Annotated in this window: 65 protein-coding genes, 1 other RNA gene, 1 pseudogene, 4 riboswitches and 1 other annotated feature (1 of these 72 only partly in view); of the genes and pseudogenes, 14 read left to right on the top strand and 53 right to left on the bottom strand. The window is 47.4% G+C overall.

The window, feature by feature from the left end:
* The 3 genes from katG to ABJ225_RS04435 all read left to right on the top strand — a co-directional run.
* A protein-coding gene (katG, locus tag ABJ225_RS04425; RefSeq protein WP_347318660.1) for a catalase/peroxidase HPI crosses the window boundary here: on the top strand, nt 1-232 show its 3' end. Its footprint begins 1,982 nt before the window's first position; only the last 232 of its 2,214 coding nucleotides appear in the window; its start codon lies beyond the left edge, outside the window; it ends in the stop codon at nt 230-232.
* Nucleotides 233-341: 109 nt separating this feature from the next.
* A complete protein-coding gene (locus ABJ225_RS04430) occupies nt 342-1,142 on the top strand; it encodes an alpha/beta hydrolase (protein WP_347318662.1) in 801 nt (266 codons plus the stop codon).
* A gap of 91 nt (nt 1,143-1,233) precedes the next feature.
* The gene (locus ABJ225_RS04435; RefSeq protein WP_347318664.1) at nt 1,234-1,962 is read left to right on the top strand and encodes a polysaccharide deacetylase family protein; all 729 of its coding nucleotides are present in this window, start codon (nt 1,234-1,236) and stop codon (nt 1,960-1,962) included.
* Nucleotides 1,963-2,140: 178 nt separating this feature from the next.
* Here the strand turns inward: ABJ225_RS04435 and ABJ225_RS04440 are convergent, their stop codons facing one another.
* From ABJ225_RS04440 to ABJ225_RS04460, 5 genes are all read right to left on the bottom strand, one after another.
* Entirely contained in the window at nt 2,141-2,770 is a 630-nt protein-coding gene (locus ABJ225_RS04440) for a type 1 glutamine amidotransferase family protein (RefSeq protein ID WP_347318666.1), read from the bottom strand.
* Nucleotides 2,771-2,845: 75 nt separating this feature from the next.
* Nucleotides 2,846-3,808 carry a helix-turn-helix transcriptional regulator gene (locus ABJ225_RS04445; RefSeq protein ID WP_347318668.1) on the bottom strand — a complete coding sequence of 321 codons (963 nt, stop codon included), beginning with the start codon at nt 3,806-3,808 and terminating at the stop codon, nt 2,846-2,848.
* A gap of 66 nt (nt 3,809-3,874) precedes the next feature.
* Nucleotides 3,875-4,795, bottom strand: a complete 921-nt coding sequence (locus ABJ225_RS04450) for a Gfo/Idh/MocA family protein (RefSeq protein WP_347318670.1) — start codon at nt 4,793-4,795, stop codon at nt 3,875-3,877.
* Nucleotides 4,783-5,049, bottom strand: coding sequence for a nucleoside/nucleotide kinase family protein (locus ABJ225_RS04455; protein ID WP_218247686.1), 267 nt, complete (start codon nt 5,047-5,049; stop codon nt 4,783-4,785). The genes ABJ225_RS04450 and ABJ225_RS04455 overlap by 13 nt, the downstream gene beginning before the upstream one ends.
* Before the next feature lie 135 nt (nt 5,050-5,184).
* A complete protein-coding gene (locus tag ABJ225_RS04460) occupies nt 5,185-5,364 on the bottom strand; it encodes a nucleoside/nucleotide kinase family protein (RefSeq protein WP_347318672.1) in 180 nt (59 codons plus the stop codon).
* A gap of 250 nt (nt 5,365-5,614) precedes the next feature.
* On the opposite strand from ABJ225_RS04460, the gene ABJ225_RS04465 reads away from it, so the two are divergent.
* Nucleotides 5,615-6,484: a Cof-type HAD-IIB family hydrolase gene (locus ABJ225_RS04465; protein ID WP_347318674.1), complete on the top strand. Its 870-nt coding sequence runs from the start codon at nt 5,615-5,617 to the stop codon at nt 6,482-6,484.
* A gap of 36 nt (nt 6,485-6,520) precedes the next feature.
* Here ABJ225_RS04465 and ABJ225_RS04470 read toward each other — a convergent pair whose 3' ends face one another.
* The 5 genes from ABJ225_RS04470 to ABJ225_RS04490 form a co-directional block, all read right to left on the bottom strand.
* The gene (locus ABJ225_RS04470) at nt 6,521-7,054 is read right to left on the bottom strand and encodes a hypothetical protein (RefSeq protein WP_347318676.1); all 534 of its coding nucleotides are present in this window, start codon (nt 7,052-7,054) and stop codon (nt 6,521-6,523) included.
* Nucleotides 7,055-7,173: 119 nt separating this feature from the next.
* Nucleotides 7,174-7,734 carry an AAA family ATPase gene (locus ABJ225_RS04475; RefSeq protein WP_347318678.1) on the bottom strand — a complete coding sequence of 187 codons (561 nt, stop codon included), beginning with the start codon at nt 7,732-7,734 and terminating at the stop codon, nt 7,174-7,176.
* Between the two features lie 65 nt (nt 7,735-7,799).
* The gene (locus ABJ225_RS04480; protein ID WP_218247681.1) at nt 7,800-8,342 is read right to left on the bottom strand and encodes an AAA family ATPase; all 543 of its coding nucleotides are present in this window, start codon (nt 8,340-8,342) and stop codon (nt 7,800-7,802) included.
* Complete coding sequence (locus ABJ225_RS04485) at nt 8,339-9,382, bottom strand: nitronate monooxygenase (RefSeq protein WP_347318680.1); 1,044 nt, start codon at nt 9,380-9,382, stop codon at nt 8,339-8,341. The genes ABJ225_RS04480 and ABJ225_RS04485 overlap by 4 nt, the downstream gene beginning before the upstream one ends.
* Nucleotides 9,383-9,490: 108 nt before the next feature.
* Nucleotides 9,491-10,663, bottom strand: a complete 1,173-nt coding sequence (locus tag ABJ225_RS04490) for an MFS transporter (RefSeq protein ID WP_218247679.1) — start codon at nt 10,661-10,663, stop codon at nt 9,491-9,493.
* A gap of 70 nt (nt 10,664-10,733) precedes the next feature.
* Nucleotides 10,734-10,833, bottom strand: a riboswitch (purine riboswitch).
* 124 nt (nt 10,834-10,957) lie between these two features.
* Between ABJ225_RS04490 and ABJ225_RS04495 the strand changes: the two genes are divergently transcribed.
* Nucleotides 10,958-11,443 carry a YusW family protein gene (locus ABJ225_RS04495; protein ID WP_218247678.1) on the top strand — a complete coding sequence of 162 codons (486 nt, stop codon included), beginning with the start codon at nt 10,958-10,960 and terminating at the stop codon, nt 11,441-11,443.
* Nucleotides 11,444-11,555: 112 nt separating this feature from the next.
* Entirely contained in the window at nt 11,556-12,098 is a 543-nt protein-coding gene (locus tag ABJ225_RS04500) for a CBO0543 family protein (RefSeq protein WP_218247677.1), read from the top strand.
* A gap of 47 nt (nt 12,099-12,145) precedes the next feature.
* Here ABJ225_RS04500 and ABJ225_RS04505 read toward each other — a convergent pair whose 3' ends face one another.
* The 29 genes and pseudogenes from ABJ225_RS04505 to ABJ225_RS04640 form a co-directional block, all read right to left on the bottom strand.
* Nucleotides 12,146-12,535 carry a VOC family protein gene (locus tag ABJ225_RS04505; RefSeq protein ID WP_218247707.1) on the bottom strand — a complete coding sequence of 130 codons (390 nt, stop codon included), beginning with the start codon at nt 12,533-12,535 and terminating at the stop codon, nt 12,146-12,148.
* A gap of 97 nt (nt 12,536-12,632) precedes the next feature.
* Nucleotides 12,633-14,189, bottom strand: a complete 1,557-nt coding sequence (locus tag ABJ225_RS04510; protein ID WP_347318683.1) for a long-chain-fatty-acid--CoA ligase — start codon at nt 14,187-14,189, stop codon at nt 12,633-12,635.
* A 178-nt stretch (nt 14,190-14,367) separates the two neighbouring features.
* The gene (locus tag ABJ225_RS04515) at nt 14,368-15,675 is read right to left on the bottom strand and encodes a nucleobase:cation symporter-2 family protein (RefSeq protein ID WP_048003710.1); all 1,308 of its coding nucleotides are present in this window, start codon (nt 15,673-15,675) and stop codon (nt 14,368-14,370) included.
* Nucleotides 15,672-16,259, bottom strand: a complete 588-nt coding sequence (locus tag ABJ225_RS04520) for a xanthine phosphoribosyltransferase (RefSeq protein ID WP_048003711.1) — start codon at nt 16,257-16,259, stop codon at nt 15,672-15,674. Before ABJ225_RS04520 ends, ABJ225_RS04515 begins: the two co-directional genes overlap by 4 nt.
* A gap of 97 nt (nt 16,260-16,356) precedes the next feature.
* Nucleotides 16,357-16,458, bottom strand: a riboswitch (purine riboswitch).
* Nucleotides 16,459-16,692: 234 nt separating this feature from the next.
* The gene (locus tag ABJ225_RS04525) at nt 16,693-16,986 is read right to left on the bottom strand and encodes a hypothetical protein (protein ID WP_347318685.1); all 294 of its coding nucleotides are present in this window, start codon (nt 16,984-16,986) and stop codon (nt 16,693-16,695) included.
* Nucleotides 16,987-17,000: 14 nt separating this feature from the next.
* A pseudogene (locus ABJ225_RS22355) lies at nt 17,001-17,237 on the bottom strand (alpha/beta fold hydrolase); the annotation flags it as partial.
* Nucleotides 17,238-17,574: 337 nt separating this feature from the next.
* Nucleotides 17,575-18,129, bottom strand: a complete 555-nt coding sequence (locus ABJ225_RS04530; RefSeq protein WP_347318687.1) for a precorrin-2 dehydrogenase/sirohydrochlorin ferrochelatase family protein — start codon at nt 18,127-18,129, stop codon at nt 17,575-17,577.
* Nucleotides 18,110-18,862, bottom strand: a complete 753-nt coding sequence (locus ABJ225_RS04535; protein ID WP_347318689.1) for a sirohydrochlorin chelatase — start codon at nt 18,860-18,862, stop codon at nt 18,110-18,112. Before ABJ225_RS04535 ends, ABJ225_RS04530 begins: the two co-directional genes overlap by 20 nt.
* A gap of 1 nt (nt 18,863) precedes the next feature.
* The gene (gene cobA / locus ABJ225_RS04540; RefSeq protein WP_218247669.1) at nt 18,864-19,631 is read right to left on the bottom strand and encodes a uroporphyrinogen-III C-methyltransferase; all 768 of its coding nucleotides are present in this window, start codon (nt 19,629-19,631) and stop codon (nt 18,864-18,866) included.
* A gap of 20 nt (nt 19,632-19,651) precedes the next feature.
* Entirely contained in the window at nt 19,652-19,873 is a 222-nt protein-coding gene (locus ABJ225_RS04545; protein WP_048003714.1) for a DUF3906 family protein, read from the bottom strand.
* Between the two features lie 14 nt (nt 19,874-19,887).
* Nucleotides 19,888-21,498, bottom strand: coding sequence for a nitrite/sulfite reductase (locus ABJ225_RS04550; RefSeq protein ID WP_347318691.1), 1,611 nt, complete (start codon nt 21,496-21,498; stop codon nt 19,888-19,890).
* Between the two features lie 12 nt (nt 21,499-21,510).
* Entirely contained in the window at nt 21,511-22,104 is a 594-nt protein-coding gene (gene cysC, locus ABJ225_RS04555; protein WP_347319311.1) for an adenylyl-sulfate kinase, read from the bottom strand.
* Between the two features lie 9 nt (nt 22,105-22,113).
* On the bottom strand, nt 22,114-23,253 hold the full coding sequence (gene sat / locus ABJ225_RS04560) for a sulfate adenylyltransferase (protein WP_347318693.1): 1,140 nt from the start codon (nt 23,251-23,253) through the stop codon (nt 22,114-22,116).
* A 22-nt stretch (nt 23,254-23,275) separates the two neighbouring features.
* On the bottom strand, nt 23,276-24,337 hold the full coding sequence (locus ABJ225_RS04565) for an inorganic phosphate transporter (RefSeq protein WP_156183285.1): 1,062 nt from the start codon (nt 24,335-24,337) through the stop codon (nt 23,276-23,278).
* Nucleotides 24,338-24,350: 13 nt separating this feature from the next.
* Nucleotides 24,351-25,049 carry a phosphoadenylyl-sulfate reductase gene (locus ABJ225_RS04570; RefSeq protein ID WP_347318695.1) on the bottom strand — a complete coding sequence of 233 codons (699 nt, stop codon included), beginning with the start codon at nt 25,047-25,049 and terminating at the stop codon, nt 24,351-24,353.
* A gap of 99 nt (nt 25,050-25,148) precedes the next feature.
* On the bottom strand, nt 25,149-25,262 hold the full coding sequence (locus ABJ225_RS04575; protein ID WP_370296022.1) for a DUF2292 domain-containing protein: 114 nt from the start codon (nt 25,260-25,262) through the stop codon (nt 25,149-25,151).
* Nucleotides 25,263-25,378: 116 nt separating this feature from the next.
* A riboswitch (SAM riboswitch) is annotated at nt 25,379-25,483 on the bottom strand.
* A 273-nt stretch (nt 25,484-25,756) separates the two neighbouring features.
* A complete protein-coding gene (locus tag ABJ225_RS04580; RefSeq protein WP_481900595.1) occupies nt 25,757-26,461 on the bottom strand; it encodes an SDR family oxidoreductase in 705 nt (234 codons plus the stop codon).
* 258 nt (nt 26,462-26,719) lie between these two features.
* A complete protein-coding gene (ilvA, locus tag ABJ225_RS04585; RefSeq protein ID WP_347318697.1) occupies nt 26,720-27,988 on the bottom strand; it encodes a threonine ammonia-lyase IlvA in 1,269 nt (422 codons plus the stop codon).
* Between the two features lie 50 nt (nt 27,989-28,038).
* Nucleotides 28,039-28,259 (bottom strand) — a binding site (T-box leader).
* Nucleotides 28,260-28,411: 152 nt separating this feature from the next.
* Complete coding sequence (thiD, locus tag ABJ225_RS04590) at nt 28,412-29,224, bottom strand: bifunctional hydroxymethylpyrimidine kinase/phosphomethylpyrimidine kinase (RefSeq protein ID WP_347318699.1); 813 nt, start codon at nt 29,222-29,224, stop codon at nt 28,412-28,414.
* Nucleotides 29,190-30,254, bottom strand: coding sequence for a ThiF family adenylyltransferase (locus tag ABJ225_RS04595; protein ID WP_347318701.1), 1,065 nt, complete (start codon nt 30,252-30,254; stop codon nt 29,190-29,192). The genes thiD and ABJ225_RS04595 overlap by 35 nt, the downstream gene beginning before the upstream one ends.
* Entirely contained in the window at nt 30,251-31,015 is a 765-nt protein-coding gene (locus ABJ225_RS04600; RefSeq protein WP_048012819.1) for a thiazole synthase, read from the bottom strand. Before ABJ225_RS04600 ends, ABJ225_RS04595 begins: the two co-directional genes overlap by 4 nt.
* 1 nt (nt 31,016) lies before the next feature.
* A complete protein-coding gene (gene thiS, locus ABJ225_RS04605; protein ID WP_347318703.1) occupies nt 31,017-31,175 on the bottom strand; it encodes a sulfur carrier protein ThiS in 159 nt (52 codons plus the stop codon).
* The gene (gene thiO, locus ABJ225_RS04610) at nt 31,159-32,298 is read right to left on the bottom strand and encodes a glycine oxidase ThiO (protein ID WP_347318705.1); all 1,140 of its coding nucleotides are present in this window, start codon (nt 32,296-32,298) and stop codon (nt 31,159-31,161) included. The genes thiS and thiO overlap by 17 nt, the downstream gene beginning before the upstream one ends.
* On the bottom strand, nt 32,295-32,912 hold the full coding sequence (locus ABJ225_RS04615) for a thiamine phosphate synthase (protein WP_347318707.1): 618 nt from the start codon (nt 32,910-32,912) through the stop codon (nt 32,295-32,297). Before ABJ225_RS04615 ends, thiO begins: the two co-directional genes overlap by 4 nt.
* Entirely contained in the window at nt 32,912-33,613 is a 702-nt protein-coding gene (tenA, locus tag ABJ225_RS04620) for a thiaminase II (RefSeq protein ID WP_347318709.1), read from the bottom strand. The genes ABJ225_RS04615 and tenA overlap by 1 nt, the downstream gene beginning before the upstream one ends.
* A 100-nt stretch (nt 33,614-33,713) precedes the next feature.
* Nucleotides 33,714-33,822: riboswitch (TPP riboswitch) on the bottom strand.
* A 738-nt stretch (nt 33,823-34,560) separates the two neighbouring features.
* Nucleotides 34,561-35,160 carry a response regulator gene (locus ABJ225_RS04625; RefSeq protein WP_347318711.1) on the bottom strand — a complete coding sequence of 200 codons (600 nt, stop codon included), beginning with the start codon at nt 35,158-35,160 and terminating at the stop codon, nt 34,561-34,563.
* A complete protein-coding gene (locus ABJ225_RS04630) occupies nt 35,157-36,293 on the bottom strand; it encodes a sensor histidine kinase (RefSeq protein ID WP_481900596.1) in 1,137 nt (378 codons plus the stop codon). Before ABJ225_RS04630 ends, ABJ225_RS04625 begins: the two co-directional genes overlap by 4 nt.
* Nucleotides 36,294-36,324: 31 nt before the next feature.
* Nucleotides 36,325-36,525 carry a hypothetical protein gene (locus ABJ225_RS04635; RefSeq protein WP_373921185.1) on the bottom strand — a complete coding sequence of 67 codons (201 nt, stop codon included), beginning with the start codon at nt 36,523-36,525 and terminating at the stop codon, nt 36,325-36,327.
* A 203-nt stretch (nt 36,526-36,728) separates the two neighbouring features.
* Nucleotides 36,729-37,007, bottom strand: a complete 279-nt coding sequence (locus tag ABJ225_RS04640; RefSeq protein WP_056536297.1) for a DUF6509 family protein — start codon at nt 37,005-37,007, stop codon at nt 36,729-36,731.
* A 122-nt stretch (nt 37,008-37,129) separates the two neighbouring features.
* On the opposite strand from ABJ225_RS04640, the gene ABJ225_RS04645 reads away from it, so the two are divergent.
* A complete protein-coding gene (locus tag ABJ225_RS04645; RefSeq protein ID WP_053426960.1) occupies nt 37,130-37,420 on the top strand; it encodes a hypothetical protein in 291 nt (96 codons plus the stop codon).
* Between the two features lie 86 nt (nt 37,421-37,506).
* Here ABJ225_RS04645 and ABJ225_RS04650 read toward each other — a convergent pair whose 3' ends face one another.
* The gene (locus ABJ225_RS04650; RefSeq protein ID WP_148984307.1) at nt 37,507-38,424 is read right to left on the bottom strand and encodes a phosphatidate cytidylyltransferase; all 918 of its coding nucleotides are present in this window, start codon (nt 38,422-38,424) and stop codon (nt 37,507-37,509) included.
* A 118-nt stretch (nt 38,425-38,542) separates the two neighbouring features.
* Between ABJ225_RS04650 and ABJ225_RS04655 the strand changes: the two genes are divergently transcribed.
* Nucleotides 38,543-39,103, top strand: a complete 561-nt coding sequence (locus tag ABJ225_RS04655) for a hypothetical protein (RefSeq protein WP_079516155.1) — start codon at nt 38,543-38,545, stop codon at nt 39,101-39,103.
* 27 nt (nt 39,104-39,130) lie between these two features.
* On the opposite strand, the gene ABJ225_RS04660 is transcribed toward ABJ225_RS04655, so the two are convergent.
* The 4 genes from ABJ225_RS04660 to speD form a co-directional block, all read right to left on the bottom strand.
* Nucleotides 39,131-39,700, bottom strand: coding sequence for a branched-chain amino acid aminotransferase (locus ABJ225_RS04660; protein WP_235563549.1), 570 nt, complete (start codon nt 39,698-39,700; stop codon nt 39,131-39,133).
* Between the two features lie 13 nt (nt 39,701-39,713).
* The gene (locus tag ABJ225_RS04665; RefSeq protein ID WP_079516156.1) at nt 39,714-40,481 is read right to left on the bottom strand and encodes an exodeoxyribonuclease III; all 768 of its coding nucleotides are present in this window, start codon (nt 40,479-40,481) and stop codon (nt 39,714-39,716) included.
* 211 nt (nt 40,482-40,692) lie between these two features.
* The gene (locus ABJ225_RS04670; protein ID WP_347318717.1) at nt 40,693-41,766 is read right to left on the bottom strand and encodes a PRK06851 family protein; all 1,074 of its coding nucleotides are present in this window, start codon (nt 41,764-41,766) and stop codon (nt 40,693-40,695) included.
* Between the two features lie 126 nt (nt 41,767-41,892).
* Nucleotides 41,893-42,708, bottom strand: a complete 816-nt coding sequence (gene speD, locus ABJ225_RS04675; protein WP_053426955.1) for an adenosylmethionine decarboxylase — start codon at nt 42,706-42,708, stop codon at nt 41,893-41,895.
* Between the two features lie 137 nt (nt 42,709-42,845).
* Here speD and ABJ225_RS04680 point away from each other — a divergent pair, with 137 nt between their 5' ends.
* Nucleotides 42,846-43,967, top strand: a complete 1,122-nt coding sequence (locus ABJ225_RS04680; protein ID WP_347318719.1) for a CAP domain-containing protein — start codon at nt 42,846-42,848, stop codon at nt 43,965-43,967.
* Nucleotides 43,968-44,402: 435 nt separating this feature from the next.
* Here the strand turns inward: ABJ225_RS04680 and ABJ225_RS04685 are convergent, their stop codons facing one another.
* From ABJ225_RS04685 to ABJ225_RS04700, 4 genes are all read right to left on the bottom strand, one after another.
* On the bottom strand, nt 44,403-45,119 hold the full coding sequence (locus ABJ225_RS04685; protein WP_347318721.1) for a DsbA family oxidoreductase: 717 nt from the start codon (nt 45,117-45,119) through the stop codon (nt 44,403-44,405).
* 66 nt (nt 45,120-45,185) lie between these two features.
* Nucleotides 45,186-47,744 carry a helicase-related protein gene (locus ABJ225_RS04690; protein ID WP_347318723.1) on the bottom strand — a complete coding sequence of 853 codons (2,559 nt, stop codon included), beginning with the start codon at nt 47,742-47,744 and terminating at the stop codon, nt 45,186-45,188.
* Nucleotides 47,745-47,828: 84 nt separating this feature from the next.
* Nucleotides 47,829-48,266: an SRPBCC family protein gene (locus ABJ225_RS04695; RefSeq protein ID WP_179125819.1), complete on the bottom strand. Its 438-nt coding sequence runs from the start codon at nt 48,264-48,266 to the stop codon at nt 47,829-47,831.
* Between the two features lie 25 nt (nt 48,267-48,291).
* Nucleotides 48,292-49,077: an HAD family hydrolase gene (locus ABJ225_RS04700; protein ID WP_347318725.1), complete on the bottom strand. Its 786-nt coding sequence runs from the start codon at nt 49,075-49,077 to the stop codon at nt 48,292-48,294.
* 147 nt (nt 49,078-49,224) lie between these two features.
* On the opposite strand from ABJ225_RS04700, the gene ABJ225_RS04705 reads away from it, so the two are divergent.
* Entirely contained in the window at nt 49,225-49,521 is a 297-nt protein-coding gene (locus ABJ225_RS04705; RefSeq protein ID WP_347318727.1) for a DUF948 domain-containing protein, read from the top strand.
* Between the two features lie 167 nt (nt 49,522-49,688).
* On the opposite strand, the gene ABJ225_RS04710 is transcribed toward ABJ225_RS04705, so the two are convergent.
* The 3 genes from ABJ225_RS04710 to ABJ225_RS04720 all read right to left on the bottom strand — a co-directional run bounded on the left by ABJ225_RS04710 (nt 49,689) and on the right by ABJ225_RS04720 (nt 51,601).
* Nucleotides 49,689-50,762: a metallophosphoesterase family protein gene (locus ABJ225_RS04710; RefSeq protein ID WP_347318729.1), complete on the bottom strand. Its 1,074-nt coding sequence runs from the start codon at nt 50,760-50,762 to the stop codon at nt 49,689-49,691.
* A 165-nt stretch (nt 50,763-50,927) separates the two neighbouring features.
* A non-coding RNA gene (gene ssrS, locus ABJ225_RS04715) (6S RNA) lies at nt 50,928-51,115 on the bottom strand.
* Between the two features lie 48 nt (nt 51,116-51,163).
* Nucleotides 51,164-51,601, bottom strand: coding sequence for a peptidylprolyl isomerase (locus ABJ225_RS04720; RefSeq protein WP_048003744.1), 438 nt, complete (start codon nt 51,599-51,601; stop codon nt 51,164-51,166).
* Between the two features lie 172 nt (nt 51,602-51,773).
* On the opposite strand from ABJ225_RS04720, the gene ABJ225_RS04725 reads away from it, so the two are divergent.
* The gene (locus ABJ225_RS04725) at nt 51,774-52,067 is read left to right on the top strand and encodes a phage holin family protein (protein ID WP_347318731.1); all 294 of its coding nucleotides are present in this window, start codon (nt 51,774-51,776) and stop codon (nt 52,065-52,067) included.
* Between the two features lie 20 nt (nt 52,068-52,087).
* Here the strand turns inward: ABJ225_RS04725 and ABJ225_RS04730 are convergent, their stop codons facing one another.
* Both ABJ225_RS04730 and ABJ225_RS04735 read right to left on the bottom strand, forming a co-directional pair.
* Nucleotides 52,088-52,612: a type 1 glutamine amidotransferase domain-containing protein gene (locus tag ABJ225_RS04730; RefSeq protein WP_048003745.1), complete on the bottom strand. Its 525-nt coding sequence runs from the start codon at nt 52,610-52,612 to the stop codon at nt 52,088-52,090.
* Between the two features lie 63 nt (nt 52,613-52,675).
* Complete coding sequence (locus tag ABJ225_RS04735; protein ID WP_347318733.1) at nt 52,676-53,545, bottom strand: NAD(P)-dependent oxidoreductase; 870 nt, start codon at nt 53,543-53,545, stop codon at nt 52,676-52,678.
* Between the two features lie 135 nt (nt 53,546-53,680).
* Here ABJ225_RS04735 and ABJ225_RS04740 point away from each other — a divergent pair, with 135 nt between their 5' ends.
* From ABJ225_RS04740 to ABJ225_RS04750, 3 genes are all read left to right on the top strand, one after another.
* A complete protein-coding gene (locus ABJ225_RS04740; protein ID WP_347318735.1) occupies nt 53,681-53,935 on the top strand; it encodes a hypothetical protein in 255 nt (84 codons plus the stop codon).
* 118 nt (nt 53,936-54,053) lie between these two features.
* Nucleotides 54,054-54,740, top strand: a complete 687-nt coding sequence (locus ABJ225_RS04745; RefSeq protein WP_347318737.1) for a response regulator transcription factor — start codon at nt 54,054-54,056, stop codon at nt 54,738-54,740.
* Entirely contained in the window at nt 54,737-56,140 is a 1,404-nt protein-coding gene (locus ABJ225_RS04750) for a sensor histidine kinase (RefSeq protein WP_347318739.1), read from the top strand. The genes ABJ225_RS04745 and ABJ225_RS04750 overlap by 4 nt, the downstream gene beginning before the upstream one ends.
* Nucleotides 56,141-56,594: the final 454 nt, after the last annotated feature.

Genomic DNA, 56,594 nt, shown 5'->3' on the forward strand with positions numbered 1-56,594 from the left:
TATGGGAGTGGAATGGAAACGTGTTGCTTTCAATGAATATGAAGGACGAGACCGTCATACAGGTGAGATCGTATGGACTGCTTCTCGATTCGATCTCGTATTTGGATCCAATTCGGAACTGCGTGCCATCGCCGAAGTGTATGCGCAAGACGATACGAAAGAAAAATTCGTTCGTGATTTTGTCTCGGCTTGGGTCAAAGTCATGAATGCAGACCGGTTTGATCTAAAATGATCTACATCCTGCCTCTCGGGGCGGGATTTTTCTTTGATCACATTCAAAAAGGAGCTGAACAACCATTAAAATAGAATATGAATGGATCGGCACTGGGAAAGATCACCTCGTGATCGAGACGGGAATCGGATGTCCTTACTATGAGTGGCGTTCCTTATGTGAACATCTTGCCAGCGACTACCGCATTCTGTTGTATCACCGCCAAGGATACGGCAAAAGCCCTGAATCAATACGACCCAGGGATACCACATCCATTGCCGTGGAGCTGCACGAGCTTCTTCTATCATTGGAGGTCAACGTCCCATTTACCCTTTTGGGCCATTCCTACGGTGGTTTATGTGCCCAGCATTTCACTCGCTTGTTCCCTCACCTGGTAAAACATCTCATATTGGTCGATTCCACATCCAAGAACTTCATGACACTTTATGAATTGGGAACACCCGTGTTGAATTCGTATATTGCCCTTGAACAAATGATTGAAGCAAACAAGGTCCACAGTAACAAAACTCAAGCTGAGCTCACAAATGAGATCCCATCTGATTCTGTTGAAGAGATGAAAGCTTTCTTGACCTCTCCCCTCCTGTATCAGACTGTCGCAGATGAATTTTCCCTTTGGGAACATAGCAGTGAGACCATGAGGAAGTCCGGACCTTTTCCTGATCTGCCCCTCACCATAATCGCCCGCGACCCCGAGGTATCGGCCCTGCCTTTTATCAAGCATGGCATCCCTGCGGAGGAAGCTTACCGGTATGAGCAACGATGGCATGAACTTCAGCAGGAATTAAGTCGATTATCGAAAAAGGGCGAGATGGTGATTGCCAAGGGCAGTGATCATGAAATCCACTTGGACAGACCCGATCAAGTGATTGAATGCCTTCTGAAAAGCAAAAAAAGTGGTGCATGGACATGAAGTCCTGCACCACTTTTCATTCTTATTCCTTACCGAATACCTTGACCACACTCAGCCATACTAAGAAAAACGATTGAAAGCAGATGATTTCATGAGAAAGTGGCTAGTGATGATGTCAATGATGATCTTGATCATGCTTCCGGCACCGGCAGATGCCCAGCAGGTTGAGCGAAGCATGGTCGAACCGAAGGGAGAAGTCATCTGGGAAGTCCCCATGCCTTTCAAAAAAGTGGCGATCACGTTCGATGATGGACCCCACCCTGTTTATACTCCGCAGATCCTCCAGATTTTGAAATACTATGATGCAAAAGCAACATTTTTCCTCACAGGCGAGCGGATCGAACGGTTTCCTGACCTCGTAAAAAGGGAAGTGAAAGAGGGACACGAAATCGGAAATCATTCTTTTACGCATCCGAACTTCAGCTCGCTTTCCCTGAGGGATATTGAAAAAGAAATATCCACTACGGAAGAACTTCTACTACAGTTCCAGCCGGGGACCAGGCCAAAATTGTTCAGGCCGCCTGGAGGCGAACTTTCCATGCCTGTGCTCGGTTTGATGAAAGAAATGGATTTATTGCCCATCCTCTGGTCATGGCATCAGGATCCGAAAGATTGGGCAGGAAGTTCAAGCGAAGCCATTTCAGCCCATGTTCTCGAGAATATCCACAACGGAGACATCATCCTCCTCCATGATTCCGGTGGGAATCGGAAGGAAACCGTTAAAGCGCTGGAAACGATTTTATCTGCTTTGACTGAAAAAGGGTATCAGTTTGTCACCGTACAGGAGCTGATGGAGACGGATCCGGTATTCGGTTTTTGAGATTGGCACCTCTCTCAAGGAGATGCCATAAAGCGTTCTGAAGGTACCCAACCCTCGTCCTTTACTGTACAGATCAATGCAGACTGTTCACACACAAAAAGCATTCAAAACCACGCTTAGACAATGTCAAAGCGTGGATTTTGAATGCTGATACAAATCCGCTGACTGGCTTTTCACCTCATGCTTTGATTGAATTCATTAGCCCGAAGAAGTGTTCAGGTTTCTGGGTCATATTTAGTTGATACCATGACTGTAATGTAGCCGGTGCAAATACATCTGCTTTTTCCAGAACCTCCCTCGCAAATTCCAGGGGAGCTACACCTGAAGCAGTAACCAGATTACCATCGGATACGACTGGCCCCATCTCATAATGCCCTTCTCCCTGATAATTCGGACAGACCATTTTCATATAGTCTGCGTCATTGCCTGTGTGCTTTCTGGAATCCAGGTATCCCATATTAGCAAGAGCTTCAGTGGCACCACAAATGGCCGCGACCATCGTCCCAAGCTCTAAAGCTTCACCGATTTTTTTCAATATTGGCTGATGAATGGATTCTCCCCAACTAGTCCCTCCAGGTAAAATGAACAGGTCCTCTCTTTCAACCATGCACGCATCCAAGGAAAGATCTGGTATGATGCTCAGACCTCCCATCGTCGTAATCCTTTCTTTCGTTGCTCCTACTGTCACTACTTGTAGCGGTTTACGACCTTTTTTGAAGTATCGCCCCGTGTTTAGTTCGGCAATCAAATAACCATATTCCCAGTCTGACATTGTGTTGAATACATAAAGATAAACGCTTGTTTGCATTTCATAACACTCCCATCACCATTGATATAGCCTATTATAAAGGGACATCCCTGACAGCTACTGTCAGGGATGTCATTATTCTTGATGAAATGTTATATATTCCGATAAAACCTCTACAATCCTTTTTTTCAGACTAACCGGCTCAATAATTTGAATCGATTTTCCATACGGTAATAGCAGATTAGGGATATGGGTATGTACGATGTCAGTTTCAAGAAGAAACACAGCTTTCTTTGGTTCCCTTTCCTGCACATAATGTCCTAAAAACCAATGCTGGCAAACATCATTCAGCGTATTTTTATTCCCAATGATCACCATACGAGTGATTCCTTCCTTTCCATTTATCGTCGGAAGGAGATTTTTCATGAAAAAGTCACGTGCTGAAAAGTCTTCTGGTCTGCTAAACGTCTTTTCGGTTAACCATATACGCTCAATCCGATCGACTCGAAAACTGCGGAGGTCACTTCTATGATGACAAAATCCAATCACATACCATTTATTGTTCCAATAGAGCATTTTGTATGGGTCGACCACTCTCTCATGTTTTTGTTGCTCCCTACTTTTATGGTAAACCATGTTTACTGAGTACCCTTCAGCTATGGCATGCTCCAACTCTTTCAAAAACGGTTCAAGTGAGGGCGGTCGTAATGGACGTAAGACTTCAAGGCTGGTCACATGGTGGTTTACCATTCTTTCCTGCTCTTGATTTGAGTGTTTACTTAGTTTTGAAATAGCTCTTTTTAGCGGTTCACCACCATAATATCCCGCTTCCTCTGCAAAAACGGCAGCGTGAAACAGTGACGTTTGTTCTCCAACATCAAAAAAGAGAGGAGCCTCCATAAAGTGGTTCAATAACGTATACCCGCCGTTAGGTCCTGATTCTGAAATGATCGGTACTCCACTTGTTGAAATGGTATCGATATAACGATACACCGTCCTAATATTCATCTCTAACTTTTCTGATATTTGTTTCGCCGTCACTTTCTCACCTGAACGGAGCATCCATAGAATCGCTAACATACTATCAATTTTGGACATGTCATCCACCTTTGTTAAGATACTCTTCTCATGTTTTGTAGACTTCTCACAGTTGGTTCGTATTGATCAATGATCCTTGAGTAGCCCTTCCAGCACATATTGGCTTTCAAGTGCCTGCTCTCCTCCAATACAAGGAGGCGTGTCTCCTATCACACTCTGAATGAAATGCATGACGGCATCTTCAAATCCCCGCTGCTTGAGGATGGTATCCCAGGAAGAAGGCTTGGTGACTATCCTTCTCCCTCCTTCTTCCACCTCGAGGACATTCATATCTGATACGGTCAAGATGCGTCCATCCGATATGAGCTCCAACGTCTCACGCTGTGTTCCCACCCTTCGATGCATACCTGTAGAGTATTGTGTACCAAGTGAAGATTGAAAGGTGTGCCTTGCATGAATCAGTTCATTGGATTCATTGATTGCCATTGCTCCACCACCGACTGTCATATTGCCATCGTCATTCAGCCAGCGGATCGTATCGACCAGATGAAGATAATCGTCGAGCATGGTGAATTCAAATGATGCTGGACCGATATCATCCAGGCGATGCTTATCGAACCTCACCCAGGCAGGTGTTCCAGCCATGGCCTTGGCCTGGACGTAAAGGGGAGCGAATCGTCTGTTGAATCCAACCATCAGCTTCCTTCCTGACTTCACGCTCTCTTCGACCAACTGCTCCGACTCTTCTACCGTAGCTGCCAATGGCTTGTCCACATATACATCGAGACCCTTTTGCATAAGTGCTGATACCACTTCGTAATGTGAATCAGTCGAACTATGTACAAATGCCGCATCGCATTCCTCCGCTAGATGGTCAAGATGATTGAATGCTTTAAATCGATACTCCTTGCTGATCCGGTTTCGCTTCCTTTGATCCGGTGTATAAATCCCTGCCAATTCCCACCCGGTTTCTCTTGATAGAAGGGGCAAATACGCCTTCTGGGCAATTCCTCCGAGACCGACCATTCCAATTCTTAGTTGTCGCATGGATACTCCCTCCGTTCATTGTGTATGTAGCAAAATGTTGCTTGTTCCTTCGGCCTGATCGTGGCCATGTAGTAGTCTTCTGCTGGCCAATAGCGGTTTTCATATGCCTTCAGAATTGCTGCTTCATCGCCCAAATACCCGTCGCGACTGGTCACCCTGCCCTTTCTGATGTGAAAAGGACAGTCCACAAAGATGACAGCATTAAAATACTCGATCCATTCTGGTCTTTGAAGGAAAGCACCTTCTACGAGCACTACTGCATCTTCCTCAACATCCAGCTGTTTTTGGATAATACTATCCGAATGTTTATCGTAAAACGGAACGTGGAAAAGAAGATGTTGTGATGTGAGTAAATCAAATAAGGTGTGCTTAAGGCCAGCGACATCCCATTAAAGCTCATAATACTCCTGCCACTGGGGCCTGCCGGTGCCGTACCGGTAGCATGATGGGACGATATGATCATCAAGGTGGATGAGGACCGTCTGTCGGGGTCCTGTCAGCAGATTCCCATGAATGCGTTGGGCCAGGCTAGTTTTTCCAGACCCGCCCAATCCATCGATGCCGATCATCGTGCGTCCATGGGAATGTCACTTCACTAACGATTGGATCATTTCATCGAGCATGGCGCTGTCCCCCTTTCAATCTCTTTCATTTTATACCAGATGACAATCAAACTGGAAAAAATCTTCTCATTCGATGCAAACATCCATGGATTCAGTTACAATGTTAAAAAGCATTCATTATCTTTGAATAGTATTTACGTTTCCTATATATTGATTAGAACCACAGTAAATTTGCAAAATTACAGGAGGAGTTAGTATGTCAAATAAACCGAAAACCATCTTTTTGGATATGGATGGGACCATATTGAGTTCCCAAAATAAAGTAAGTGTGCAGACGAAGGAAACCATCGATGCTTTAAGAGCTCAAGGAATCAAGGTGTTCATCGCTACTGGAAGAGCCTATGATGAGATTGAAGCCATGCTGCCGGAAGGATTCAAAGTGGATGGATTCATTACATCCAACGGAATGGCAGGCTATGTGGGCGATACACCGGTTTTTGAGCATTCCCTGTCACTAGGACTTGTGGAAGACGTCATTGCACAAGCGAGAAACCATGAGATCTATTACGAGGTGTTCCCTTACGGCGCCCCACGTATTACATTGAAGCAGGATCAGGAGTATGTACTCAAGGAAGTGGCGGAACCGAAACCCGGTGGAGTAGAAGAAAATGAATGGTTATCACGCAAGAAAGCCGTTAATGAAGAGATCTCCTTCAGGGAAGACCTGGAAGGAAAAGGATTCTCTAAATTTTATTTCTTTGCACGTACCCAGGAAAAGATTCAAAAATGGGGAGATGTCCTTCAAGAAATGAAAAAGGACACCGACTTCACCCTTTCGAAGTCATCCAATCACAACCTTGAACTGATGGTGGCGGATGTTAATAAGGCGTCAGGAATCAGAGAAATGCTCCAACATTTCGGACTGAAAAACGAAGGCACACTCGCCATTGGAGACAGCGACAATGATCTTCAAATGTTTGACTTTGTGACACACTCCGTGGCCATGCATAATGCCAAAGATCATATCAAGGATGTGGTGGATGAAGTCACCACTTTATCATGTGATGAAAATGGCGTCAGCGACTATCTTGCAAGATTCATAGAAAAGACCGTCTCACATTCATAATGCATGAAAAAGATCAGAGCCACGCTCTGATCTTTTTCATTCCCCTAAAATCTTCATCATTTCTTCCCTCGCAACTCCGAGGCTATTTCCTGCTTTGATCAAGGACTCCCTTGAAGCTTTTCTTTCCCTATCCGCCACATAACCAAAATACTCGACTTGTGTTTCAAGAAAGGGAACGTTGGGATTGGTTACCTGATGATGCACAGTGTCCATTTCGAATTTGATTGAATGATAGGAATCCTTTATGGAGCTCAGCGCTTGTTGCACTTGATCTTTCACATCAGATGGGAGATTTTCAGGTGAATCAAGTTCCCACATAGCTGAAATGCCTTCGCTTGCCGCAGCACCTGCACCGGATGCGGCATCGGCGGCATCATCAGTCCCCTGCACCGTCCGATACTCTTCAACCGCTTTGACAACCTCACGATCCAGAGATGCATAGGATCGTGCGAATTCCAGAAAGGCATCTTTCTTCTCTCCGTTTTGATGGATGGTCATCAGCGTTAACGGGAGGATGGTGAGAAGCAATAGGCTCCCTACAAAAAGAAGCCTGAATCGTTGGCCATTCATCTGATCACCCTTTCGCGATCATCCTCATCACCCACAATCCTTTTATTCTGAACGGGTCATGAATGATGGAGCGTACCTCACTTGTTAGAGAGATACTCACTTCGTATCATCATATGAAACTAAAGATCAAAACGATGCTTTATTATTTCAGCCGTCTCTGCTGCGCTCAACGCAGAGTTATCGATGCGTATATAATTGTCCCCGCTCAGTTCTCCTTCAATGGAGTTCAATCGGTAGGTAGTCATGGAATCCAACAGGTCAGTTTCTGACCAATCAATATCCCTGTTGGATGGTTTGTGGTTGAGTCTGTTTTCACTTTTGTTCCGATTTAATCTTTCCTGGACACCTGCTTCGAGCTCCACATAGAATACGGAGCCTCCCCGGGATGAGAACATTGTGGAGATGCTCTCTATGTAGTCCCAATCTTCCTTTATATCAAATGCCCACACGAATGTAAAAATCAATCCATCCAAATCACTTTTGGAGATGGCATCAAATAGCTCATGTCGGAACAATTTGACAAGCCGCTTTCCTTCCGTACTTCCATAATCAAAGAAATTCCCTACAAGGTCGATGGTCATATGATTATGGAATAACTTCAAACCGGTGATCTTTGCAAGTTCTTGCCCGACTGTCATCTTACCGACAGCCTGGGGTCCAATGATCATTACAAGTTTCATCCTTTTCCTCTCCCATTAACCTATTTTTTCATCTTTCATACAGGTACCGGGACAACCATATATCCTCATCCTTTAGAAGTTTGCTTCTGCAGGGTTCCCACGATGACAGATGTCAATTCTTCAATTGTCTTATCCTCTGTTTCCAAATATGTACCGAATTCCCCTGTTTCATAGGCAAGAAGGCAGGCATCCGTTTGCATGAAACACCAGTTACCCTCTTCCTCGCCCCGACTCCGCAGGCGCCCATGGATGGTCTCTTTAGACGCCATGAGACAGAAATGCATGACTTCCTGTCCCTTTTGCTTGAAGCCTTCGGTTATGGCCGTCAGATATTCTTGCTTGCGGATGGTCATGGGTACGATCAGGTCGGTCCGATACCTCTCGAACAGGCGGCCTCCAACTTCAACAGTCAGTTCTCTCCACAAGTCCAGATCTTGAAAATCCCCCTCAGGAGCTTCGAGCCTTTTCCTTTCCTCCGGGATCACATTCCTGAGCATATACCCCACTTCCTCCGGATCAAAGATCATACTGCCGGGGAGCTCTTTGCAAAGGGAGTTGGCGAGCGTAGTTTTCCCTGCACCGAATGCTCCATTGATCATAATGATCATACACCCCCCTCCGTTTCATCAAATTTGGCAATTACTTCTTTTACGGTTCTCTCTTTGCCCAATGAACCGATTCCCTGGCCAGCCCACAGAGACATGCGGGCAGGATCATTTGCCTGAGCGGCTTCTTGTCTCATGGGTTTAGTCAAGACGTGTTGATGAGGATAAGGAAGAACCGATTGTTCATACCCTTCGTTCTCCATCATCCATTTATTTACGACCCCTCTTGCCTTCCTTCCAGTGAACAAAGAAGTCACTCTTGTTTCTGCACCATTGGCCTCTAAGATCCGTTGCTTATGGACATGGTGGGCTCCGCTCTCCTTACAGAGGATGAAAGGAGTTCCGACCTGAACGCCTTCGGCGCCCAATGCCATTGCGGCATTCAATCCCCTGTAATCGGTGATGCCCCCTGCAGCAATGACAGGGATATCGATGGCATCTACCGTCTGTGGGATCAAGGCAATCAGCCCGATAGAGGAGTCTCCATTCTCCTTAAAGAAACCTCCCCGATGGCCACCGGCTTCGCTCCCCTGCATGCACACCATGTCCATGCCCCTTTCTTCCATCAGCACAGCTTCATTCACGGTGGAAGCTGTTCCCATCAGGATGCATCCTTCATTCTTCAATTGTTGTACAACCTTGACAGGAGGCAGTTGGAACGTGAATGAACACATCTTTACTTTATACTGAAGAATCAGATCGATCTTCTTGTAAAAATCCGCCCACTGTTCCTCAATCGTCATGAAATTCCCCCTTTTATGTGATGCAGGGACTCTTGCCACCCAAGGGTCCACTTCTGAATCTTCGGGGATCTTCTCATTGCCGGGTACGAATACATTTACTTGATAGGGACGATCCGAATGGTCAGAAACGATCCGGATCTGTTCTTCAAGTGTCTGGGGGGCCAAATATCCTGAAGCCAAACTTCCGAGGATGCCCCCGTCCATGGCCGCTTTCACCATTTCCGTCGTGGTTATCCCTCCAGCCATCGGAGCCTGGATGATGGGTTTTTCCAGAGACAATCGTTTCAGGAAGCGATTCATGTTTCACCAATCCTTTCTACAACCTTCCTTGTATCACTTCGACCCGGATTCGACTGCTTCCTCTATTTTTCAACAAAAAATAACCCGCATCCACGATGCGGGTCATGATCAGCCAACTTGCTTTAACGAATCGTTCCGTTTCAAAGGGGCATGTCTCAACGAGAAAAGGGCGCTGAAGATGGCGAACACCACTAAAATGGATCCGAAGCTTGCGAGGTGCGATACATCATGGGATACGCTGACGACAGCACCTCCTAGTGCCGATCCTACGGATATACCAACCTGCAGGGCAGACGTATTGATGCTTTGCTGAATATCCGACGTTTCAGGTGCGGTTTGGATCAGATAATTTTGAAGTGCCGGAGTAAGGGCCCAGCTGAGGCCACCCCATAGGATGGTCATGACGACGAAGAGCGGCATGAACCCTGTAGTGAACGGAATCGCAAACAGGACGAGGGCAAACAGGACCGTTACAAGGACGATGGACTTTGACCCGATGCGGTCGCTCAGCCAGCCCCCCACCCAGTTCCCGCATACGGATGCAAGTCCGATCAGCAGATAAAATATCGAGATGGCCTTTGGTGAACTATCAAATGTCTCAATCAGATAGGGTGTAAAATAGGCATAAAACATATAATGCCCAGCCAGCATGAATAAGCTGATAAGATGTCCAGAGAATACCTTAGGATGCAGGATCGCTTTGAATTGTTCTTTCAGAGGCGTCACCTTTTCGACCGGCATCTTCTCCAGAAGAAACGCGTTCAGTACAATAGAGATGGCTGATAGCATTGCGATCCCGAGGAATGTCGATCGCCAACCCAGTGTCTCTGTCATGAAAATCCCGATCGGCACACCGAGGACCAGGGAAGAGCTGATTCCGACAAAAACAAGGCCCAATGCCTTTGCTCGGTGACTAGGATCCACGAGTTTTGCCGCAATGGTCAAGGACAGGACCACCACGAGAGCCGTACTCATGGCTGTAATGATCCGGGCGATGATGACTAAAGTAAAATCAGTGCTGAAAAACGTAATGATATTTCCCACGGTAAAGACTGAAAGTGCCATAAGGTACAGCTTCTTTCTCTCCACCTTGGCCGTCAAGGACAACAATAACGGCGCCGAAATAGCGTAGGCCAGTGCAAACACCGTGATGAGCTGACCTGCTTTCCCTAGGGATATATCAAGTCCCTCCGCTATATTCGGAAGAATTCCTCCGACAATCAATTCGACCAGTCCGACTGCAAATGTGGATGCAGCCAATACATACACTCTCCAGTTCATATTCCCTCACCTTTCTGTACGCCTTCCATTTTGCACAGAAAATGACAACACAAAAAATCCTGATTACAAAATGAAAGGCAAAGAATTTTGTAATCAGGATTTATCGGTTCCTGGTAGAGACCCTCAAACCATATTATTGAGGTTATACAACGTATTTATTTTCCTAGGATATAGTAGCATATTCCCTTCACTCTTTCAACCCATGGTACAAAAGCACGAAAGCTTACAATCGGGGATTCACGATTCAACATCAGGGTATACTAAGAGAAACTCATCGAATGGAGGAAGAAGACCATGAAATTGAAAACTGCTGTCATACCAGCATTCGTTGCCTCACTTCTACTGTTTGGATGCAGTAATGATGAAGTCAAGGACCCGCCGAAAGATGCGCCCAAGGAAAATGAGAGCGCCAATAATGATACCTCAAATGATTCTATGACTGATTCGTCTCAGGATAACAAATTCGCCTTCACAAGCTTCGATCTTGATGTGGACTATGCCGATCATCAGGATTATGAGGTGGACTACGAAAACGATGAAGATGGAATGGAAGCGAGTTTCCAGGACGACATGAATGACGAAAAGCTTTCAGGGGATAAAGCCATGGATAAGATTACGCCTATGCTTGAGAAGCTTGAATTTGACAAAGATACCTCGGATGAAGACGTCATGAAACAAGTGAAGGATACCTTCTCTCTAAAGGATGATTACGAAAAGTTCGAACTTGAAGTGACATTCCCTGACGGCACTGAAAAAGAATATAAAGAAGTGAAGCAATAATTGGAAAGCGGGAAACCTCTCACAGGGACCCGCTTTTTCTGATTGATAACGCTTGATTTCGTATAATTGCTAGCGTTAAGGTGCATGATACTCCTAAAAAGGAGTAATCAGGATGACCTTGCATGCAGTCAATGAAGCACGGCACCAACTTATGCAGACCGAAATGGCCTACTGGAGGGAAGATAACCTGTTCAGCGGACATTGGTGGTTTATTGTCATCATAAACCTCTTGTTCTTTCTGGTGTTCATCGTGTTAATCGACCGATCCCGTTTTATCATGAGTGCGTTTTGCCTGCTATTTTCTTTCTTCCTGGTTGCCCTCGTGAACGAAATTGGCAACTACTTCGGCTATTGGAGCTACCCTTATCAATTCATAGGATTTCTTGAAAGTTTCAATGCCGTAGATTTTATGACGATTCCGGTGGTATATGCTTTGGTTTACCAGTATTTCACCAAATGGAAGGCCTATCTGATCATTTTATTACTGGTCAGTGCGTTGATCGGATTTATAGGTATGCCGATGTTCGTCCATTTTCATTTTTATCAAATCCATCACTGGAATCCTTTCTCGTCCTTCGTTCTTTTGTTCATTGTCGGACTGGTGATCAAATGGATGTGTGATTTCATCGCAGGCCATGACCGAATCATACGTTGAATGAAAAAACCTCCTGCTTTTGAGCTGCGGGAGGTTTTTTCGATCCTTCATAAATCTTTTTGATCTACATTCAATTCAATCAGATTCCCATCGGGATCTTGACAAAAAATTTGGGCAAATCCGCTTTTTGAATGAGGTTTTTCCATGATTTCAACTCCGTGTTCCTTGAGCCATGTCGAGGTTCTGTCGTAATCGTCCACCCTTAGGGCAAAATGGCCTTCCCTACTTGATAGCACCTTCTCATCCCGTATCGTTTGAGAGGTCGGATGGACGATCAAATGGAGCTGCTGGTTCCCTATGGCGTACCAAGCACCTGGAAAGCCAAACTCCGGACGTTCGGTCTCTTCCAGGCACAGAACATCCTTGTAGAACTTCTTAGACCTTTCGAGATCGGTCACAGCCAAACTGACATGGTGAAGATTCTGGTAGGTGATCATATTTTTCACTTCTTTCAATACATGGTACATTTCATTGTATCATGTTCAGGAAAAGATGATGGAATTCTATTTCAGTTTACATAATATTATTATAGTATTAATTAATGTGTAACTCATTTGACAGGTTCTCTTTCAACAAGAATTTTTGGATCTTCCCACTGGCGTTTCGTGGAAGTGACGGGGTGAAGCGATAGTTCCGCGGGCGTTTATAGCCTGCAAGAGCCTTTCCATTCTTCAAATAGTCATCCAATTCTTGAGCCGTCAACGTGTTCGACTTAGGGACAATGACGGCCGTGACCACTTCCCCCCATTTTTCATCCGGTGTACCAAGGACCGCGACATCCCCTACTCCCTCATGGGCATGCAAGGCATCCTCGACTTCCCTTGGATAGATATTTTCCCCTCCGGAAATGATCATATCGTCGATTCGGTCGGCGATATAAAGGTATCCTTCTCGGTCAACATATCCAAGGTCTCCGGTATGATACCATCCTTTATATAAAGCGTGTTTCGTTGCTTCCGATCGGCCATGGTACCCGATCATCGTGCACGACCCCTTCACGATGATTTCACCAATTTCACCCACCGCACAGACATCCCCCGGTTCTGCCGGTCCCGTCGTCTCTGGTTTAACGACCCGTATCTCATGATGATAGGCCGCTTTTCCTGCCGCACCTGCCTTGATAAGTTGTTCATGGGGTAGAAGGAACGCAATTGCCGGGCCCATTTCTGTTTGTCCGTAGGCCTGTATCAGCTCGATCTTTAGTTCATCGTGAAGTTTCCTTACAAGACTAGGTGCCATGGGTGCCGCTCCATAGAGCCCATTACGTAGACTCGAGGTGTTATAGTGGGAGGTCTCCTCTTCGAGCATCATACTCCACATGGTAGGAGCTGCAAAAAGAGTCGTAATGCCTTCCCGTTCAATTGTTTCTAGAACACGCTTTGGATCGAATTGATGAAGGATGACGTTCTTTGCGCCTGCGAGTACCCTCGGTACGAAGGCACAATGGAGTTCAGCACAATGAAACATCGGAGCCGTGACCAATCCCGCATCACCCGACCGGTATCCCATGACACCCGTCAGGATCAACGCCTGTTCCATCACATCACGGTGGCGATGAAGCACTCCTTTCGGCCTTCCCGTGGTCCCACTCGTATACATCATCGCATACGGATCATTTTCATCCACTTCCACCCTTTCAAATTGAGTCGAAAAGGCCATGTCCCTCACTCGCTTTGAAAAGGCAGGCGGATTCCCCCCTTCATACCAGAAGACGGTTTGACCGAAATCCGGTGCTATCCCTTCCACGACGGTTTGAAGTGCTTCTTCGAATAGGAACACTTTTGGTTCGGCGTCATGCATGATGAAGGCCAATTCATCTGAATTAAGTCGAAAGTTGATCGGGTTGATGATGGCCCCGATCTTCCCACAGGCAAAATAAACGGTCGCGAGCATCTCGGTATTATACAGAAAGGTCGAAACCCTGTCCCCCTTCCTCACTCCTTCTGCCTGAAGTGCACTGCACACCTGGTGGACTCTTTCCTGCCATTGTCCGTAAGTCATCCGCCGTCCACTTTTCACCTCTACGATCGCTTCCTGGTTCCGGTATTTCTCCACACTCTGATCAAACATCGTTCCGGTCGTTGCGTACATCGTCTTCCCCCTCGATGGCCCTCTTTCCAGGGCTTGAATGATGCGATGCACAGATGGATATCTATCCTATAGATTCTACGCTTGTAAGCGTTATCCTTTTTGCTGAACAAGTTTATGTCGTGTGAATGCATACAAAAACACCCCTACTTATGTAGAGGTGCTGTTAGTGGATAGAGGATCACGACGCCTTCTGCTCCTGCAATACAACCCTCTTCTCACGCTGACGTGAGAAGACATTGAAGAACAGATTCAAGAAGATCGCCATAAGGCTTCCGGCCACGATACCGTTATCGGTGAGGATGCGGACCGCTTCGGGCATTTTGGAGAAGAGTTCCGGGACCGCGGTGACTCCGAGACCCATTCCGACGGAGCACGCAATGATGAGGAGATTCTCCTGTGATGAAAAGTCCACCCTGCTGAGCATCTTGATGCCGTATGCGACGACCATGCCAAACATGGCCACCATGGCACCACCGAGCACGGCAGAAGGGATGACGGTTGTAAGGGCTCCGATCTTCGGTACGAGACCGAGGATGATCAGGAAGGTTGCCGCGGCATAGATCACATTCGATTTCTTTACGCCTGAAAGCTGGATAAGCCCGACGTTTTGGGAATAAGCGGTATATGGGAAGACGTTGAAGATTCCACCTAGGAAGATGGCAAGCCCTTCTGCCCGGTATCCCTTGGATAGATCTTCCTCGCTAAGCTTCCGATTGGTGATATCCCCTAGGGCGAAATAGACACCCGTCGATTCTACCAGGCTGACCATGGCCACGAGGATCATGGTTAGGATCGCGGCGATGTCAAAGGTCGGCATGCCGAAGTAGAACGGCTGTGCCATATGGAACCAGGATGCTTCCCCTACTTCCGAGAAGTTCACTTTCCCCATGAACATGGCGGCTATGGTTCCCGCCACAAGCCCCAGCAGGATGGATACAGATCGAATGAAGCCGGTGAACATTTTGTAAAGGACAAGGATGAAGATCAGGGTCCCGAATGCCAGGAGAAGATTATCAATGGAACCATAATCTGCACTTCCCTCTCCTCCAGCCATATTATTCATGGCAACAGGAATCAGGGTGATCCCGATGATGGTGACGACAGAACCTGTCACGACCGGTGGGAAGAACCGTACAAGCTTTCCGAAAAACGTGCTGATGATGATGACGAACAGACCTGAAGCAAGGATGGAGCCATAAATACTTGTAATCCCGTATTTCGCTCCGATGGAGATCATGGGACCGACGGCTGTGAAGGTACATCCAAGGACGACCGGAAGTCCGATGCCGAAGAACTTATTTTTCCACACCTGTAGCAAGGTGGCGATCCCGCACATGAAGATGTCGATGGATACCAGATAAGTGAGTTGTTCACCCGTCAAACCGAGGGCCCCTCCAACGATCAAGGGGACAATGACGGCCCCCGCATACATGGCGAGTACGTGCTGAATTCCAAGCGAAGCGGTCTTGAGTGATGATTGCTTCATGACACTTCAGCTCCTTTTTTGAAGGTGACTTGCCCGTCGTTGAGTGACTCGATTTCAGCCAGCGACTCGACCCGGTAGCCCGTATCTCTCACAAGTTTCCCGCCTTCTTGGAAGGATTTCTCGATGACGATACCGATTCCTGCCACGTGTGCACCTGCCTGTTTCACGAGCTCGATCAGTCCAAGGGCTGCCTGCCCGTTCGCCAGGAAATCATCGATCAGCAACACCCGGTCCCCTTCCTTGATGTATTGAGTGGATACGGAGATGGTATTCGTCTCCTGCTTCGTGAAGGAATAGACCTCAGCTGTGAGCAGACCTTCTGATAGAGTAAGAGATTTCTTTTTCCGGGCAAAAATCATCGGCGTCCCGAGTTCCATGGCTGCCATTACACCCGGTGCAATCCCTGATGATTCGATCGTGAGGACCTTTGTGATGCCCTCATGTCTGAAGCGCGCGGCGAATTCCTCCCCTATTGCCTTCATCAGCTGCGGATCCACTTGGTGATTCAAGAACGAATCCACCTTCAATACTGTATCTGATAATACTTTGCCTTCTTGTTCAATCTTCTTGTGAAGTAGTTCCACTGGTTTCGCTCCCTTTCTGAATCTGAAAATGAAATAACCCGAAAGCATCTCTCAGAGTGAGACAATGCCTTCGGGTTATGAAAGGAAAGCGCAAAAATACGCCGCATTGCTCACCCATAGTCGATTCCTTTACGGTGAATCGGTAGAAACTTGCAGGCCGTATCCCTGCCTTTATATGAGTGTGCTTTTATGTAGTTGATAGTACGGATTATAGCGGTAAAAAAACGATTTGTAAAGGTGTATTTCCTAACGTTAGGGAGTATTTCCAAGTTAATGTTCGCAAACACTGTGGTTTGGCTCTGGCAATAGATGCAGGAAATCGAATCATATATCTTACATAAATCAGAATCCATTCGTGATTTCATCGAATTTTACTTCTCTGAACCTGTTCGCTACTGAAAAAAAATCCCTTATGTACCCGATTGAACGATTGTCACTCATATAGGCATAGTGCCCACCAACGAGTAATTTGAATGAAGACTGCTGGTTCTGATAGTTGGAGACCTGGCGTAAAATCCTGCGTTGGATTCTTGATGCTTTCCCCTTCACGGTTTCCGTATAACACGAGGGTCGGTGTGGACAATCCCTTCAAAGCTTTTGGCATATGATAACGATAAAGAGCCAGGAGAAGACCAATTCCCGATGGGGAAGCTTCCTGCATGGAAAGGATCGCTTTTCGAATGAACGCATCATCGATGAGTTCGAGGCTTGAGATCAGTGATATCATTTCTTCTTCGGTTTTCACATTGGAATCTGTTTTTTCTCTCCATCCTGTCCAAGAAACCTTGGTCCGAATAAGCGATGAAGCCCACTGATGATAGGGAGGAAATATCCCGTTGTGCCAAACATACTGAGTGGAAACCGTTCAATCCTGGCAAAACCGATGTCGAGGAGCACCAGTTTATCAACCCGGTCCGCATGAAAGGATGCTGCTGATAACCCAATGGCGCCTCCCAAAGAGTGGCCGATGATGGTGGCGCTTTCCCACCCCTATTCATCCATATATTCCTTCACCCATCCGGCTGCATCCTCAATAGTGATCATGCCAGAAAGGCCGTACCCCCTCCCGATACCTGGCAGGTCGATCATATGGACCGTGTAGGAATTGGATAACGCCTCTGCAATGGACTGGCCGACATTCCCTGCCCATCCCGGGCAGGAATATGAGTGGGGATGGGCCGCTTCCGACTACTTCAACAAAATACTTCATATCCACTCACCCTCTTTCATTCGTCTCCTCCCAATCTATCACAACCCAAAATATTCCACCATTAGAAAATGACCGGCCTCCACCAGAGACCGGCTTTCCTGTTTTTTATTGGCGCATGAGTCCCTGTATGAAGAAGCGAATCCGCTCCCTCCTCTCTTGCATTGGCAGGGTATTCTTGATTCGCTCCCGCTCTTTTTTGATGACAGGCAACTTTTCCGCAATCGATTTGCACCTGTCCATGAGGATCCCGGACAATTCTTTCGCCAGCCCGGGGCTTGAGCCAGAGGTGGAAACGGAAATGGTGAGGTCCCCTTCCCGTTTGAAGGACATCATCTGCATGTTCCCCTTATTACCGTCACTTGCCACACAGACCCATGTGCCTGTATCCGCCATGTCACATAGCGCTTCATTCGTGGAGTGATCATTCGTGGCAGCGACGAGAAAATGGGCTCCCTCCAAATCATCTTTCTTAATGACCGTTTTTTTCCAAAAGAGTGCGCCTTTTTCATGAAGTCGCTGGATTTCTTCAGATGCCTCCGGGCTGATGACGGTGATCGCCGCTCCCTCCTTCATGAAAAGGGATAACTTGCGCAGGGCAACCTTCCCTCCGCCGGCGATGATCACCTTCTTCCCGGTAACATCAAGCATCAGCGGCAACAAATTGCTCACCCCTTCTATAGAGAGGACTCGACAGGGCTTCGTGCGTACGCTCCACGAACGCGTCCCTTACGAGATTGTTGTACCCGAGATACTTTCCGAGCTGAAGATGGGGATTTTTAGTCTCCTTGATTTTCGCTTGAATGTCTTTCATCAATAGGCCCGTGAACAGGAGGTACGGGATAAAGAGGACTGGTTCTTTTGTTGATGACATCTCCTCGAGGATACCGGAAAAGGATGGTTCACAAGCGGTCAGAAAACATGTTTGGACCGTTTTCATTCCCGATCGCTGTCGGACCTTTTCTGCAATCGCTCCGAGATCACGTTTGACCGCCGGGTCTGAACTTCCCCTCCCGATGAGCACAACATGATCAACCACGGAATTCAAGTGGAGAATGACACTTTCAATCAGCTTTTCATGAACCCCGATCGGACGCCCGTAGCTGACAGATATCTCAGGGTACTCTCCCATACAGGTATCAATCTCTTCCGGGATATCTTTTTTCGCATGAACGGCAGTGAGTAAAAGAAGCGGGACAACGGCGATATGCGTGGCGCCTTTTTCCACGCAGGCCGCGAATCCTTCCTGAATGGATGGTTCGGCAAGTTCAAGAAAACTGATTTCCTGGATCTCTGCGTCGACATGGGCTTTGCACGAGGTGATGAAGTCGACGGCTTCATCCCTCGCTTCTTTCAAGCGGCTGCCATGACAGACATATAAGACGGCTTTCTTCATTTTATAATGCCTCACTGATGGCCGGTTCAGATATATTCTCAAACCATTTGATCTTTTCACGGAAACGGACGACTTCCCCGACGATGATCATGCTCGGATTCTGTACGCCTTCTTTTTTCACGACATCGACGATATCAGCGAGCGTTCCGGTGACCGTCTTCTGTACATCTGTCGTTCCCCAATGCACGAGGGCAACCGGGGTTTCGGGAGATTTACCGTAGCGGATCAGGCGGTCCTGGATAAAAGAGAGATTGCCGACCCCCATGTAGATTGCGAGGGTGTCGACACCCTTTGCAAGACCTTCCCATTTCTCTTCATCTTCTTCCCCGTGTGCGTGACCGGTGACGAATGCGACGCTTGCGCTCACATTACGATGGGTGACAGGGATACCCGCATAAGCAGAAGCGGCAATGCCCGAAGTGATGCCTGGCACCACTTCGAATGGGATGGATTTAGCTGCTAGTGCCTCCGCTTCCTCTCCACCTCTTCCGAACACAAAAGGGTCCCCGCCCTTCAGTCTGACTACTACCTTGGATCCCGATGCATATTTAATGAGAAAACGGTTGATCGTTTCCTGCTTCATCGTGTGATAATGAGGCAATTTCCCGCAGTAAATCAGATCGGCCCCTTCTTTCGCATGGGTGAGGAGCTCTTTGTTCACCAGTCGATCATAAAGGATCACATCGGCCTGCTGGATGGCTTTCAGCCCTTTGATGGTCAGAAGGTCCGGATCCCCTGGCCCGGCCCCCACTAAATATACTTTCCCCATTGGATCTCCTCCTTCAGTGTTTACTTTATGATGGTTTCCTTCTCGTGGAGGACGAATGCCGCTCCTCCGCCTCGCAATCTCCGTTTCTCATAAAGAGAGATGTCCACGATTTCAGGTTTCTTCAGAAAATACTTTTCTAATTCAATCTCCACCAGATCAAATGCTTTTTCATCGGAGTCTGCTGCGACCACGACGGGGGTAACAAAGGTATGGGTCGTTACTTCAAATCGATACAGATTCATCTACTCATCCCCCTTTATGCTTCCTGAAGCAACCCGTCCAGTGACTCTTGCAGATCGGCCGTTCCTACACGATTCACGTAGTCAAAGAAGGCTTCTCCCGGTTCCTTCGTATTCTTGAAGTGGATGAGGAGACCCTTTACCACATCTGAAAGCTGCTCGGCTTCCACTTTCCCCTTCAGCTTTTCATTCAACGTCCCTCCATCTTGGAGTGTTCCTCCTACATAGATTTCAAAGGCCTCGATCATCTTTTTGTCCTTTGTCCGCATCTTGATTCCCTGAAGACCGATGTCGGCAATTTGTCTCTGCCCGCATGAATTGGGACACCCGACCATATGCATGCGCACCGGCACATCGAGGCTCAGTTCACGATCCAGTTCATTGGCGATCCTTCGCATTCTCTCCTTCGTTTCGACGAGGGCAAGATTGCAATATTCAATCCCTGTACAGGACACGGAATATCCGATAAAGGATAACGGGCTCGTGGAAATTCTATCGAAGATTTTTTCTTCCAACAGGGCGTCCACATGCTCATCCGGGATATTCGGAATGATGAGATTCTGTGAATTGCAGTTTCGCAGTTCCCCGTTCCCGTATTTTTTTGATATCCTTGCAAGCTCCAGCACTTCGTCGGAACTGAGTCTGCCTACCGGAACATTCAGTCCCACATAGTTCAGCCCCTCTTGCTTCTGAGGCTTTACTCCGTAAAAGTAGCCTGCATTCCATCCCGTTACGGCATCTTCCCCACCATCAGGTAGCTCGACATACTCCAGTAGTTTTTCCTTGAACTTTTCAGGTCCCCAGTCGGCAACGAGGAACTTCAAACGGGCGAGATGCCTCTTCTCCCTGTATCCAAAATCCCTGAAGATCGTGGTTACAGCAATCGTTACGTCCTTTACCTGATGAGGTTCGATGAATACATCCAGCGTCTCGGCAAGGAATGGTCTGGCAGATAGTCCGCCCCCAACCTTCAGGTGGAATCCTGCCACCTTCTTGCCTTCAATGACCTTGGTGGCAGGAACGAAAGATGCACAGTTGATTTCAGCATTGGATGCATTGTTGATGTTCGAAGAGATGGACAGCTTATATTTTCTCGGAAGATTTGAGAAATCCTCATTGAGCTGGAAAAAGTCATACACTTCCTTCACGATTTCCCTTGTATCGAACAGTTCATCCGGATCGATACCCGTCAATGGATTACCGACGATATTCCTTGTGATGTCACCGCAAGCACCTGCGGAGGAAAGGCCGACTTTTTCAAGACGCTCGAAGATGTCGGGAATCTGTTCGATTTTAAGCCAGTGGAACTGGATTGCCTGTCGCGTCGTGATGTCATACACATCACGACCATACTCTTTACAGATGGCTGCAAGTTCGACGGCTTGATCATAGGTAAGGATGCCAGAAGGGACATTGACCCTCATCATGAAATAACCATCTTCCTTTGGACGTTGCAAATACAGGCCTGCCCATTTGAACTTATCCCACTCTTCCTTCGGGATCGATGAAAAACCATTTTTTGCGTATTCAGGGATATCCTCCAATATAGTCAAGCCATCCCGCTCAAGCTTCCATTGTTCGGTTTTATTCAATTTCTCATTTTGTTCCCAGTGCTTCTGATATGCCATGCTCTCCACTCCTTAGATCAATTGTTTGACTTGAAGATGATTCCAAATCTGCTCAACGCACTCGTCTACCGAATGTTCTTTTGTGTTCAACGTGATTTCAGGATTTTCCGGCTCCTCATAAGGGGCGCTGATGCCTGTGAAATTCGGGATCTCCTGATTCCTTGCTTTTTTGTATAGCCCCTTCGGATCCCTTTTTTCACACTCATCAAGGGGACAATGAACATAGACCTCAAGGAACTCTCCCTCACCGACCAGACTGCGGACCACGGCACGGTCTTCTCTGTAAGGCGAGATGAAAGCGGTGAGGACGATTTGACCGCTGTCCACGAATAGCTTCGATACTTCACCGATCCTGCGGATATTTTCTTTTCGATCCCTTTCATTGAAGCCGAGGTCGGCATTCAATCCGTGGCGGACATTGTCTCCATCGAGTACATACACTTGCTTTCCTTCTTGGAACAGTCGATGGGACAGGGCATTGGCAACCGATGACTTCCCGGAGGCAGATAGCCCTGTGAACCAAAGGATGAAGCTGCCATGGCCATTTTTATTTCGGCGGTCTTCTTTTTTTACGGCACTTTCATGCCAGACGATATCAGACATGATTTCTCCTCCTTACTGTGATTCTTCCTTCTTCAATCCGTCGATGAGCACCTTGATGACTTCTGGTCTCGAGAAGGTGCTTGGAGGGACTTCCCCTGCCCTCAGCATGCCGCGCACCTTCGTTCCCGACAGAATGACCCGGTCCTCTTTTCCGTGGGGGCACGTTTTGGTCGTTGCCATGCCTTCACATTTCTGACAGTAGAAGCTGTGCTCGAATTTTAATGGTACGATGCCAATTTCATTCTCGCTAAACTGCTCAAAGATCTTCTGTGCATCATAGGTTCCGTAATAGTCTCCGACCCCGGCATGATCACGTCCCACGATGAAATGAGTGCATCCATAGTTTTTCCTCACCAGCGCGTGGAAAATGGCTTCGCGAGGTCCTGCATAACGCATAGCTGCCGGGAATACCCCCAGGAACACACGGTCCGTAGGATAATAGTTTTTGAGAAGGACCTCATAACTTTCCATCCTGATCGAAGCCGAAATATCATCTGACTTCGTTTCTCCGACAAGGGGATTGAGGAATAAGGCATCCACTGTTTCTAGAGCCGTCTTTTGGATATATTCATGAGCTCTGTGAACCGGGTTCCTGGTCTGGAATCCCACGATCGTCTTCCACCCTTTTTCTTTGAAAGCCGCTCTCGTCTCCACAGGATCGAATGTGTGAGCTTCGAAGGGTTTATTCAAGCGCTTATGTAGGGTGATCTCCCCTCCCACATAGATGGGGCCACGGTGGAAAAGCTTTTTGACTCCGGGATGCTCAAGGTCTGTGGTTCCATAAACGAGCAGCGTCTCTTTTTCTTTATCAGGGGTGAAGATTTCCTTTACATCGATCGATCCGTACGTTGTCCCGTCGTATACCAGTCTGCTTTTACTCCCGACCGTTAAGCGATCTGCAACCTCCTGTTCCACTGGCAGGGTGATCGGGATGCTCCAGACGGTCCCATCGGCAAGCCTCAGATTCTCGACAACACTCTTATAGTCTGCTTCTTGCAGGAAGCCATTTATGGGACTGTATCCTCCTATCGCTATCAATTCGAGATCGCTCAATGAAATCTCATCGAGGGGAATCTCCGTCTTGATGATCTCCACTTCCTCTTCAGGTGCAAATGATCGTATCAGTGTTCCTCCATGTGGTTCTAAACTCATTATGTTTCCTCCTTCAATACAATCAGATTCCTCCACCATCTTCATGAACGGCCCGTTTTTCTTTCCGGATTGCTTTCATCAAGGATAATGCCCCTATCGTCGCAATCATGACCGAAACGGGGATGATGATGGAATAAATGTCATAGTCGACCAAAAGCTTTACAAGGAAATACGAAATACTCAATGACACAAGTGGTGAGACGATCCAGATCTTCACGATCTTTTTCACGATATCGCTCTGGATGACTTCCCTTCCGTTCCTGGCGGTGCCAAGTCCAATAATGGAAGAAGACGTCACCTGGACCAGGGGTACGGGAAGCCCGAAGATCGAACTTGTGATCACCAGACCGGCTCCTACACTAGAAATGAGGATCCCCTCTGGCTTGGTGAACCGGGTGATCTTCTTGCCGTTCGTTTCCACTACTTTAGCACCCAATAAAAGTGCCCCTATTGCGACAAACGCTCCTCCCACCCAAACGGCCGGACCCGCTTTCAGCATGCCGGCCCCAACCAGGGGACCGACGGCATTGGCCACATTGTTCATGCCCGCAGAGAAGGCCTCCAGGAAGCCAGCGAGAATCAAAACGTACCCGATCCATGTATGATTGAATGTCCACCCCCGCTTTTCGAGCCCATATAGCCCTTTAGCAAGCAACCATGTAAGAATGAACGCCGTAAACGGGACAATCACCCAAAACAACATGATGGTCAGCAGGGATTTAATGAATAGAACCTGATATGCTACCCCTACTCCCACCACAGCCCCGACCGTCACCTCACTTGTCGAAAGCGGGATTCCCATCAGATTGGCAATGAAAAGGGAACAAGTAGCGGATAAAAGAATGATGATCACTAACTTGGACGTCAGGATGGTTGATGGAATGATTCCCGACCCGATGGTTTTGACTACCTCACCACCTCCGAGGACTGCACCGGCAAGGACCCCGATGGAGCAGATGACAAGGGCTACTTTCATTTTCTTGATGGCACCCGATCCGTAAGCCACCCCCATTGTGGCAGCCGCGCCGCTTGCCCCAATATTCATGGCAAAGAATAAACTGATGATGATGGCGATGATTTCCAGCATGTCTACCCTCCTAGTGTAGCCCGCATTCCGTCTTGCCTTTGCCTGTCCATCTGCCTGATCTCAAATCATTCATATCATAAGCAGGGGATGTACAATGGGAGCACCCGATGCTCGGGTAGCCTTGATCATGCAACACATTATATGGAAGGGATTGTTTATGGACATATCTCCATACATCCTTCCATGTCCAATGGATCAATGGACAGATCTTGATGGAACTGAACTTGTCATCTTTATTGATGAACTGTGTATCCTTCCGCGTCGGGGACTGCTCGCGCCTGAGCCCTGAAATCCAGGCATCCCCGCCTGAAAGCACCTCCTTCAACGGATCGAGCTTCCTGATCTGACAGCACTGATTCGGCTGCGTTTCCCATAACCGATCCCCAAATTGTGCTGCTTGTTCCTCGAGGGATAGCGCAGGTTTTTTCATCTCAATTTGAAGGGAAGGATACTTTTCTTCCACTTTTTTGATTGTCTCGTACGTTTCCTTGAAGTGGACATCGGTATCCAGGAAGACGATGTTTGCACTGGGATTCACCTTAGAGATGAGATCAATCAGGACCATTCCCTCGATTCCGAAGCTGCATGCGTACACAATCCTGTCACCATAATGCCCATATGCCCATTCCAAGACGTTCAGGGCCCCTTTGTAGGTGGGATCAACCCCGAAGTCCTGATCATGTTCTTTCCAATTTTCGTGTGTCAACACGTTGATCACCGCTTTCCTCATGCCCAAAAGAAAAAGACATTCATGCGCAGTCAAATAAAACCTGCGGATGAATGCCTCTAGTTTTTCTAGTCAGCATGATTATTTGATTCGTACTTTTTCATTCCGTTCTAATTGAATGACTTTACCGTTTTGCACCACGATCGTAATGGAACCGAAGTCCATGTTTTCAAGCATGGAATTGATCGTATCCATCCATTCCGCCTCATTTTCCTGCTTATCCTTCTTGTTCATCGACTTCCCCCCCCGTTTACAACATCTGGGTCCATGGAAAAACAGCCCCCCATTTCGGAAAGCTGTTCAGGTATCGAACCTTATCTTCCAAAATGAGTCCCATTTTGCTGGAGTTAGCACCTTACATTATGTAGGTTGCCGGGTTTCATCGGGCCAGTTCCCTCCACCACTCTGGATAAGTTATATTCATTTGAATAACTAAAATAATAACAGATAATTGAGATAAGTCAATCCGACTTTTTTTATAGGAATAATGAATTTGAACTATTTTTCACAAACTCATTTCTTCCAGGCCCTTAACACAACGTATTCAGAGAAATACGATTCAACCACCATTTTTTATTTGTGGGCCTATCCAAATTCTTGATTCCATTCATCCAAACAATAGTAGGCTGTGTCCGCAAACAAAAAAAACGTGATCAGGCAGCCACGATTTTTCATACTTGGATAATTGATTAGGAAGCCGGCCCGCCGGAAATGTACAGGATCTGACCGTTCACGTATGATGAGCGTTCATCTGCAAAAAAGGCAACGGCGTTGGCGATATCTTCAGGCTGACCGCTTCGCCTGGCCGGTATTTGACTGATACTCATGCTGACCAATTCGTCAAACGGAACACCCATACGCTCGGCGGTCTGGCGCGTCATATCGGTCTCAATGAATCCTGGTGCCACGGCGTTTGCGGTGATCCCGTAAGGACCGAGCTCGCTGGCAAGCGTCTTCGTCAACCCCTGAAGGCCAGCTTTGGCAGTGGAATAATTCGCCTGTCCACGGTTCCCCAATGCAGATGTGGAGGATACATTGATGATCCTCCCGTACTTTTGCTGGACCATGAAGGTTTGGACCTCCCTCGTCATGAGGAACGCTCCTTTCAGATGGACGTCCATGACCGTATCCCAATCCCCATCGGACATTTTATAAAGAAGATTTTCCCTGATCACGCCTGCATTGTTCACGAGGATGTCAATCCGTCCGAAGAATCCAACAATTTCCGCCACGGCTCCCTTTACATCATCCGATTTGGAAATATCCGTGACTCTCAGAAGTGGTCCACCCCCTCGTGCGTCTTCCCCCATCAATCGAGGGGCTGCGTCATCCGTGTCCAGTACTGCAACCTGATATCCTTCCTGTGCAAGCCTTTCCGATTCCTTTAGCTCCACCGGTGACGATGGCCACCCTTTTTATATTGGTCACGTTCTGCTCACTCCTTTTGTGAATGGTTGTTCATTCAGTGGGCTGCACTCGACTGCAACCACTCTACGTATCAATTCGGCATATTATGGAATGTTCCTGCATCTCCCTTACGGATGAGCGTATTTGTGTTGAGTGAGCGCCAGGATCACGTAATCATCTTTCACTGCGTATATACAGATACAACAGAATCCCGGACGGCCGTTGGGCTTTCCGGGATCCTGTTGTCACACCAATAATTGAAACAGCGTCTTATCCTGATTGACACATTGATACGCAAATCCTTTTTGATTCATCCGGTCAAGTAGTCCGGGGTAATCTTCCCTATGCTTGAGTTCGATTCCAACGAGTGCGGGTCCGCTCTCTTTGTTGTTTTTCTTCGTATACTCAAAGCGGTTGATGTCGTCATGAGGTCCAAGCACCTCATCGAGGAATTCCCTGAGGGCTCCGGCCCTTTGGGGGAAATGAACGATGAAATAATGCTGCAATCCTTCAAAGATCATCGATCGTTCCTTGATTTCCTGCATTCTGCCGATGTCATTATTGCCGCCGCTCACGACACATACCACGTTTTTCCCCTTGATCTGATCGGCATACTGATCGAGGGCTGCGAGTGAGAGCGAACCAGTAGGCTCTGCAACGATCGCATTGCGATTATAGAGTTCGAGGAGGGTTGAACATACCTTTCCTTCAGGCACCACAAGCAGATCATCTAATACCTCCCGGCAGATCCTGTAGGTGATTTCACCTACATTCTTAACTGCGGCACCGTCTACAAAGGGATCGATATCCGAAAGGGTGACATGCTTGCCCTGGGTCAGGCACTCGTTCATGGCGGCAGCGCCCGATGGTTCAGCACCAATCACCAATGTATCGGGCGAAACACTCTTCAGGAACGTCCCCATTCCCGCAGCCAACCCGCCTCCACCGACCGGGACGAACAGGTAATCGATCTGTTCGCTACAATCATTGAGGATTTCTACTGCCACTGTCCCTTGGCCAGCAATCACATCTTCATTGTCATAAGGATGAATAAACGTCCGATTTTCTTGTTCGCTGCATAGAATGGCTTTTTCATAAGCATCATCGAATGTATCACCTGTCAAGACCACTTCCACATGTTCTCCGCCGAAGAACTTCACTTGATCCACTTTTTGCTTCGGGGTCGTGGTCGGCATGAAGATCTTTCCGTGGCTTCGCAAAAGGTGACAGGAATGGGCGACTCCCTGGGCATGGTTTCCGGCGCTCGCACAGGCAATCCCGTTTTGAAGTTCCTGTTCAGACAGTTTTTTGATGCGATTATAGGCACCACGGATTTTGAATGATCGCACGACTTGAAGATCTTCCCGTTTCAGATATACGTTACACCCATATTTATCCGATAGCAGAGAATTGAACTGCAAAGGTGTATGAAGCACTACGTCTTTGATGCGCTGATTGGCGATCATGATGTCTTCCACCAATACGGTTTGACTCTTTTGCTGTGTTTGATCCATGCTTCTCTTCCTTTCTATTGCTTTTTCACACAAAAAAAACCCGTCCCCTGATTAGGGACGAGTCTGCTCGCGTTACCACCCTAGTTCCGGTCCACACTGGCCCGGCACTCTATGAATCTTCTTCTTAACGGTGAAGACCGACAGAGCTTACTATATCATTTCAGCCCTGTTTCTCGGAGAGGATCTTCAGATCATGGTATCCGCCGGTTCCCAGCAACCCGGCTCTCTTTGGGACACGTTATCATCCTACTGTTCTCGTCATTGAATATGATTCTTCAATTTTATACATAAGAGTAACAGGTAATAAAATACGCGTCAATAAGTTTATTGTCAATTTTGAATATTCCATTAATGTAAACGCAATCATTTACGCACCCCATTTTAACTAACCCAAAAATCCCGTTTCAGAATTCTATATTCGTATCATTTCAGCTGTTTTGAAAACTCCCGGAAAGCTTGATGATTGGTCGGACCATGCCCCTCCCCAAGTTCAAGGGTAAGTTCAATGGCAGAAGAAATGAACGTCTTTGCAAGCGATACTGCCTCATTGACAGTGTAACCCTTGGCAATTTGAGCCGTGATCGCTGCTGAGTACGTACAGCCTGTACCATGGGTATGTCGTGTATGGAAGCGCCTGGAAGTGAACGTGTGAAAATGCTCTCCATCATACAAAAGATCGGTCACAAGATCCGAAGCCGAATCCTGAAGATGCCCTCCTTTAATGATGACGTTATCCGCCCCCATGGTGTGGATGTTTTTGGCCGCTTTCTTCTGATCTTCCATTGTATGGATTTTGATTCCTGTCATTTTTTCTGCTTCAGGGAGATTGGGGGTGATTACATAAGACAAGGGGATCAAATCATGGATCAGCGCATCGACGGCCCCTTCATGAAGCAGGGAAGCCCCGCCCTTTGCCACCATGACCGGATCGACCACCACGCGCCTCCATCCACGCTGCTCAATGGATGCAGCGACAATGGAAATCATTTCTCTGTCCACTAGCATACCGGTCTTCACTGCGTCAGGACTCAAATCCGTTGCGATGGCATCCATTTGTTCTTCCACAAAAGATGGCGGGACGGGATGGATCCCGTGGACGCCCAATGTGTTTTGTGCCGTCACTGCAGTTATGGCACTCATCCCGAACACCCCGAGTTCCTGGAACGTCTTAATATCCGCTTGGATCCCTGCACCGCCACCACTATCTGATCCGGCAATGGTCAATACTTTTTTCATCTTGCACACACTCCTGTTCATCGATGTATTTACGGTAAAGGGCCTTCGCTTCAGGAATGTCGGATGTCCCATGGATCAAGGCACGTCCATCTGAAAAAACGACCATCCGGTGCCCTTCGATGTTCACATTCACAAGGAATCGGTTAGCACTGAGGATTCGCACCTCCTTCATCCTTTCAGTAAACGATTCGAGGTGAAGACTGAGGGGGCTTGAAGGCCTGATGTGGACGGCATCCCTCCCACAAAGGACACTTGCCTTCACTCCCGATGTTCCTTTCAAAGCCGGAAAGGTTGGATTCGATCCGCATGTCGGGCAATCCATTTTTCGCAAGCTTTCGATGGTGACCTCACTACGGCTGTTTTCCCACAGATCAAAGGATAAGAGCGTCTTTCTCAGAGCGCCTTTTGCGCCAGTGAGGATCTTCAACGCTTCTGCGGTCTGATAAGAGGTCACCATCGTGACGGCAGGAGAGATGATCCCCTGCGATTCACACGAATCCCCGTTCACCGGCAGTACGTCCTGAAGACAGCGAAGACAGGGTCCTTCGCCAGGGAGGAAGGTATGGGTGATTCCATAGGAACCAAGGCAGGCACCGAAGATCCAGGGAATCGACCTCATCCGCGCATGATCATTCACCATGAGTCTCACATGGAAGTTATCGGTCGCATCGATCAAAAGATCCGCTTCCATCGAGGAAAGCATGCTGGGGGTGACTTCTCCCACCTTTCCGTCGATTTCCACCTGTGAATTCACTCTTTTCAACCGTCGTTCGGCGGCCGCCGCCTTTGGAAGTGAGCTCTCTGCATCGTGCTCCGTATACAGCTGCTGCCGCTGCAGATTGCTCCATTCCACATAATCACGGTCGATGATGGTGAGCTTCCCCACCCCCGACCTTGCCAACATGTCGGCAACAGAAGATCCCAGTGCACCGGCACCGATGATGATGACGCGCTTCTCCCCCAGGACTGCCTGCCCCCGTTCTCCAATGGGAGCAAATAAAATCTGTCTGGAGTACCTTTCGCTTTTCACTGCATCAGTCCCTCCAATGGGCTACTTGCTGATGCATAGGTCTTTTCCGGGATACGCCCCGCTTCACATCCCAGTCGTCCGGACAATACCGCAAGCTTCATCGCCTCTGCCATCTTCACTGGGTCGCCTGCTTGAGCAACGGCCGTATTCAATAAGACAGCGTCGGCTCCAAGCTCCATCGCTTTCGTCGCATCTGCGGGCGAGCCGATTCCTGCATCAACAATGACGGGTACATGAGCCTGCTCGATGATGAAGGAAAGATTCAGGGGATTGATGATTCCCTGCCCCGATCCGATCGGTGAAGCACCCGGCATGATGGCATGAACGCCAAGTTCCTCGAGCCTTTTGGCAAGGACGACGTCATCCGATGTATAGGAGAGGACGGTAAACCCTTGACTCAGCAGTTCTTCAGAAGCTTTCAAGGTTTCCACTGGATCCGGTAGCAGGGTCTTTTCACATCCGATCACTTCCACTTTGACCATGTCACATAAACCTGATGCCTTCGCAAGCTGTGCATGGCGAACGGCTTCCGCGGCATCTTTCGCTCCGGCCGTATTGGGCAGTAAAGTGAAGCTCCCGAGATCTAATTCCTCCAGGACATTTTCCCCAGGGGAATCAAATACGTTCAAGCGACGGACCGAAAAGGTGAGGATTTCCGCACCTGACGCTTTCACAGCCTTTCGCTGGATCTCCTGATCCGGATACTTCCCCGTGCCGAGAAGCAATCTTGATTCAAATTCATACGTCCCTATCTTCAACATGTCAACCGCCTCCTACGAAATGGACGATCTCTACCCAATCGCCAGCATTCAATTTGATATCCCTATGCTCAGCTTTATTCAGTATCTGTTTGTTCCACTCCACGATCAGCATCCGCTCACCAGTCTTAAGGTGGATAAGGAGGTCATCTACTGACTTCACCTGTGGTGGAACCTCGGTTTCTATCCCATTGACGTGTATATTCATAACCCAATCTCCTTTCGCAGTCCTTATCACTCAGTAGATCTGCCATCAGCACTCCAGTAATCGGAGCCAGAAGAATCCCATTCCGGTAGTGACCTGTCGCCAAAGACAGTCCCTCCACATTCGGAACCCTTCCCATGAATGGGAACCGTGAGGGTATTTTCGGCCTCGTGCCTGCCCATGCTTTCCCCCATGCGGCAGCGGCAATGCCCGGTGCAATGGTGCACGCCTTGGCAAGTAAACGTGAGACGCTCTCAGCAGCTACATCTTCACTGAACGATCCTACTTGTTCCGTGGCACCAATCGTCAATGTACCATCTGCTTTCGGGACCAAATACACTTCATCTGATACAATCGTTCGATTCAGGAATGCCTCCTTAGGGGTCACAGAAACGCATTCCCCTTTTACCGGCGCCGCGTCCAGTTTAATTCCTACCCGTCGCAGGATATGCTGACTCCAGGCGCCACCTGCTACCACCACCTCATCACCATAAAGGGGTCCCCGCGTGGTGTTGACACCAATGATTGAACGCCCTTTCATGATGAGTGTGTTGACCTCGGTGCCTTCATTGAGTACCGCCCCCATAGTTGCTGCCGAAATAGCCAGCGCCTCTGACAGTCGAGGTGCAAGAAGATTGCCGTCCCGTGGTATATAAAGACCGCCAATGAATGAGCGGGATAAGGAAGGTTCCATTTTCCTTAACTCCCTTTCCTCCAGCCACCGCAATTCCTCCTTCATCCCCTGTGGACTGTTCGCTTCCTCTTGAAGGAGGTGTTGCTCCCTGCCTGTCATGGCAGGCATGATCATTCCGTTTTGTCTCAAACCGATATCGATTCCTGAACAGTTCAGGAGCTGTTCGGCTAGGGCCGGGAAGAGATCCCTGCTTTCTTTGGCAAGGGAGGTCATGGAGGGGTTTCCCCTGGTTTCAGTATGGACCCCCAACATTCCAGCTGCTGCACCTGAGGCTTTGCCCGCAAGCTTCCCTTTTTCCAAAAGGGTGACGTTGCACCCCTTTTTCATAAGCTCGAAGGCGATGGATAGACCAATCACACCTCCACCGACAATGATGATGCGCTTCATCGTGCTCCACCTCCCTTTAAAGATGCTCGATAATCCTCGGCCGCCCCTCGCGGATCCGGGCTGAGGAACACACCAGACAACACGGCGATGCCTGCTGCCCCTGCACGGATTACTTCAGCAGAGTTGTCCGGCGTGATCCCGCCTATTCCAACTACGGGAAATTCATCTTTTACTTTGCTGATTGCACCCACCCCGATACCGGTCTTTCTTGGTTTGGAGCCCGTACGATATATGTTCCCTAGGAGAATGGAGTCGGCTCCTGTTTTTCCTGCAGCATCTGCTTCGGCGGGACTATGCACGGATATTCCAATTTTGATCGTTGGGAATATCCTTTTGATTTCGGAGGGCGTGACGCTCCGGGATCCGAGCTGAACCCGTTCTACACCCGTCAACAAGGCTATGTCGACTCGATCATTGACAACAAGCTTCTCTGCAGGAACACCGGATGAGAGAAGCGCGATAATGGTGTCGTATAGACAGCGCGACGACCAATTGTTTTCCCTCAGGTGAATGGCATCCACCAGGTGATGCACAAACGAGCAGATTTGGACCACTTCTCGTGGAGACTGCTTTCCCGACGTGATGATGTGAAACTCCGGTTGGGACACTGCCATTATGCACCGGCCCCGGTTCGGGTGGTGGCCAGTAATTCTTGGAAGGGCCACCGTTCAAGGGTGAAGGCCATTTCCCAGAACTGGAGTTCATAGATGCTGCTCACCAGGAACAGTTCTTTCATGCGGGCGCGTTGAGTACCACTTGCGAGCTCTGCCAGTTCATCGAGCCTTTGGATCTGTTCCTCAACCAGCTCCCTGAACCATTCCCCTCCGTAGGTGGCGATCCACTCCTGATAAATGGGTTCTTCCGGCGTGCTTCCTTTCAATTTCTCCCCCACCTCATAGTACAGCCAGTAACAGGGCAGCAGGGCAGCAAGGATATCAGCCAGATCACCGACCTGAGCAGATCGGTACATATGAGAAGCATAGGCATACGCCGTCGGGGACGGAACGAACTGCTCCTTCTCTTCTTCTGTGATTCCGAGTTTGTCAGAAAACCCTTCATGGAGAGAAAGCTCTGCTTCGAATGTTGCCTGTGCATGGGTAGCCAATCGGGCGGATGTTTGAAGATCCCCTGCTTTTGAAGCCCCCAATGCCTGCATTTTTGAAAAATGGGTCAGGTAATAGGAATCTTGCAATACATAGAATTTGAAATTCTCAAGCGGCAGGGAACCATCTCCGATCCCCTGTACGAAAGGGTGTTGAAAACTCGCTTCCCAGCAATCATCTGCAGCCAGCCGTAATTCTTCTGAAAACTTCATTTCTTCTTCCTCCTCCTGACGATCCACTGAAACGAAAAAAAGCCATTTTCCACATAGTTGGTGGAAAATGGCTTTTTGAGAATACAAAACGGATGGAAATACCCTCAAAACGCCACTTCCCTCCGCTGGTATCAACCAGATCAGGTTCAAAGGGTCTTGAAGTTTCACTTCAATCTCAGCCGCTATTAAGGGCCCCCCTAGTGGATCGTCATATGTAAGTTAAGTTCGATGCTATCGTATCATGCAGAGATGGATTGTCAAGTCCATCCAAGGAAGAAACTGCTTTTATCCTATGGAATCGTTCAAAGGTGTGGCGTTATATAAGTTCTATTAGTTTTTGGATTGGCATGTGATAAGTAGGCGTCCGTGCTCTTCGCTGCGGCCAACCGCTTTCCACGGGGCGTGCGGTGAGCCTCCTCATTCTTGCGGGGTCTCACCCTGCCCGGTTTTCCCGTTGGAGTCGGTTGGCCTTCGCTTCGAGCACTCTTTAGTGAATAGTAGGACAGGTTAAAAAAACTAATAGCGTGAGAGAAGTTTCCAACCTTATACCCTCATAGACTTATTACATCATGGTACCTGTGCCATATCCAGTGGTTGAGATTGTTATAAAATGGTCTCTTTTTGAAATCTGGTAGGCGATAAGCAGGCTTCCGTGCCTCTTCGCTGTGGCCAACCGCTTTCCACGGGATGTGCGGTGAGCCTCCTCATTCTTGCAAGGTTTCACCCTGCCCGCTTGGCACATTGGAGTCAGTTGGCTTCCGCTTCTACCACTCTGTAGTGAAAAGTGGAAGTTACCGTAGAAAGAAAAGAAGGACTTTATATACGTTTGATTTTCTGATCATTGTTGTAAGCAGGTCAAGTTGTCTACCCGTTCCTTCGGTTCTACCCATGGTGAAGGGTGGTTTCAGGTCGGGGATCATCATTTTTGTTCAGTGCAAAAAAACAACTCACTTGAACCAGCCTTTCTCCTTCGATTGGGTAATGGCTTCGATCCTATTTTTCACGCCTAGTTTTTCAAGGATGGTTGAGATATAATTGCGGACGGTCCCTGCCTTCAAACTGAGTTCATCGGCGATTTCCTGCGTGTTTTTCCCATCTGCGACGAGCCATAGGACCTCTTTTTCACGATCTGTCAATGGATTTTCTTCCCCATAGACATCATCCATGAGTTCTGGTGCAAACATCCTCTTACCGTCCATGACGAGACGTATGGATTGAGCCAGTTCTTCACTGGGACTATCTTTCAGAAGATATCCCTTCACCCCTGCCTTCAGGGCACGTTGAAAATACCCTGATCGTGCAAAGGTGGTCAAGATGATGACCCTGCAGTTCGTGTCCTTCAGTCTTTCTGCTGCTTCCAGACCGGTCATCTTGGGCATTTCGATATCCATCATGCATATATCAGGACGTAGTTCCCGAACGAGCGAGAGCGCTTCTTCCCCGTCTCCTGCCATCCCTACGACTTCCATATCATCCTCGAGGTTCAAGAGGGAACCAAGGGCCCCCAGCATCATCCTCTGATCTTCTGCAATCACGATTGAAATCAATTGTAACCCTCCCTGTTTGTATCTTTTATTACTTTAGGCACGATCATTGTAAGAGTGGTGCCATCTTCTCCGTCGATTCCAAGCTCTCCGTTCACGAAGTCTAGCCGCTCACGGATTCCGATCAATCCACTCCCTTTTGATTTTCGGTAATCCTTAGGGATGCCTTTACCGTTATCAGAAAGAACGAATCTAAGGCTATCATGGCTTTCCACCACCCTGAGTGTACACTCTGTGGCGCCGCTATGCTTAACGATATTTGTAACGGCTTCCTTCAGGCACATACTGAGGATATTCTCAAGGAACAGCGATATATTGGGGAGCGGTTCCTCGTATTCAGGGATGAACCGGATGTCGGCAGCTGACAAGAGCTGACGGATCCGGATGAATTCATCCTCGAGCCGGATACCCCTCATCTGTGATACGAGTGTCCTGACTTCGCTCAACGCCGTCCGTGCCGTCTGCTGGACATCCATGAGCTCGCTCTTCGCCTGCTCCGGATTCTTTTCAACCAGCTTTCTGGCAAGATCACTTTTCAATCCGATCAATGATAATTTCTGACCAAGGGTGTCGTGGAGATCCCTTGCGATCCGCTGCCGTTCTTCCTGCTTCACCAATTCCGAGATCCGTTTATTGGCGTCCTCGAGTTGCTCTTCTAACTGCCCTTGTTTGTTTCGATTGAAAATATTGAAAGGAAGCAGAATCACACTGATCCAAATGATCAGGATGAAAGGAAACTGAGAGAGGAAAACCTCATGCTGGAGGACGAATTTATAATTGATTGATGCCGTTGTGAGGACCAAATGCACCACATATAGCGTCAGGAACGCCGCCCGGTTCCGTATATTCCCATTGTAATAGGCGATATAAAAGGCAAAATAGATAAAATTGAATTGCACGGTCATCGTGATGGAAATGGCGATCAGGATCCCTGTCCACAAATACACCGGCCACCTGCTCGACAGGAAGGCAAACCGCAACGATATGAAAAACATGATCGTCAGGATGATACCGGTGATGATTTCCATGGTGGAGGAAGATTGAAAAATGAAGTAAAACGGCAGAATCGACGCAATGGCCCACACATAAGGTGACGTGCCTGAACCTTTGACCTTCCCTGTGGAAATGTTCATCATGATTCCTCTTTTCCTTTCAGACATAAAGCCCTTAATATTTCCTTTTTTGAATGGCTTTTTGTTTTTGCATCACGTCATACGATTTATGTATGATATCGCTTAACACGTCACCTTTATAAACACGGCCGATTTTTGTGTTCTCTTGATAGTATTCGACAATCTCATCCAATTTCTCCGACGTTTCCGGGTCAATCCTTACATTAAGCTGCATCTTCCCTTGATTTGACAACATTTATCTCCACCTTTCATCAGAAGTATAGCAACTGCTAGCACTTAGATATCTTTATCATAGCACATGATATCAGGAAAAATCGACCAAAAAGTACAACGTTTAAAAGAAATCCAGGAGGAAATCCTCTCCATCCACACCCCCTTCTTATCATAAAAAAAAAACACCCTTTTACCGCAGCCAGGGCCGTAAAGGGTGTTTTCACATCAGATATTTTCGTCACAATAAGCAACCAATGCCTGCTCTTCTTCTTCCTCAAGGGCAAAATCCAAGTAGGTTTCGGAACCCCGTTCGATGATAGAATACTGAGCGAGTTTGGAGGATGCTTCCTCCCTGACATAAATGCCTTTTATATACATTCCGGATGGTGTATATAATTCATCATCTTCCGGAACTTCGATTTCAATCATGACTTCATACCGCTGTCCCGGAAGGATTCCGGTCGGGTCTTTCAACTCTTCTGCGTTCATTTGAATAATCTCCATGCATAACTTCCTTTCATACCTTTTCCTAAACCCCTATTATACACGTAATCCCTCCCTTTCACACCATTCTCTTCTCAACCCCATGTTTTCTCGGTTATAATGGTGCTTTAAGGAGTGATCTCATGGAACGAAATGAAATGGAAAAGAAAATCATTGAAAACTATCAAAAAGATGAAAATATGATGATGATGGTTTTTGCCCAATGGTGCGTGAATCAGGATCTTGATCCCGTTGCCGTTTACCTCAAAGCGTATCCGGAGCAGAGAGATAATCCTGTCCTGAAACAAATGATGGAGCTGACGGTCCCGAAAGAGGAATCCTCAGATATTCCTTACAGTACCCTTCTGGGCGTCCTCCAGTTGTTCGGAAACGAAGATTTGGCCATCGCCATTCAGGACATGCAAAAGAGCTGAAGGAAAATCGCCAACTAAATCCGTTATACACATTCATCGTTAACATTCTTAATCTAGAAGCCTGGATTCTCTTCCAAGCTTCTTTTTTACATAAAATCAAAATAATAGCGGATGATGTGAAAGAAAATCGGTGCTGTATAAGCCAGACTGTCCACCCGGTTCAAGTAGCTTTCCTTCAGGGAAGTGAACTTCGGCCGGTCTCCGATCAGAAGATCGCGTTTCAATACCGATACCGTAAGACTTCCGATAAAGGCACCTGTCGCAATGATGACGCCTGACAAGAGACCGAATGTTTCATTCAGTGGCGTCAGATATGGGTAGAGGCTAAAGGATAAGCCCGTTGTAACCAGTAAAGCCACCATATACCCTTCCCATGTGATGGCAGGATTCGCTGTAGGAACCACCTTTAAGCGGCCGGCATAGATGGAAACGAGATGTTGAACGATGTCACTCACCTGCGTAAGGATGACAAGGTAAAGGACAAGATTGGCTCCGTATTCGGGACTCGCAACTTGGAAATAGGCCAGATGGCTAAGGCCGAACACCATAAGCATCAGGCCCCATTGAGTAGAACTGACCGACCTTAAGAACCCTACGGTGCCTTTCCCCAGGATCCTCGGTAGCGGCAGAAGTAAAAAAACGTACACAGGGATAAAGACGATGAACATTCCATACCAGCCAAGGTAGATCCAATAAAATTGGAGCGGGATTGATATGTATGCCCACAGGAAAATACGCCGGTCGGCCTTCCTTGTCTTCATCATGGAAAAATACTCTTTCAGAGAGAAGAAGCAAAGGATCATTAATGAGAGCATGGATACAAGAGGGTTGAAAAGGGTGGCAACCGTAAAAACGACAAACATCCCCCACCATGTTTTAATCCGCAGGGAAACACGGGAGAAATCCTTGTCCCCTTGGAACTTCCTTACTGAAAGGAATGCCAGATGACCGGCTGAAAGCGTCAGGAAAATGATGAATAACGTCCAATAAGCGCTAGTGGTCAAAGATGTCCCCCCTATTGTTAAAATCCTTTAAAAGGATGGGTCATTGGTCATATTAACCCCTCAGGTTATTGTATAATGAAGAAGGTGGAACATCTACATTTTTTTAGGAGGTGCGCGGTTGGAAGACCACTTTATTTATATTTTATTGACGGATACGGGCACCCTGTTCACTAAATCGATTAAGAGCTATACGAAAGCCCCCTACAATCACGCGTCCATTTCATTTGATCGGGAACTCACGGACATGTACAGCTTCGGGAGGAAGCATCCATCCAATCCTTTGTCTGGTGGATTTGTAAAGGAAGATGTCCAAAGTGGTACATACAGCAAATATCCGAAGACGACCTGTGTGATTTACAGGCTGAAGGTGTCTCAGAGGGATACGCAAAAAATGCTCCGGGTTCTGAATGTATTCAAACGCAGCAGCAATAAGTATCTCTATAATCTTTTCGGGATCGTCGGCGTGACGATGAATGAGCCGGTGGAATTCAGCAACTCCTACTTTTGCTCCCAATTCGTCGCGGAAGTATTGAGCCGGTCGGGCGTCAAGCTCTGGGATAAGCTACCCGCCCTGGTTACCCCCGAGGATTTCAGAAGATCCCCATCGTTTGAGCTGATTTACGAAGGGACACTGTCAGATTATGAACCCGTCAAAAAGCAAAGGAACCTCCCGGAATGAACAAATCCGGGAGGTTCCTTTTGGTTATCATTCGATTGTAAAGCGAAGGAAGAAAATAAATTGATAAACCATCTCATACGCTTCCAAAAGGGTAGCTTCTTCACTGAACCCCCTCATATCATTCAATGTCAGATTGAGGTCCCACAGACCATCCTCCCCGTTGAATAAAAGTTCGTAGGAGTCCTCTCCATTCGTCAGGGTCTCAGCCAGGATCTGCTTGATTTCAGGACCAAATTTCTTTTGGAGTTTCAGTCCAAGGAGAGCGCCGTAGGTTTGGAAGACGTCATTCATCTCAAGGGAGACTCCGTCAACTCCCACACGGTCAAAGCACTCCGCTTCCAGATAGACGAAGTGTTCCGGGTTTTCCTTCAGGTACCGGACAGGTTCGTCCAGTATCGCATGACCATCAGCAATCAATTCTTCCGTTTCCTTATCGCATCGCTCCACAACCGCTTGTGAAAGGGCGGTCTTAAAATCGATGATGGTGAGTCCTTCCGGGGACTTCAAGTCATTTTGAAGGAGATACTCCATTTCTTCAGGCAGGGCTTCAATGGTACCCTCGACTCTGTCTGCCCACTCAGTCATTTTCTTTTTCATATGTAGTTCCTCCTTATTCGGATAGTTCTTTGAATTCAGCGTATACGGGACAATGATCGCTGCCGAGCACCGCTGGTTCCATCCCGGCTGAAGCAAGTGAAGTCGCCAGGGAACGCGAAGCAATGACATAGTCGATGCGCCATCCGATATTGCGCTCCCTCACCTTGTTCATGTAAGACCACCAAGTGTACGCATCATCACGATCCGGATGAAGATATCTGAACGTGTCGATGAATCCGGCATCCAAGAGCTTCGTCATCTTCTCCCTTTCCTCATCCGTAAACCCTGAATTCCCACGGTTTGAACGGTCATTCTTCAAATCGATGGGTTGATGGGCGACATTCAAATCCCCACATAGGACGACAGGTTTATGCTCATCCAGTTTCTTTATATATCCCCTTACCTTATCTTCCCAACGAAGGCGGTCGACTATTCGGGATAAATCCCGCTTTGAATTCGGGGTGTACATGGTCACAAGATAGAAGGATTCGAATTCACATGTAATCAATCGCCCTTCTTCTTCAACCTCTCCCTCAACAAATCCGTAACTCACATGGAGTGGTTCCGTTTTTGTGAAGACGGCTGTCCCAGAGTATCCTTTTCTTTGGGCATAGTTCCAATACTGATGATATCCTGGCAGATCCAATTCGATTTGACCCGCCTGGAGCTTTGATTCCTGAATGCAGAAGATATCCGCATCACTATGTTTGAAGAAATCAAGAAAGCCCTTTTTGACACAGGCCCTGATTCCGTTCACATTCCAAGAAATTAGTTTGACCATCTCTCATTTGCACCTCTGATTTCATGTTTCCGATCGTTGATCTCTGGTCGGAATCCCTGCTATTATTCTACCATATTTCATTCAGACGAACGAAATTATACTAAGATAATATATGATGTTGCCATTATTATATTAGAATAACATTAGCTCGTGTTGATTATTTTCCGACAAAAATAAGGCGCGGGGAACCTGCCCGCACCTTCATCCCTCATCATTGGATTTCTGATTCTATCCGGTTGTAGAGATTTTCCGTTATCCGCTCCACCTCATCGAAATCCATCAGACTGACATAGATCCCTTTCATCTTGTCATGAAAATCCTTTGCTTCACTCAGCGTCTGGATCGCTTCCTTCATTTTATCTTTGTAGCCCTTCGTCGCCTCTTCAATCTCACGACTGAATGTTTCATCGGTTCCTTCCGTGATACATCGATCATACATATCAACGATGTGATCCCCTTTCCGTGAAGGGAAATACTCGTGGGGAGCCGTACTATCAAAAATGGCGATGCCCTGTTCCCTTAGGATGACCATATCCAGGCTATTGGGATCAAAACCGCAGTGGTATACCTCCACACTGAACCCTTTATCCCTCCCGCTTGCTGCAATTTTTTTCAGCATCGTTGACTTACCGGATCCTGCCCTTCCCTTGATGAAAAACCTGTCCGTAAGACCATCGGTGAGGTTTTGGATGTAGTCGACTGCGCCGATCGGGGTTGCCGCACCAAGGAATCGACGCGTGATTCTCCCTTCTGTTCCCTGTTCCTCTCCTGCAAAGAAGCTGGCAATCAATTCCTCCGTCAGGGTATTGGCTTCTTCAAAATCCATATTGGAAATGTACACTTTTTCGATGTCATCATGTTCTCTCAAGGACGCTGCAAACGTATCATAGGCTTCCTGTCGTTTACCGATGAACTGATTGTGAAAAGATAACACGGCTTCCGTATGATCTGCTAGCCTCTCCATATCCAATGCCTTTGTAAGATCAATTCTTTCCACGACCGCCTGGGCTACATTGAACATTTCACTGCCATCGATTACACCAATCCCCTTCTCCGGAAGCAGGATGGCATCCAAGGCATCAGGTTGCAAAGCACTATGAATGTAATCCAAGTCATATCCCGATTTCTCAAACCGTTTACCGAGCTCCTTCAAAAGGGTCGATTTCCCTGCCCCTGGCCCACCGTCGAGTATATACACTTTTTCCAATTCTTCAAAAGCGGAATCCGATAAACTGATCAATCCTTTTGCAGTATTCCCGCATGCAAAATAATGTTTAATCGTCATGGAATCATCCTCTCTTCACTCTTCCCTTAAGCAGGGAGGCGGTTCGCCCATAGTAAACCATATGTCTTACAGCCTGCCCCCGTGAATCGGACAAAAAAAAGACGCCCTCTGACCCGGGCGCCTTCCCTATTCCCTTTTATCCATGTTCTTACCGTAAAAAATTTCATCCATCTCTTTTTTCAGCTTGCTTGTGATTTCCTTCGCCTCTCCTTCATCGAGGCGGTCTTCCGTATACCCGAACAGATAGTTGTTCAGATCGAATTCCTTCAGTTTGCACTTTGTATGGAAGATGTTCTGCGGATATACATTTACATCAATCATGTCGTATTCCTCTTTGATTGCTTCAGGTATATAATTCTGGATGGATTGAATATCATGATCTATAAATAGCTTGCGGCCATTGATATCCCGGGTGAACCCCCGTACTCGATAATCCATCGTCATGATGTCTGTATCAAAGGAATGGATGAGATAATTCAATGCCTTCAGTGGAGATATTTCACCGCAGGTGGATACATCGATATCCGCCCGAAATGTACTGATCCCTTCATGGGGGTGGTATTCCGGGTATGTGTGGACGGTAATATGGCTCTTATCCAGGTGCATGGCGGCGCTTGCCGGAAGTGGGCCTGGAGATTCATCGAAGTGTTCAGTGGGGACTTCAACGATCGGACCTTCCGATACCAAGATGGTGACACTTGCTCCCTGGGGGACATAATCCTGCTTGGACACATTCAAAACATGAGCCCCGATGATATCAGACACATGTGTCAATATGCCCGTTAGACGTTCCGCATTGTATTGTTCATCAATATATTCGATGTACGCCTCACGCTCTTCTCGCGTTTTCGTATAGCATACATCGTACATATTGAAGCTTAAGGACTTTGTCAGATTATTGAATTCATGGAGCTGAATGCGCTCTTGATGAGATAAATTCATGAAACACTTCCCCCTCATTACACGTATGTGTGTATGTTACCCGAACACCCCCAAGGTAAAACAAACTGGTAATAGCTTTTTCTTTTTACTTTGAGCTTGGATTGGTTAGAATGGAAGTAGGAATGGAGTTGTATATCGTGAAAAAACTACTACTGCTTATCGTACTTATAGCAGCTGCATATAATACCAAGCCACTATGGATCGAACAGGTTGAGGCATCGAGTCTCGGCTCCATCATGGACAAATTCCAGAAATTCAAGGAACGGGATGACGTACAGGGTGCGATAGACGGCCTGGATCAAGGAATGCAATCCCTGCTTACAAAGCTGGATGATTTAAAAGAGAGCAAGGATAAAGAGCCAAAAGAGCCACAAGCAGAAAAGCCGGCACTAACCACCCCAAGCAGTGACACCTTCTCTGTTCACAATATCGAACTTGGCGCTGACAAGAAAGAAGTAGAGAAGCAAGCAGGCGATGCCCAGAGGCATTCCATGAATGAGTATGGCGTAGAATGGTTCGCCTACCATGACCACTACCAAAACTTCTTCATGGCCTCTTATGACGACAATGGCAAGGTGAACGGCCTATACACGAATCAAGATCTCATCGCTTCCACGACAGGTATTAAAATCGGGGCCTCCAAAGAGGATGTACGTAATGAAATGGGCAAACCCCTCGAACATATCCGTAAGGGGATGACGCTTTTCCAACTTCAGACAGACGGGGAGCATGATGTTTTTGAAGTCGATGACTCCTATGTGACGATCTTTTATGATAAGCATGAGAATAATACTGTCACAGCCATCCAGGTGATCGATTTTGGCTTGGAGAACGAGAAGAAGGATTACTACACTAAAGCCTCTGCATCCATGAAAGAAGGATTTGAGTATCAACTCTTCGACCTCACGAATGCCATCCGGGTCAGGATGGGTGAATCCGTCCTGACATGGGATGACCACGTCAGGGAAACGGCAAGGAAACATAGCGATGATATGGCAGAAAACAACTACTTCAGTCACACAAACCTCGACGGCGAATCGCCTTTCGACCGGATGGCCGATGATCAGGTAGCCTTCAGGACGGCGGGAGAAAATCTTGCCTATGGGCAGCTCAGCTCGATTTTTGCCCACGAAGGCCTCATGAACTCGATGGGTCACCGTGAAAATATCCTTCAGTCCCATTATGAGTACCTCGGCGTAGGGGTTTCATTCAATGAAAAGGCCCAACCCTATTACACCGAAAACTTCTATAGTGAATAATCCTCATCCGTTCAAGCAGAGAGCAAGGAGGTTGGGACAAAACTAAAAAGGGATTATTTCACGACGAACAATATCAGTATGGCTTCTTTATACCGCTCATGATTTCCGTGCAAGACTTCGCTTTCCGCGGGTAGCCCGTGAGCCTCCTCGGCAAGCCTGCGGGGTCTCACATCAGCTACTCTTCCCGCTGGAGTCTTCGTCTTGCACTCCAATCAACCGCTGGAAACGAGTACATATAAATGGTCAAAGAACAATTTAATAACCCGAATGAACTTGCCTGAAAATAGGGAAATTCGTTCGGGTTTTACTGTGGGTAAGACACTTTTGTCCCAGCCCCTTCCTATTTTCACCCCCTATGACAAACAAGAAGACCGACTCGTGATGAGTCGGTCTTAGTGGCATAGAGGAAAGACATTCCAAACGCTGCTATATCATTTACTTTTCTTCAGGTATCTCGCACCCATTTTCATCGCACGTCATCCCCTGGTCCGTGTTTAGTGAAGTCAAAGGGGAACGGGATTCCTCTTCCCAAACTTTAGCCAGCGCATCACGGAAAACTTCAGGTGGTTGCGCGCCGGAAATGGCATATTTCCTGTTAATCACAAAAAATGGTACGCCTTGTACCCCGATCTCGCGTGCTTCTGCTTCATCCATTCGGACTTCCTTCGCATAGGCTTCACCTTTAAGGACTTCAGTTGCCTCATTCCTGTCCAATCCGGCAGACTCCACAAGGTCGAGAAGGGTGGCTTCGTCACCAACATGCTTAGAATCGGCAAAGTGAGCTTTCAAGAGCAACTCCGTCAACTCAGCCGCTTTTCCTTTGGTTTGTGCGAATTTAGTGAGTCGATGAGCATCGAATGTATTCGTCGGCACACTGGTATCAAAGCGGAAATCAAGGCCAACGGCAGCCGCTTGTTGGGTGAGGCTTACGGAATTATTCCTTGCTTGTTCTTCAGTGATCCCGTACTTGGACGCGATCAGCTGATGGATGTTCTTATCCGTATCCTTAGGGAAGTTCGGATCAAGCTCGAAGCTCTTGAACTCGACTTCCACCTCATTTGCATGATCAAACTGCTCAAGTGCCTGCTCCAGGCGGCGTTTTCCTATATAACAAAATGGACAAACATAATCAGACCATACTTCTATTTTCATCCCTTGCACCTCTTTACTGTTTAATCTAGGGGCATCGTACCATATTTTGAGTCATAATACCCATCATCAGCTCAGTCGTCTTTTTTTTCGTTTCGACCTGTTGCCATGACAGCGGTCACAGATGGAAAAGCCGAATTCAGGCGGCAGCTTCTTCCCGCAGCTCCTGCACGTGCGGCTGTAGGATTGAACCTCGTCTGAAAGGGAATCATGCACGCCATCTGCTATCTCTTCCCTGACCCGCTCCCAATAGGCCGCTTCTGTCTGGCGGCCAAGACGATAGAGAAAGAGGAGGTGTAGGCCCACTGATTTATAGGATAGTTCCTGTTGTTCCAAATTCCGTGTCCTGATGACCGGTTCCGGTAGCTCCTCACCATCGATGATGGCATGCATGCATTGGAGCCACTGTGTGATCAGGCGATCCTCCTTTTTGCTGAAAGGAAGGTGAAGGAAACCGTATAGGTCGTCCAGGGAAAGCCTAGCTTCGATGTCTGATCCCTCGATTCGTTCATACAGCTCTTTTTCCTCAATCAACGAAGCCTTCTCGGTTCCTTCAGGAGACTTGAATCGATCCCAAAGCTCGAAGAAGGTCCCCAAGTGATTACTGTAGCGCTGGAACCGTTCAAAGACCGAAGAGGTGGGTGCAACGGCAAAACGATTGAGGGGGCGGTCTTCCTGATGAAGGAGTTTTTCCATCGCTTTGACGTGCCTGCTGAATGAAACCTTCCCCACCTCATAAAGCCCCTTCCGTCCTGCACGGCCGGCGATCTGTTTGACTTCCTGTGAAGACAGCCGTCTTCTCCTGGTTCCATCGAATTTCTCCGTTTCAAGGAACACGATCCTCCGGATGGGGAGATTGAGACCCATTCCAATGGCATCCGTTGAGACAATCAGGTTCGTCTTCCCTTCTATGAATTGCATCATTTGCTTTTTGCGGGTTTCAGGCGGCATGCTTCCATAGATCATACTCACCTTATGTCCGCCGGACTGAAGCCTTGAGGCTGTCTCCAGAACCTTTTTCCTTGAAAAACAGACGATCGCATCTCCGTTCTTCGCGCTTCGAAGCTTGAATTCCTTTGGTTCCACCTGCAGGGGGATCTCGCGTTTATAATGGTGGACCGTGACATCCTCCTCACTGAGCAAACGGAACAGCAACTCTTCCACATTGGTGCTGCCAATGATATGGACTTCCTTCGCCCTGGATTTGGTAATGGCCCGATACCATGCGTAGCCCCTGTCCTGGTCGGAAATCATCTGGGCTTCATCGATCACAACCACATCATAGAAATCCTTCTCATGGAACATTTCCACGGTACTGGCACTATGAAGGGCACCAACAGTCACTTTCTCTTCTTCACCGGTTTTCAGATTACATGGGATTCCCTCACGATTTAGTTTATCGTAAACCTCCAGGGCAAGAAGACGCAAAGGTGCAAGATACATACCGCTCCGGGCTTTTTTCATACTTTCCAGTGCGGTATGGGTTTTGCCTGTATTCGTTTCACCGAGATGCAGGATATATCGGATATTGCTCTTACCAGGGGCACTGTACTCCCGTCCAAAAATGGACTCCATCATGGCCTCCTCTTCCCGCTGTTTCCTCTCCTGTTCCTCCCTTTCTTCCCGTTCACGCTTTTCTCTCTCTTCCATATCTGCTGTCAAGCTAATCAGCTGGACTTCAGGATCCCACGGTCCTTCCGCAATCTCAAGGAGGCGCGCTACCTTTTCTTCACCTAGCCATTTAAACCAGGTGTTCATCATTGACAAGAAAAGCGGGTGATTCATCCTGCTCAGCCTTTCCATATTCAAAGGCTGACCAAAGGCTTCCAGGTAACGTTCGAGGTGATCTTCCGATAGGGCTTCAAGCAGTGAATTCACAATCAGCTGATCGGCATGATAGGAACTGAATCGCTCGTAAGGCGCCAGATATGTTTCATACTCCCAGGCATCCCGGTCCCAATGCTCACTTTTTTTATTGAGGGATCCCGTGAATTCTCCCATGAAATCCTCCAGTAAAGGATAGTGTGAAGAATGGAATGCACCCTCTTCTCTTAGCTGGTCTTCCTCTAGGATGAATTTTTTCTTATTTCCGATGTCACCTACAACTTTCTGCGCCATGAGGTAGCGAAGCTCTGCGTACCATGCAAGCTCCTTTTTCCGAACCTGGTCCTCCACCCACTGAAGGATATCCCTTCTGATTTCCTTTTGAAGCGTGGAGCGCTTTATACGGGCATGATCTTCCTTCTGTTGATCTTTGACTGCATTGAAACGGTCCTTCCACTCCTGACCTGCCTTGACTGTCTCTTTTAACCAAGCTTCTCCATCGAATGGGTCTATCTCCCTTATCTCGTTCCTGAAAAGCTGATTCACCCATTTTTTCTCCATTCCGTTCAGTTCGATTCCCCGGCTACGGAGAAAGGCCTTTTTGTGGCTGATCATGAGGTCATTGGTTACCCTATTCAACCACGTATTGATCCACACCTGATGAAAGAAAGACCTTCTGTCTGTTACATAGTCATCGAATGACGGGCAGCTTTTTCTCTCCTGCATGTAGCGTATGATGTCTTCATCTATTTTTTGTTTCGTTTCATTTATGGCTTCTTCCCTTACGTCCTGAAGCTTTTGCATGCTGTATTCCCCAATCTTATTATTCTAAGAATCTTTAGTTTATCATAGTTGGATGCAACACAAAAAGCCCGCAATCCAGCGGGCTTAGTTTTGTTCCAACCTGATTTTGATGGCAGTTGACAACGACACGATCATTTCCTCCATGATTCCTTCCAATATCCTGTCCGGGACCCACTTTCGGGAACCTTTCGGATTCATGGACAGCCATCCGTTCATGATGGTCCCGTCCCCGTCAGCTTTAGCCGTGAATTCACCACATCCCCCGAAAGATTTCTTCACATCTTCCATGGTGAAGCTGATTTTCTCCGGCGGGATCCATTCCGTCACCCTGACTTCCGCCGCGACCGTTTTTTTAATGAGGCCATAAGGGATCTTCATCTTCCATTCTACGTGATCGCGTGCAAAACGCCTGTGTCCTATATACCCTGAGACGAGGGGAGCCCATTCTTCCAACTCGGATATGAAATCCCATACGGCTTCGATGGGCGCATGAACAAGTAGGGAACAGCTACTTTTGACCAAAACGCTACCTCCTTGCAGTGTCTAATCAAAGACGATCGAGCAGTGGAATGAGACCGGCCAAACGATCAATCTCATAAGTAGGAGTAACCACTTCAGGCGTCTTTTGATGATGATTGATCCAAACGGTCCTGATCCCACATTGATTGGCACCTTTTATATCTGTATTCAGATTATCGCCTACCATGATGGCTTCTTCCTTTTCTATCCCGACTTTCTCGAGGGCAAGCTCAAACATCTCAGGCTCCGGCTTTCCTTTCCCTACTGCCCCCGAAACGATGATTTCCTTGAAGTATGGGATCAATTCAGGCGTCAGCTCAAGCTTGGTCTGCTGCAGATGGGGTGATCCGTTTGTCAAAAGGATCAGTTCATACGAACCTTTCACCTTCTCGAGTACATCAAATGTTTCATCGTATACAAAAGGATGCTTCTTGCGTTCTTCCCTAAAGCGTTCGGCAAGTTCTTCTCCTAGACCCTCCACCCTTACACCTTCACGTTCTAGTCCGTTTTTCCAAGCTTCTTCACGATAGCCCGGTGCAATCCGGCTAAGCTTGGTGAAATTCTCGTCATGATAGTCGAAGAAATCCCCCCAAAGACCTTCGAATGGGTTGATCCCGATCATTTGTGTGAATTCATATGTATCATACGAGGCATAAAGCTCCCTAGCAGAAGCCCTCACAGAAGATTCCAGCTCATCAGCATCCACTTTCACCTGAGTGGCTGCATACCGGCATGTAGCACTGAATGCTTCGGAAATGCTTTTGGCATCCCATAATAACGTGTCATCCAAATCGAAAAAAATTGCTTTTAACAAAACTCATCCCTTCTCTCCACTTTGTTTTATACTCTTAAGATTACAAGGAGACGCCACATTCGTCTATAATAATCACGAGCATGCGTTTTTTTAAAGTGAAAAAGGGAACATAGTAAGTATACATATCCGTCAGAAGGAGGAATCGACATGTGGATTGTTTATATAAGCATCGCCATCGTGGTGATTGCCATCATCATGCTCGGCGTATCCATTGTCCGAACGTTAAAAACGACTAAACCGGTCATTAATCGTATGAATGAACAAGTGGAAAGCATCCAGGGAAGAATGAATAAACTGACAGACGAATCGTCCCAGCTTCAGGCCACCCAACAGGAAATCCAGAAGGATATCGAGTTCAAAAAGGATAGCATCACGATGACAGTTGAAGAAGCAAAGGATCTTCCACGCTCCATCAAATCATTGTTTAGAAATATGAAGGCTTGAATCCCTCCTCTAGTGAGGGATTTCGTTTTGATTTGTTTTATTTTGTTTACATAATATTATTATGATATATTTGAACGATCGGTTTGCCTCTGGTATAGTTGAGATGCCCCTCCTGGACATTCGCTTGTTGCGGGACACTTAACCATGTACGGACAGGAGGGGCACCTTTACTTGAGTAACCCCTTGGGAATCCACCCCACCCTTCCCTCTTTTTTCACCAAATCAAATCCTGTACATCCTCCATCGACCAACTGCACCCTTTCACCGCTTGTTACAGGAAGCAAGGTAAATGACACATCGTCCTTCACGTTATGACCATCATCCTCTATGTATTCATTTTTAACCCAGAACATTCTTTCCGTCTTTTTATGCATGCATCGGCTGAAATCCTCTGCCACTTCCAACCGTTCGATCTCATAATCCGGGAACGTGATGCCGGCCGCCTCTTGATTGTGCGGCATATAATCGCCTTTAACCTCGAAATCAGGAAGATGATCGACATACATGAAGGAGTATGCTCCTGATTCGATGATCAGTGCATTCAATTGTCCGGACGATTTCACGGCACAACCGCCATCGATGGAGATCATTTTCTTGTCGTGGTTGATTAATGGTGCATGGGAGAAGCCATTTTCAATGTAATTGACCACAGGCCAATGTCCAACGATGACCTGTTTACCTGAACAGTGATACCCTTCCATGAACGCCCTCTTCGTCAATGCCTCCATCCGGCTCGTTTCATGCCACTCTTCCCCTGGGTCAATCCCTGCATGTACAAATAGATACCGTTCGCTTTCGATGGCGGTGGGAAGTCCTGAAAGCCACTCGATCTGCTTACTGAAGCTATTCACCAGGACATTTTTCATTTCTTCTATCCCCGTACCCTCTGAAAACGTCATGTCTTCTTTTATCATCCACTCATGAAAGAGGGATTTTTCTCGACGATTCAAGTACCCTATCAAATCTGGATTCAATTCCATCAAATCGTCCACCAATGTATCACAATTCCCCTCTAACACGTGTACGTTCGGGCTCTTAACTGAAAGTTCCATGATGTAATCCACCACGCCGCTGCTGTCGGGTCCCTTTTCGCATAGATCTCCGATGAACAACAACCGATCGTCTCGTTGAACATGTACTTTTTGCACTAATTCCTTTAAAAGATCGAGTTCCCCGTGGATATCACCAATGACGATCACTCTGGACTTATCAGGGATACTGATTTTCTTAATTTTTTCCATACGGGACATCCTCCATAGCATTATTGGTAGCGTTCCGACCGTATATGGCCATTATGGACTTTTCTATGTATGTCTGAAGAACGGAGATGATGGATTGCTTTTAAAAGTCCAATACGCACATACATAAAAAGCCAGCCTCCTGAGAGACTGGCTTCCATGTGTGTGTTAAGAGCCACAGTTGCCGTAACGGATTATAAGAAAGTTTTAAACCACCACTCCTCAAAGTGGGTGTTTGCAGAAGGTTTCCTGCCGTCCTCTATCGTGGAGGCATGGCATTCCGACTTCGATATAAAACTCCCTATTACAGCTTAAAGGTTAAAACTTCGTTATGGTTACGTACAACGCAGCCTGTAGATAGTATAATACAACAACGCCGGATTTATTTCAACCCTTGTGCCTGATTACGCGTCGAAGACTTCTACTTTCTCCATTACGTCACCATTTCTCATCGCTTTTGCGATTTCGAGTCCAGACGTTACTTTACCGAATACAGTGTGAACACCGTTCAGATGCGGCTGAGGCTCATGGACGATGAAGAATTGGCTTCCGCCTGTGTCTTTTCCAGCATGAGCCATGGAAAGAGAACCGGCCTCATGCTTATGAGGGTTGCCTTCTGTTTCACATTTGATAGTATATCCAGGACCACCGGTACCTGTACCGTTCGGGCAGCCTCCTTGACTTACGAAGCCGGGAATCACACGGTGGAAAGTCAAACCGTCATAAAATCCTTCTTTTGCAAGCTTTTCGAAGTTCTCCACTGTTCCTGGTGCTTCATTCGGGAAAAGATCGAATTCGATTTTTTCACCCGTTTGGAATTGTATGTATCCTTTTTTCGCCATTATTAACAGCTCCTTTTTTCAAGTGATCAAGCTATATCATACCATTCCCGGGAAGGCATGTCACTCCAAGTGTCGGTGAGATTCCAAGATACGTTCAAATAGCGGTCATGAATCTCCGTAGTCGGTGAATATCCTAGTAAAAGGACAACTCTGGTTGAGGGAGAGATGCGTGATGATGGAAGAATTATTAAGGGGGATTTCAATTGATCCCCAGCTCACGATATTGGTGCCTGCCCTATGGGTTCTCGGGTTTACATTAAAAAAGACCCCGCATGTGGAGGACTGGTTGATCATCTGGATCCTCCTCTTATGCGGGGTGCTCGCCAGCGGCTGGAAGCTTGATTTTGACTTCAACGGCATTGCCAACGGATTCATTGCAACTGGTGCTGCCATCACGACACATCAGTCATTCAAACAAACTTTTTTCTCCAGGGTCTCGGATCGCGGAAGGAGAGAAAAGAAGTGATTATCAGAGTGCATCGCGCTCTATTTTTTTTGAAGGACCCCGATGAACTCCCTCATATAGTCGGGAAGATCCGGTGGTCGTCTACTTGAGATGATGTGCCCATCAACGACAACGGGCTCATCGAACCACTTAGCACCTGCATTCTCCATATCATCCTTGATTCCCGGAGTACTGGTGACGTTTACACCGTCCAAGATCTTAGCGGAGATGAGGACCCAGCCAGCGTGACAGATCTGTCCGATCGGTTTCTTTGCTTTGTCCATTTCTTTAATCAGCGAAAGAATGGAGTCGTATCTTCTCAGCTTATCAGGAGACCAGCCTCCCGGGACAAGGATGGCGTCGTACTCATCAGCATCCGCTTCATGGAAACTGTGGTCGGATGTGATGGGAACTCCGTACTTACCCTTATACGTTTTGTTTTTTTCCTCTCCGGCAATATGGACGACTGCCCCTTCTTCCCTCAAACGAAGGACCGGATACCATAATTCCAGATCTTCAAAATCGTCGCTTACGAGCTGCAGCACGCGTTTACCTGTCAAACTCATCGTAACACCTCACTAAAAATAGTTTCATGTTCATTGTCGATCATTCCGTTCATTGTTGCAACTTCAGCGCTCAAGGACTTTGATCAAGGCCTGTGTCCCGCTCTCACCTTCATCAAGAGCAGCCAGTTCCTCATAAAGGCTTAGTGCAAGCTCCAGCCCCGGTGTGCGCATGTCCATTTCTGAAGCAGAATCAAGGGCTATCTTCAAATCCTTAATAAAATGCTTTACATAGAAGCCGGGTGCAAAGTCTCCCTTTATCATCCGGGGAACAAGGTTGCTCAGAGACCAGCTTCCTGCTGCACCGGTCGTGATGCTACTGAGGACCTTATCCGGGTCGAGTCCCGATTTTTTTGCGTACATCAAGGCTTCGCTCACCCCGATCATATTCGAGGCGATGGTGATCTGATTGCACATTTTCGTGTGCTGACCTGCACCAGCACTCCCTTGGAGGACCACATTCGATCCCAGGATTTCAAAAATCGGCCGTACGGATTCAAACGTGTCCTCATCTCCTCCCACCATGATGGATAAGCTGCCATTTTGGGCACCGATATCACCACCGGAAACAGGTGCGTCCAAACTATGTATACCACGTGTTTTCGCTTCTATGAAAATGGTCTCCGCAAGATTTGGTGAAGAGGTGGTAAAGTCGATGGCAATGGTTCCTTCCTTCATGTTATCAAGGATGGCTCCACTGCCGAGGTAAAGCTCCTCCACATCAGATGGATATCCTACCATCGTCATCACAATGTCGGCTTCCTTGGCGACCCCTGCTGGATTGTCAGCCCAAATCGCTCCTTCTTCCAGGAGATCTTTCGCCTTGAAACGCGTTCTTGTATAAATGAGCACCTCATACCCTGCATTCAACAGATGGCGTGCCATGCTTTTTCCCATAACGCCTGTCCCAATGAACCCGATCTTTTGATTTTTCATCTTCTATCTCTCCCTTCACTGTTCCTGCTAATATTTTCTTTCAAAACCATGCTTTTGTCCATTGCTGACGTTTAACTTTATGAGTCAGGGGAAAAGATACCCCAAACAAGATAAAACCCAAGGAGGAGATCGATGATGAAAATCAATAAAACATTTCTCGTAGGAGCAACCGTGACGGCCGGATCCATCGGATGGCTGCTTTCATCCAAGGAAAAACGGAATCAACTTCATAATATCAGGCACGGGATCGTCACAAAAATCAAGAAGAAGAGCCGCGACATCGTTGACAAGGGCGGGTTCCCCCACCCTCAGAATGTCGAAGACAACAAGATGGTGAGTGAGGGCGCGATGACGTCCGTACAGTATTTTAACGAAACCAAACAGGATTGATACATCCCCGGGGCAAACCCCCGGGGATTTTTTCATCTTTCAGCCCGATACACATAAAAGTTTCACCAATTTGTCTTATAATGTGTAAGTAGGAATGTGCTATAAGGAGAGATGTTTGATGAAACGATGGAAGATCCTTATCGTGGACGATGAGGCACCGATGAGAAAACTGATTAAGCTTTATTTACATAAAGAACACTATGATTGCTTTGAAGCAGAAAACGGAATCGAGGCGCTTTCGCTTTTGAAGGAGAACCCCATCGATATGATGATCGTCGACATCATGATGCCTTTTATGGACGGATATGAACTCCTTTCAGAGGTACGGAAGACGAGCGAAGTTCCTTTTATCTTCCTTTCTGCCAAAGGGGACGATATGGATAAAGTGAAGGGACTGAAGCTCGGCGGAGACGACTATATGGTCAAGCCCTTTCATGCAGAAGAACTTCTGGCAAGGGTGGAAGGGATCCTCAGGAGGTCATACGGCCTGAAGGTGAACAATCATGCCATGTCGGAAACCTATGGTCCCGTCTCCTTCAATCTGGCATCCAGAACCGTCACGGTGGAAGAACTATCCCCCCGTCTCACTCTCAAAGAATATGAGCTCTTTTTGTACCTCGCCCGCAATGAAGGCCGCGTCTACAAACGGGATCAGCTTCTCGACAAAATCTGGGGCAGTGATTATGAGGGGAGCGACAGGACCGTGGACACCCACATCAAGACACTGAGATTAAAGCTGAAGAACCATGGAATGCTGATCAAAACCGTTTGGGGACTTGGATATAAATTCGAGGCAAGACCTTGAAAAAGCGCTCTTGGACACTGAATAAAAAGGTTTCCATGCTTCTCCTTCTTAGTCTCCTTTTCACCATTCTGTTTTCCTTCCTTTTCATGCATTTTCTTTATAAGGACCTGTATATCGGGACGATGAAGGAATCGATCCTCTATCAAGGGGAACGGACGACGGCTCATTATCACTACGGTGAAGTCAGCGGGGATATTAAAGATAAGATCCTCTGGTACAACGTCATCTCCCCCTATAAGGTGGATGTGGTGGATAACCTCCATGATTTAAAGGAGAACTTCCCCTATAAGGTGGATGGAAAGCCCCTTCTATCCAAGGAAGATACCGATCTTCTTGATCAGGGGCAACATGTCTTGAAAGAAGGGTACGTAAAGGAATTTGATCGGAATATCGTCGGGGCCGTTTTTCCCCTCATGAATGAAGAACGTCATATGGGCTATATCTACATCTATATACCTTTGGCCGAGATGACTGAAGTGTTCCAAAAAGGGATCCCGATTCTCGTGTTGGCAGGAACAATGTTCTACTTCCTATTGTTTGTCATCATCCAGTCGACCCTCGGGTCGCTCTTCAAACCAGTCAAAGAGATGAAAGCATTCTCCAACAGGGTCGCAAACGGGGACTTCTCCCAAAGGCTCGATGTGTCGAGGAATGATGAAATGAGCGAACTCGGGCGGACCTTCAATCATATGGTCGACTCCCTTGAAAACCAAGAAGAGCGGAAAAGACAGTTCTTATCGAATGTCGCACACGAGCTCAGGACCCCCCTCACCTATATCGGAGGATACACGGCTGTTCTCATGGATAAAGTCCATACGGATCCCGACGATGCGGAGGAAAGCTTAAAACTGATCCAGAAAGAAAGCATCCGGATGCAGAAGCTGATCAATGAGCTTCTCGAACTCAATAAATTGGAGGATTCATCCTCTCACCTGGAATTCGAACCGATTGTCCTCTCAGAGTTGCTGTCCGACACACTTTCTCTCGTCCAGCCCCATGCACGCGAGAAGGATCTTGTGCTGGAGAAATCTTTGGACGAAGAAACGATCATCAATGGAGATCCCGATCGGATCCGTCAGGTTGTCTATAATGTATTGGATAATGCCATTAAATACTCAAAGCCTCAAGGAAAAATCATCCTGCGCTCCTCAAGGCAAGGAGATGAAGCCCTCATCACCATACGTGATCACGGAATCGGCATCCCTTCATCCTCCATTCCGAGGATCGGGGAGCGATTCTATCGTTCCGACCTCTCACGCACGCGAAACTCCGGAGGCTATGGTCTGGGCCTCTCGATTGCCAAAGAGATCCTTCACCGCCACGGCGGCTCTCTGCAAATAGAGAGTGAGGAAGGATCGGGAACGACGGTGACGGTAAGGATCCCTTTATTGAAGCTTTGAATTCAATGGCTCGCCATTGAACATGTTCCTTCGAAAAGGATAGACTGATAAAATGCCTGGATTTAGCGGAAAAACACTATGTTTCTTAAATCCAACAAGCTGCCGGTATCCGGCAGCTTGTTTTTTGAATTCTGTTCTATGGTGTCCTTGGGGCTATGGTGGTTATAGGCTGGGATTCAAACATGTCGATCGGTACGGTGGCGGCTTTTTTATGTCGGTATGTTAAAAATACAGTCTGTTTCGAGTGATATTTTCTCTGTTTAAATGCTTTATTCTACACTAATATGTAAAGGTATAGGTCCGTTTCTTTCCGCTGCAGGCGCTTGCTTTCCTGCGGGGAGGGAGTCGAGCCTCCTCGTGCCTGCGGGGTCTCGCCACTCCTCCTTTTCCGCTGGAGTCAAGCGCCCTCCGCTTCAATCCACTCTGTGGTTTTAATGCCCTTATGAGTGGTAAT

This window comes from Rossellomorea sp. RS05 (assembly GCF_039822645.1).
Lineage (GTDB): Bacteria > Bacillota > Bacilli > Bacillales > Bacillaceae_B > Rossellomorea > Rossellomorea marisflavi_B.

Coding starts and splice junctions, on each gene's coding strand:
- ABJ225_RS04435 (WP_347318664.1), top strand. CDS start 1,234: ATGAGAAAGTGGCTAGTGATGATGTCAATGATGATCTTGATCATGCTT.
- ABJ225_RS04440 (WP_347318666.1), bottom strand. CDS start 2,770: ATGCAAACAAGCGTTTATCTTTATGTATTCAACACAATGTCAGACTGG.
- ABJ225_RS04445 (WP_347318668.1), bottom strand. CDS start 3,808: ATGTCCAAAATTGATAGTATGTTAGCGATTCTATGGATGCTCCGTTCA.
- ABJ225_RS04450 (WP_347318670.1), bottom strand. CDS start 4,795: ATGCGACAACTAAGAATTGGAATGGTCGGTCTCGGAGGAATTGCCCAG.
- ABJ225_RS04460 (WP_347318672.1), bottom strand. CDS start 5,364: ATGATCGGCATCGATGGATTGGGCGGGTCTGGAAAAACTAGCCTGGCC.
- ABJ225_RS04465 (WP_347318674.1), top strand. CDS start 5,615: ATGTCAAATAAACCGAAAACCATCTTTTTGGATATGGATGGGACCATA.
- ABJ225_RS04470 (WP_347318676.1), bottom strand. CDS start 7,054: ATGAATGGCCAACGATTCAGGCTTCTTTTTGTAGGGAGCCTATTGCTT.
- ABJ225_RS04475 (WP_347318678.1), bottom strand. CDS start 7,734: ATGAAACTTGTAATGATCATTGGACCCCAGGCTGTCGGTAAGATGACA.
- ABJ225_RS04480 (WP_218247681.1), bottom strand. CDS start 8,342: ATGATCATTATGATCAATGGAGCATTCGGTGCAGGGAAAACTACGCTC.
- ABJ225_RS04485 (WP_347318680.1), bottom strand. CDS start 9,382: ATGAATCGCTTCCTGAAACGATTGTCTCTGGAAAAACCCATCATCCAG.
- ABJ225_RS04490 (WP_218247679.1), bottom strand. CDS start 10,663: ATGAACTGGAGAGTGTATGTATTGGCTGCATCCACATTTGCAGTCGGA.
- ABJ225_RS04495 (WP_218247678.1), top strand. CDS start 10,958: ATGAAATTGAAAACTGCTGTCATACCAGCATTCGTTGCCTCACTTCTA.
- ABJ225_RS04500 (WP_218247677.1), top strand. CDS start 11,556: ATGACCTTGCATGCAGTCAATGAAGCACGGCACCAACTTATGCAGACC.
- ABJ225_RS04505 (WP_218247707.1), bottom strand. CDS start 12,535: ATGATCACCTACCAGAATCTTCACCATGTCAGTTTGGCTGTGACCGAT.
- ABJ225_RS04510 (WP_347318683.1), bottom strand. CDS start 14,189: ATGTACGCAACGACCGGAACGATGTTTGATCAGAGTGTGGAGAAATAC.
- ABJ225_RS04515 (WP_048003710.1), bottom strand. CDS start 15,675: ATGAAGCAATCATCACTCAAGACCGCTTCGCTTGGAATTCAGCACGTA.
- ABJ225_RS04525 (WP_347318685.1), bottom strand. CDS start 16,986: ATGATATCACTGATCTCAAGCCTCGAACTCATCGATGATGCGTTCATT.
- ABJ225_RS04535 (WP_347318689.1), bottom strand. CDS start 18,862: ATGAAGAAAGCCGTCTTATATGTCTGTCATGGCAGCCGCTTGAAAGAA.
- cobA (WP_218247669.1), bottom strand. CDS start 19,631: ATGGGGAAAGTATATTTAGTGGGGGCCGGGCCAGGGGATCCGGACCTT.
- ABJ225_RS04545 (WP_048003714.1), bottom strand. CDS start 19,873: ATGAATCTGTATCGATTTGAAGTAACGACCCATACCTTTGTTACCCCC.
- ABJ225_RS04550 (WP_347318691.1), bottom strand. CDS start 21,498: ATGGCATATCAGAAGCACTGGGAACAAAATGAGAAATTGAATAAAACC.
- sat (WP_347318693.1), bottom strand. CDS start 23,253: ATGAGTTTAGAACCACATGGAGGAACACTGATACGATCATTTGCACCT.
- ABJ225_RS04575 (WP_370296022.1), bottom strand. CDS start 25,262: ATGGATACGATCAATTCCATGCTTGAAAACATGGACTTCGGTTCCATT.
- ilvA (WP_347318697.1), bottom strand. CDS start 27,988: ATGGATCAAACACAGCAAAAGAGTCAAACCGTATTGGTGGAAGACATC.
- thiD (WP_347318699.1), bottom strand. CDS start 29,224: ATGAAAAAAGTATTGACCATTGCCGGATCAGATAGTGGTGGCGGTGCA.
- ABJ225_RS04600 (WP_048012819.1), bottom strand. CDS start 31,015: ATGTTGAAGATAGGGACGTATGAATTTGAATCAAGATTGCTTCTCGGC.
- thiO (WP_347318705.1), bottom strand. CDS start 32,298: ATGAAGCGCATCATCATTGTCGGTGGAGGTGTGATTGGTCTATCCATC.
- ABJ225_RS04615 (WP_347318707.1), bottom strand. CDS start 32,912: ATGGCAGTGTCCCAACCGGAGTTTCACATCATCACGTCGGGAAAGCAG.
- tenA (WP_347318709.1), bottom strand. CDS start 33,613: ATGAAGTTTTCAGAAGAATTACGGCTGGCTGCAGATGATTGCTGGGAA.
- ABJ225_RS04630 (WP_481900596.1), bottom strand. CDS start 36,293: ATGATGAACATTTCCACAGGGAAGGTCAAAGGTTCAGGCACGTCACCT.
- ABJ225_RS04635 (WP_373921185.1), bottom strand. CDS start 36,525: ATGTTGTCAAATCAAGGGAAGATGCAGCTTAATGTAAGGATTGACCCG.
- ABJ225_RS04640 (WP_056536297.1), bottom strand. CDS start 37,007: ATGGAGATTATTCAAATGAACGCAGAAGAGTTGAAAGACCCGACCGGA.
- ABJ225_RS04645 (WP_053426960.1), top strand. CDS start 37,130: ATGGAACGAAATGAAATGGAAAAGAAAATCATTGAAAACTATCAAAAA.
- ABJ225_RS04660 (WP_235563549.1), bottom strand. CDS start 39,700: ATGAAAAAGAAAATGACTGAGTGGGCAGACAGAGTCGAGGGTACCATT.
- ABJ225_RS04665 (WP_079516156.1), bottom strand. CDS start 40,481: ATGGTCAAACTAATTTCTTGGAATGTGAACGGAATCAGGGCCTGTGTC.
- ABJ225_RS04670 (WP_347318717.1), bottom strand. CDS start 41,766: ATGACGATTAAACATTATTTTGCATGCGGGAATACTGCAAAAGGATTG.
- speD (WP_053426955.1), bottom strand. CDS start 42,708: ATGAATTTATCTCATCAAGAGCGCATTCAGCTCCATGAATTCAATAAT.
- ABJ225_RS04685 (WP_347318721.1), bottom strand. CDS start 45,119: ATGAAAATAGAAGTATGGTCTGATTATGTTTGTCCATTTTGTTATATA.
- ABJ225_RS04690 (WP_347318723.1), bottom strand. CDS start 47,744: ATGCAAAAGCTTCAGGACGTAAGGGAAGAAGCCATAAATGAAACGAAA.
- ABJ225_RS04705 (WP_347318727.1), top strand. CDS start 49,225: ATGTGGATTGTTTATATAAGCATCGCCATCGTGGTGATTGCCATCATC.
- ABJ225_RS04710 (WP_347318729.1), bottom strand. CDS start 50,762: ATGGAAAAAATTAAGAAAATCAGTATCCCTGATAAGTCCAGAGTGATC.
- ABJ225_RS04720 (WP_048003744.1), bottom strand. CDS start 51,601: ATGGCGAAAAAAGGATACATACAATTCCAAACGGGTGAAAAAATCGAA.
- ABJ225_RS04725 (WP_347318731.1), top strand. CDS start 51,774: ATGATGGAAGAATTATTAAGGGGGATTTCAATTGATCCCCAGCTCACG.
- ABJ225_RS04730 (WP_048003745.1), bottom strand. CDS start 52,612: ATGAGTTTGACAGGTAAACGCGTGCTGCAGCTCGTAAGCGACGATTTT.
- ABJ225_RS04735 (WP_347318733.1), bottom strand. CDS start 53,545: ATGAAAAATCAAAAGATCGGGTTCATTGGGACAGGCGTTATGGGAAAA.
- ABJ225_RS04740 (WP_347318735.1), top strand. CDS start 53,681: ATGAAAATCAATAAAACATTTCTCGTAGGAGCAACCGTGACGGCCGGA.
- ABJ225_RS04745 (WP_347318737.1), top strand. CDS start 54,054: ATGAAACGATGGAAGATCCTTATCGTGGACGATGAGGCACCGATGAGA.